This is a genomic window from uncultured Algimonas sp. (assembly GCF_947498175.1).
Classification (GTDB): Bacteria; Pseudomonadota; Alphaproteobacteria; order Caulobacterales; family Maricaulaceae; genus Litorimonas.
In genome coordinates this window covers 1-54,146 of sequence record NZ_CANMJB010000005.1, presented here as the reverse complement: position 1 = coordinate 54,146, position 54,146 = coordinate 1, and the positions used below count along the sequence as shown (strand labels likewise).

General features: G+C 64.0%; 62 protein-coding genes (1 of these 62 running past the window's edge). 31 read left to right on the top strand and 31 right to left on the bottom strand.

Annotated elements, in window-relative coordinates; translation table 11 throughout:
- Nucleotides 1–573: the 3' portion of a ribonuclease PH gene (gene rph / locus Q0718_RS09195; protein WP_298916732.1), read on the top strand. The gene continues 156 nt to the left of window position 1, outside the view; only the last 573 of its 729 coding nucleotides appear in the window; its start codon lies off the left edge, out of view; the stop codon is at nt 571–573.
- A 13-nt stretch (nt 574–586) separates the two neighbouring features.
- Here the strand turns inward: rph and Q0718_RS09190 are convergent, their stop codons facing one another.
- A complete protein-coding gene (locus tag Q0718_RS09190; RefSeq protein ID WP_298916729.1) occupies nt 587–805 on the bottom strand; it encodes a helix-turn-helix transcriptional regulator in 219 nt (72 codons plus the stop codon).
- The gene (locus Q0718_RS09185; protein ID WP_298916726.1) at nt 805–1,371 is read right to left on the bottom strand and encodes a DUF2975 domain-containing protein; all 567 of its coding nucleotides are present in this window, start codon (nt 1,369–1,371) and stop codon (nt 805–807) included. The genes Q0718_RS09190 and Q0718_RS09185 overlap by 1 nt, the downstream gene beginning before the upstream one ends.
- Nucleotides 1,372–1,448: 77 nt before the next feature.
- Between Q0718_RS09185 and rdgB the strand changes: the two genes are divergently transcribed.
- Together rdgB and hemW are read left to right on the top strand one after the other, a co-directional pair.
- On the top strand, nt 1,449–2,090 hold the full coding sequence (gene rdgB / locus Q0718_RS09180; RefSeq protein WP_298916724.1) for an RdgB/HAM1 family non-canonical purine NTP pyrophosphatase: 642 nt from the start codon (nt 1,449–1,451) through the stop codon (nt 2,088–2,090).
- Complete coding sequence (gene hemW, locus Q0718_RS09175; RefSeq protein WP_298916721.1) at nt 2,074–3,225, top strand: radical SAM family heme chaperone HemW; 1,152 nt, start codon at nt 2,074–2,076, stop codon at nt 3,223–3,225. Before rdgB ends, hemW begins: the two co-directional genes overlap by 17 nt.
- Before the next feature lie 51 nt (nt 3,226–3,276).
- On the opposite strand, the gene Q0718_RS09170 is transcribed toward hemW, so the two are convergent.
- On the bottom strand, nt 3,277–3,549 hold the full coding sequence (locus Q0718_RS09170; RefSeq protein ID WP_298916718.1) for a DUF1153 domain-containing protein: 273 nt from the start codon (nt 3,547–3,549) through the stop codon (nt 3,277–3,279).
- 287 nt (nt 3,550–3,836) lie between these two features.
- Between Q0718_RS09170 and mnmA the strand changes: the two genes are divergently transcribed.
- Nucleotides 3,837–4,991, top strand: coding sequence for a tRNA 2-thiouridine(34) synthase MnmA (mnmA, locus tag Q0718_RS09165; protein WP_298916715.1), 1,155 nt, complete (start codon nt 3,837–3,839; stop codon nt 4,989–4,991).
- Nucleotides 4,992–5,078: 87 nt separating this feature from the next.
- Entirely contained in the window at nt 5,079–5,282 is a 204-nt protein-coding gene (locus tag Q0718_RS09160; protein WP_298916712.1) for a dodecin family protein, read from the top strand.
- Between the two features lie 49 nt (nt 5,283–5,331).
- Here Q0718_RS09160 and Q0718_RS09155 read toward each other — a convergent pair whose 3' ends face one another.
- Nucleotides 5,332–5,691, bottom strand: coding sequence for a response regulator (locus Q0718_RS09155; protein WP_298916709.1), 360 nt, complete (start codon nt 5,689–5,691; stop codon nt 5,332–5,334).
- A 517-nt stretch (nt 5,692–6,208) separates the two neighbouring features.
- Between Q0718_RS09155 and Q0718_RS09150 the strand changes: the two genes are divergently transcribed.
- From Q0718_RS09150 to Q0718_RS09130, 5 genes are all read left to right on the top strand, one after another.
- Complete coding sequence (locus Q0718_RS09150; protein WP_298916706.1) at nt 6,209–6,550, top strand: hypothetical protein; 342 nt, start codon at nt 6,209–6,211, stop codon at nt 6,548–6,550.
- Between the two features lie 256 nt (nt 6,551–6,806).
- On the top strand, nt 6,807–6,986 hold the full coding sequence (locus tag Q0718_RS09145) for a hypothetical protein (protein ID WP_298916703.1): 180 nt from the start codon (nt 6,807–6,809) through the stop codon (nt 6,984–6,986).
- A gap of 71 nt (nt 6,987–7,057) precedes the next feature.
- Nucleotides 7,058–8,257: an acetyl-CoA C-acyltransferase gene (locus Q0718_RS09140; RefSeq protein ID WP_298916702.1), complete on the top strand. Its 1,200-nt coding sequence runs from the start codon at nt 7,058–7,060 to the stop codon at nt 8,255–8,257.
- A 224-nt stretch (nt 8,258–8,481) separates the two neighbouring features.
- A complete protein-coding gene (locus Q0718_RS09135) occupies nt 8,482–8,817 on the top strand; it encodes a hypothetical protein (protein ID WP_298916700.1) in 336 nt (111 codons plus the stop codon).
- A gap of 13 nt (nt 8,818–8,830) precedes the next feature.
- Entirely contained in the window at nt 8,831–10,009 is a 1,179-nt protein-coding gene (locus tag Q0718_RS09130) for an aminotransferase class V-fold PLP-dependent enzyme (RefSeq protein WP_298916697.1), read from the top strand.
- Here the strand turns inward: Q0718_RS09130 and Q0718_RS09125 are convergent.
- The 6 genes from Q0718_RS09125 to Q0718_RS09100 form a co-directional block, all read right to left on the bottom strand.
- A complete protein-coding gene (locus Q0718_RS09125) occupies nt 10,006–11,643 on the bottom strand; it encodes a SulP family inorganic anion transporter (RefSeq protein WP_298916694.1) in 1,638 nt (545 codons plus the stop codon). The genes Q0718_RS09130 and Q0718_RS09125 overlap by 4 nt on opposite strands.
- A gap of 106 nt (nt 11,644–11,749) precedes the next feature.
- The gene (locus Q0718_RS09120; RefSeq protein ID WP_298916691.1) at nt 11,750–12,058 is read right to left on the bottom strand and encodes a hypothetical protein; all 309 of its coding nucleotides are present in this window, start codon (nt 12,056–12,058) and stop codon (nt 11,750–11,752) included.
- Nucleotides 12,051–12,605, bottom strand: a complete 555-nt coding sequence (locus Q0718_RS09115; protein WP_298916688.1) for a sigma-70 family RNA polymerase sigma factor — start codon at nt 12,603–12,605, stop codon at nt 12,051–12,053. Before Q0718_RS09115 ends, Q0718_RS09120 begins: the two co-directional genes overlap by 8 nt.
- 3 nt (nt 12,606–12,608) lie before the next feature.
- Nucleotides 12,609–13,262 carry a hypothetical protein gene (locus Q0718_RS09110; RefSeq protein ID WP_298916685.1) on the bottom strand — a complete coding sequence of 218 codons (654 nt, stop codon included), beginning with the start codon at nt 13,260–13,262 and terminating at the stop codon, nt 12,609–12,611.
- 84 nt (nt 13,263–13,346) lie between these two features.
- A complete protein-coding gene (locus Q0718_RS09105) occupies nt 13,347–14,057 on the bottom strand; it encodes a hypothetical protein (RefSeq protein ID WP_298916682.1) in 711 nt (236 codons plus the stop codon).
- A gap of 144 nt (nt 14,058–14,201) precedes the next feature.
- Nucleotides 14,202–15,551 carry a penicillin-binding protein activator gene (locus Q0718_RS09100; RefSeq protein WP_298916680.1) on the bottom strand — a complete coding sequence of 450 codons (1,350 nt, stop codon included), beginning with the start codon at nt 15,549–15,551 and terminating at the stop codon, nt 14,202–14,204.
- A gap of 118 nt (nt 15,552–15,669) precedes the next feature.
- Between Q0718_RS09100 and rsmI the strand changes: the two genes are divergently transcribed.
- The 3 genes from rsmI to Q0718_RS09085 all read left to right on the top strand — a co-directional run bounded on the left by rsmI (nt 15,670) and on the right by Q0718_RS09085 (nt 17,779).
- Complete coding sequence (gene rsmI, locus Q0718_RS09095; RefSeq protein WP_298916677.1) at nt 15,670–16,476, top strand: 16S rRNA (cytidine(1402)-2'-O)-methyltransferase; 807 nt, start codon at nt 15,670–15,672, stop codon at nt 16,474–16,476.
- Between the two features lie 52 nt (nt 16,477–16,528).
- On the top strand, nt 16,529–16,897 hold the full coding sequence (locus Q0718_RS09090) for a YraN family protein (protein WP_298916675.1): 369 nt from the start codon (nt 16,529–16,531) through the stop codon (nt 16,895–16,897).
- 78 nt (nt 16,898–16,975) lie between these two features.
- Complete coding sequence (locus tag Q0718_RS09085; RefSeq protein WP_298916672.1) at nt 16,976–17,779, top strand: BON domain-containing protein; 804 nt, start codon at nt 16,976–16,978, stop codon at nt 17,777–17,779.
- 11 nt (nt 17,780–17,790) lie between these two features.
- On the opposite strand, the gene Q0718_RS09080 is transcribed toward Q0718_RS09085, so the two are convergent.
- The 4 genes from Q0718_RS09080 to Q0718_RS09065 all read right to left on the bottom strand — a co-directional run bounded on the left by Q0718_RS09080 (nt 17,791) and on the right by Q0718_RS09065 (nt 20,090).
- On the bottom strand, nt 17,791–18,129 hold the full coding sequence (locus Q0718_RS09080; protein WP_298916669.1) for an ArsC/Spx/MgsR family protein: 339 nt from the start codon (nt 18,127–18,129) through the stop codon (nt 17,791–17,793).
- 14 nt (nt 18,130–18,143) lie between these two features.
- Nucleotides 18,144–18,983 carry an alpha/beta hydrolase gene (locus tag Q0718_RS09075; RefSeq protein ID WP_298916666.1) on the bottom strand — a complete coding sequence of 280 codons (840 nt, stop codon included), beginning with the start codon at nt 18,981–18,983 and terminating at the stop codon, nt 18,144–18,146.
- A gap of 32 nt (nt 18,984–19,015) precedes the next feature.
- A complete protein-coding gene (locus Q0718_RS09070; protein ID WP_366523865.1) occupies nt 19,016–19,330 on the bottom strand; it encodes a YbjQ family protein in 315 nt (104 codons plus the stop codon).
- An 85-nt stretch (nt 19,331–19,415) separates the two neighbouring features.
- The gene (locus Q0718_RS09065; protein ID WP_298916660.1) at nt 19,416–20,090 is read right to left on the bottom strand and encodes a fasciclin domain-containing protein; all 675 of its coding nucleotides are present in this window, start codon (nt 20,088–20,090) and stop codon (nt 19,416–19,418) included.
- Between the two features lie 109 nt (nt 20,091–20,199).
- Between Q0718_RS09065 and gshB the strand changes: the two genes are divergently transcribed.
- The 3 genes from gshB (at nt 20,200) to Q0718_RS09050 (ending at nt 22,902) form a co-directional block, all read left to right on the top strand.
- The gene (gshB, locus tag Q0718_RS09060) at nt 20,200–21,171 is read left to right on the top strand and encodes a glutathione synthase (protein ID WP_298916657.1); all 972 of its coding nucleotides are present in this window, start codon (nt 20,200–20,202) and stop codon (nt 21,169–21,171) included.
- A gap of 111 nt (nt 21,172–21,282) precedes the next feature.
- Nucleotides 21,283–22,644 (top strand): nucleotide disphospho-sugar-binding domain-containing protein, encoded by a 1,362-nt coding sequence (locus Q0718_RS09055; protein ID WP_298916654.1) that lies wholly within the window; start codon nt 21,283–21,285, stop codon nt 22,642–22,644.
- Between the two features lie 93 nt (nt 22,645–22,737).
- Nucleotides 22,738–22,902, top strand: a complete 165-nt coding sequence (locus Q0718_RS09050) for an entericidin A/B family lipoprotein (RefSeq protein ID WP_298916651.1) — start codon at nt 22,738–22,740, stop codon at nt 22,900–22,902.
- A gap of 78 nt (nt 22,903–22,980) precedes the next feature.
- Here the strand turns inward: Q0718_RS09050 and Q0718_RS09045 are convergent, their stop codons facing one another.
- Both Q0718_RS09045 and Q0718_RS09040 read right to left on the bottom strand, forming a co-directional pair.
- The gene (locus Q0718_RS09045; RefSeq protein WP_298916649.1) at nt 22,981–23,529 is read right to left on the bottom strand and encodes a demethoxyubiquinone hydroxylase family protein; all 549 of its coding nucleotides are present in this window, start codon (nt 23,527–23,529) and stop codon (nt 22,981–22,983) included.
- Nucleotides 23,526–24,068 (bottom strand): disulfide bond formation protein B, encoded by a 543-nt coding sequence (locus Q0718_RS09040; protein WP_298916646.1) that lies wholly within the window; start codon nt 24,066–24,068, stop codon nt 23,526–23,528. Before Q0718_RS09040 ends, Q0718_RS09045 begins: the two co-directional genes overlap by 4 nt.
- 168 nt (nt 24,069–24,236) lie before the next feature.
- Here Q0718_RS09040 and Q0718_RS09035 point away from each other — a divergent pair, with 168 nt between their 5' ends.
- From Q0718_RS09035 to Q0718_RS09025, 3 genes are all read left to right on the top strand, one after another.
- Nucleotides 24,237–24,956, top strand: coding sequence for a helix-turn-helix domain-containing protein (locus Q0718_RS09035; protein ID WP_298916643.1), 720 nt, complete (start codon nt 24,237–24,239; stop codon nt 24,954–24,956).
- Between the two features lie 65 nt (nt 24,957–25,021).
- Nucleotides 25,022–26,167 (top strand): flavodoxin-dependent (E)-4-hydroxy-3-methylbut-2-enyl-diphosphate synthase, encoded by a 1,146-nt coding sequence (ispG, locus tag Q0718_RS09030; protein ID WP_298916640.1) that lies wholly within the window; start codon nt 25,022–25,024, stop codon nt 26,165–26,167.
- A 23-nt stretch (nt 26,168–26,190) separates the two neighbouring features.
- The gene (locus Q0718_RS09025) at nt 26,191–27,291 is read left to right on the top strand and encodes an AGE family epimerase/isomerase (protein ID WP_298916637.1); all 1,101 of its coding nucleotides are present in this window, start codon (nt 26,191–26,193) and stop codon (nt 27,289–27,291) included.
- Here the strand turns inward: Q0718_RS09025 and Q0718_RS09020 are convergent, their stop codons facing one another.
- The 3 genes from Q0718_RS09020 to Q0718_RS09010 all read right to left on the bottom strand — a co-directional run bounded on the left by Q0718_RS09020 (nt 27,292) and on the right by Q0718_RS09010 (nt 30,763).
- Nucleotides 27,292–27,864, bottom strand: coding sequence for a hypothetical protein (locus tag Q0718_RS09020; RefSeq protein ID WP_298916634.1), 573 nt, complete (start codon nt 27,862–27,864; stop codon nt 27,292–27,294). It lies immediately after the preceding gene.
- A gap of 68 nt (nt 27,865–27,932) precedes the next feature.
- Nucleotides 27,933–29,876, bottom strand: a complete 1,944-nt coding sequence (locus Q0718_RS09015; protein ID WP_298916631.1) for a hypothetical protein — start codon at nt 29,874–29,876, stop codon at nt 27,933–27,935.
- On the bottom strand, nt 29,873–30,763 hold the full coding sequence (locus Q0718_RS09010) for a hypothetical protein (protein ID WP_298916628.1): 891 nt from the start codon (nt 30,761–30,763) through the stop codon (nt 29,873–29,875). Before Q0718_RS09010 ends, Q0718_RS09015 begins: the two co-directional genes overlap by 4 nt.
- Nucleotides 30,764–30,872: 109 nt before the next feature.
- Here Q0718_RS09010 and Q0718_RS09005 point away from each other — a divergent pair, with 109 nt between their 5' ends.
- Entirely contained in the window at nt 30,873–31,310 is a 438-nt protein-coding gene (locus Q0718_RS09005; RefSeq protein WP_298916625.1) for a PA2169 family four-helix-bundle protein, read from the top strand.
- A 48-nt stretch (nt 31,311–31,358) separates the two neighbouring features.
- Here the strand turns inward: Q0718_RS09005 and Q0718_RS09000 are convergent, their stop codons facing one another.
- The 6 genes from Q0718_RS09000 to Q0718_RS08975 are packed head-to-tail and all read right to left on the bottom strand — an operon-like array spanning nt 31,359 to nt 37,055.
- Nucleotides 31,359–31,616, bottom strand: a complete 258-nt coding sequence (locus Q0718_RS09000) for a GIY-YIG nuclease family protein (RefSeq protein WP_298916622.1) — start codon at nt 31,614–31,616, stop codon at nt 31,359–31,361.
- Nucleotides 31,617–31,638: 22 nt separating this feature from the next.
- Nucleotides 31,639–32,586 carry a M28 family peptidase gene (locus tag Q0718_RS08995; protein ID WP_298916619.1) on the bottom strand — a complete coding sequence of 316 codons (948 nt, stop codon included), beginning with the start codon at nt 32,584–32,586 and terminating at the stop codon, nt 31,639–31,641.
- Nucleotides 32,586–33,740 carry a membrane dipeptidase gene (locus tag Q0718_RS08990; RefSeq protein WP_298916616.1) on the bottom strand — a complete coding sequence of 385 codons (1,155 nt, stop codon included), beginning with the start codon at nt 33,738–33,740 and terminating at the stop codon, nt 32,586–32,588. The genes Q0718_RS08995 and Q0718_RS08990 overlap by 1 nt, the downstream gene beginning before the upstream one ends.
- Nucleotides 33,737–34,987 (bottom strand): cyanophycinase, encoded by a 1,251-nt coding sequence (locus tag Q0718_RS08985; protein ID WP_298916613.1) that lies wholly within the window; start codon nt 34,985–34,987, stop codon nt 33,737–33,739. Before Q0718_RS08985 ends, Q0718_RS08990 begins: the two co-directional genes overlap by 4 nt.
- Entirely contained in the window at nt 34,987–36,024 is a 1,038-nt protein-coding gene (locus Q0718_RS08980) for an aromatic ring-hydroxylating dioxygenase subunit alpha (RefSeq protein WP_298916610.1), read from the bottom strand. Before Q0718_RS08980 ends, Q0718_RS08985 begins: the two co-directional genes overlap by 1 nt.
- Nucleotides 36,021–37,055 carry a hypothetical protein gene (locus Q0718_RS08975; RefSeq protein ID WP_298916604.1) on the bottom strand — a complete coding sequence of 345 codons (1,035 nt, stop codon included), beginning with the start codon at nt 37,053–37,055 and terminating at the stop codon, nt 36,021–36,023. The genes Q0718_RS08980 and Q0718_RS08975 overlap by 4 nt, the downstream gene beginning before the upstream one ends.
- Here Q0718_RS08975 and Q0718_RS08970 point away from each other — a divergent pair.
- Together Q0718_RS08970 and Q0718_RS08965 are read left to right on the top strand one after the other, a co-directional pair.
- On the top strand, nt 37,054–37,899 hold the full coding sequence (locus Q0718_RS08970) for a class II aldolase/adducin family protein (RefSeq protein ID WP_298916601.1): 846 nt from the start codon (nt 37,054–37,056) through the stop codon (nt 37,897–37,899). The genes Q0718_RS08975 and Q0718_RS08970 overlap by 2 nt on opposite strands.
- Nucleotides 37,900–38,061: 162 nt before the next feature.
- The gene (locus tag Q0718_RS08965; protein WP_298916599.1) at nt 38,062–39,033 is read left to right on the top strand and encodes a formylglycine-generating enzyme family protein; all 972 of its coding nucleotides are present in this window, start codon (nt 38,062–38,064) and stop codon (nt 39,031–39,033) included.
- A 17-nt stretch (nt 39,034–39,050) separates the two neighbouring features.
- Here the strand turns inward: Q0718_RS08965 and Q0718_RS08960 are convergent, their stop codons facing one another.
- Together Q0718_RS08960 and thiE are read right to left on the bottom strand one after the other, a co-directional pair.
- Nucleotides 39,051–40,043, bottom strand: a complete 993-nt coding sequence (locus Q0718_RS08960; RefSeq protein WP_298916596.1) for a hypothetical protein — start codon at nt 40,041–40,043, stop codon at nt 39,051–39,053.
- Nucleotides 40,040–40,708, bottom strand: coding sequence for a thiamine phosphate synthase (gene thiE / locus Q0718_RS08955; RefSeq protein ID WP_298916594.1), 669 nt, complete (start codon nt 40,706–40,708; stop codon nt 40,040–40,042). Before thiE ends, Q0718_RS08960 begins: the two co-directional genes overlap by 4 nt.
- Nucleotides 40,709–40,911: 203 nt before the next feature.
- On the opposite strand from thiE, the gene Q0718_RS08950 reads away from it, so the two are divergent.
- The 9 genes from Q0718_RS08950 (at nt 40,912) to Q0718_RS08910 (ending at nt 50,681) form a co-directional block, all read left to right on the top strand.
- Nucleotides 40,912–43,317, top strand: coding sequence for a zinc-dependent metalloprotease (locus tag Q0718_RS08950; RefSeq protein WP_298916591.1), 2,406 nt, complete (start codon nt 40,912–40,914; stop codon nt 43,315–43,317).
- On the top strand, nt 43,317–43,697 hold the full coding sequence (locus tag Q0718_RS08945) for a GFA family protein (RefSeq protein WP_298916588.1): 381 nt from the start codon (nt 43,317–43,319) through the stop codon (nt 43,695–43,697). The genes Q0718_RS08950 and Q0718_RS08945 overlap by 1 nt, the downstream gene beginning before the upstream one ends.
- A 57-nt stretch (nt 43,698–43,754) precedes the next feature.
- The gene (locus Q0718_RS08940; protein WP_298916585.1) at nt 43,755–45,080 is read left to right on the top strand and encodes a serpin family protein; all 1,326 of its coding nucleotides are present in this window, start codon (nt 43,755–43,757) and stop codon (nt 45,078–45,080) included.
- Between the two features lie 27 nt (nt 45,081–45,107).
- On the top strand, nt 45,108–45,959 hold the full coding sequence (locus tag Q0718_RS08935) for a TIGR01459 family HAD-type hydrolase (RefSeq protein ID WP_298916582.1): 852 nt from the start codon (nt 45,108–45,110) through the stop codon (nt 45,957–45,959).
- A 44-nt stretch (nt 45,960–46,003) separates the two neighbouring features.
- Complete coding sequence (locus Q0718_RS08930) at nt 46,004–46,435, top strand: MaoC family dehydratase (protein WP_298916580.1); 432 nt, start codon at nt 46,004–46,006, stop codon at nt 46,433–46,435.
- A 58-nt stretch (nt 46,436–46,493) separates the two neighbouring features.
- The gene (locus Q0718_RS08925; RefSeq protein WP_298916578.1) at nt 46,494–47,099 is read left to right on the top strand and encodes an HAD family phosphatase; all 606 of its coding nucleotides are present in this window, start codon (nt 46,494–46,496) and stop codon (nt 47,097–47,099) included.
- Nucleotides 47,099–48,040, top strand: coding sequence for a bifunctional riboflavin kinase/FAD synthetase (locus tag Q0718_RS08920; RefSeq protein ID WP_298917183.1), 942 nt, complete (start codon nt 47,099–47,101; stop codon nt 48,038–48,040). The genes Q0718_RS08925 and Q0718_RS08920 overlap by 1 nt, the downstream gene beginning before the upstream one ends.
- A 110-nt stretch (nt 48,041–48,150) precedes the next feature.
- Nucleotides 48,151–49,689 carry a peptide MFS transporter gene (locus Q0718_RS08915; RefSeq protein ID WP_366523864.1) on the top strand — a complete coding sequence of 513 codons (1,539 nt, stop codon included), beginning with the start codon at nt 48,151–48,153 and terminating at the stop codon, nt 49,687–49,689.
- Between the two features lie 134 nt (nt 49,690–49,823).
- On the top strand, nt 49,824–50,681 hold the full coding sequence (locus Q0718_RS08910) for an oligopeptide:H+ symporter (protein WP_298917181.1): 858 nt from the start codon (nt 49,824–49,826) through the stop codon (nt 50,679–50,681).
- Between the two features lie 114 nt (nt 50,682–50,795).
- Here the strand turns inward: Q0718_RS08910 and Q0718_RS08905 are convergent, their stop codons facing one another.
- The 4 genes from Q0718_RS08905 to Q0718_RS08890 are packed head-to-tail and all read right to left on the bottom strand — an operon-like array spanning nt 50,796 to nt 53,756.
- Nucleotides 50,796–51,464 (bottom strand): DUF937 domain-containing protein, encoded by a 669-nt coding sequence (locus Q0718_RS08905; RefSeq protein WP_298916574.1) that lies wholly within the window; start codon nt 51,462–51,464, stop codon nt 50,796–50,798.
- A 47-nt stretch (nt 51,465–51,511) separates the two neighbouring features.
- On the bottom strand, nt 51,512–52,186 hold the full coding sequence (locus tag Q0718_RS08900) for a hypothetical protein (RefSeq protein WP_298916572.1): 675 nt from the start codon (nt 52,184–52,186) through the stop codon (nt 51,512–51,514).
- Nucleotides 52,183–52,563: a hypothetical protein gene (locus Q0718_RS08895; RefSeq protein ID WP_298916569.1), complete on the bottom strand. Its 381-nt coding sequence runs from the start codon at nt 52,561–52,563 to the stop codon at nt 52,183–52,185. The genes Q0718_RS08900 and Q0718_RS08895 overlap by 4 nt, the downstream gene beginning before the upstream one ends.
- A complete protein-coding gene (locus Q0718_RS08890; protein WP_298916566.1) occupies nt 52,560–53,756 on the bottom strand; it encodes a DUF2891 domain-containing protein in 1,197 nt (398 codons plus the stop codon). Before Q0718_RS08890 ends, Q0718_RS08895 begins: the two co-directional genes overlap by 4 nt.
- Nucleotides 53,757–54,146: the final 390 nt, after the last annotated feature.

Below are 54,146 nucleotides of genomic sequence, written 5' to 3'. Positions count from 1 at the left end.
GTGCCGCGCTGGATGAAAGGCAAGGGGCGCGGCTGGGTCACGGCGGAATACGGCATGCTGCCGCGCTCGACGCATACGCGCAACAACCGCGAAGCCGCGCGAGGCAAGCAGGGTGGCCGTACGGTGGAAATTCAGCGCCTGATCGGGCGGTCCTTGCGTGCCGTCACCGACTTGGCTGCGCTGGGCGAACGCCAGATCGTGGTCGATTGCGACGTGATGCAGGCCGATGGCGGCACGCGCACGGCAGCCATCACCGGGGCCTGGGTCGCGCTGAGCCAGGCTTGCGCCGGACTGGTGGAGCAGGGGCTGATAAAAACCAATCCCGTCACGTCGCCCATGGCGGCCGTCTCCTGCGGGATCGTGGACGGCACTTGCCGGCTGGATCTGGAATATGTCGAGGATTCCGCGGCGCAGGCGGACGCGAATTTCGTGCTGACCCAAGCGGGCGGCATCATCGAGGTGCAGGCCACCGCCGAGGACAAGCCGTTCACGGGCGAGGAAATGGACGAATTGATGCGGTTGGCGAAAAAGGGGATCGCCGAGCTTTGCGCCATGCAGGAAGCAGCGCTTTAGAGCCGGATAGGCCTTAGTCGCAAGGTTCGTCCCCCACCCACTCCAATATGTCCGCGGGCTGGCATTCCAGCTCGCGGCACAGGGCGTCGAGCGTGGAAAAACGTACGGCCCGGGCCTTGCCGGTCTTCAGGATCGACAGATTGGCTAATGTGATGCCGACGCGCTCCGCCAGTTCCGTCAGGCTCATCTTGCGATCGAGCAGGACGCGGTCCAGATTCACTTGAATGGCCACTAAATCGTGAGCTCCTGCTCGGCGCGCATCTCCGCGCCTTGACGGAAGGCCTCGGACAGGGCCGCGATGACCAGAACGAGGAACCAAGTGCCGATCCGGATGTCCATGCCGGTTTCGGCCGGGGCGACTTCGAGCGCCCCCACGGAGATGTTCGCCATGGAATGAACGACGATGCGGAAGATTTCGGTCGCCGCGATCAGCATCCACATGGCGCGCAGGCGGCTGATATTGGCCTCCACGAACGGATCGCCCATCTGCACGGTGCGGATGATGCGGATCAGGATGGACAGGACCGCCAGCCAGGCGGCTGCGGTGACGGCTCCGGTCGCGCAGGCGAACGCCATCTGGCCCATGCCGGGCATGAGTTCGGGATCGGTCCCGCCCAGCAATCCGTCGCGCAGCGGCGTGTCGAAGAGAAAGACCAGGGCGCCCACCGTCAGGACGATGAGCCCGATCAGCATCAGGGCCTGGACCACCCGCAACAGGATGATCAGGCCGCTGGTCACGGGCTTGGCGATCGGCGCTCTGCCGGGAACGGATGCATCGATGAGGGGGCTATCGGCCATTGACGCGTTGATAAACGATAAACGGCGCGGCGCAAGGAGGCGTTGCGCCTGCACCGCACCCGGATTAATGGCGCGTCATGACCGCCCCGACCCTCAGACCCGGCCAGACGCTCGTCGTCGCTTCCCATAATGAAGGCAAGGTACGGGAAATCCGCGCGCTGCTTGCCCCGTTCGGTCTGGACGTCGTCAGCGCCGGCGAGCTTGGCTTGCCCGAACCGGAAGAGACGGAAGACAGCTATGCCGGCAATGCGCGACTGAAAGCCGTGGCCGCCGCGACCGCGTCCGGCCATCCGGCCTTGTCCGACGATAGCGGCATCGACGTGACGTCGCTCGGCGGACGCCCTGGCATTCATGCCGCGCGATGGGCGGAAGACGAAAACGGAGAGCGGGACTTCGGGCGCGCCATGACGCGTGTCCAGGAGGAACTCGGCGACAGCGAGGATCGCAGCGCCCGGTTCGTCTGCGCGCTGTGCCTGGCCTTTCCGGATGGCTCCAGCACCGTCTATGAAGGCAAATGTGAAGGGCGGATCGTCTGGCCGCCGCGCGGCGAGCGCGGCTTCGGGTATGATCCCATTTTCGTCATGGATGGCGATACGCAGACGTTCGCCGAAATCGATCCGGCGGAAAAGCATGCCAAGAGCCACCGCGCGGCCGCCTTCGCCCGGTTCCTCGCCGACCAGTTCCCGGACAGCCGAAACGCGGATGCCCCCCGCACATAAGGCCGAACCGCTCGCCGTCTACCTGCACTGGCCCTATTGCGGCCGGATCTGCCCCTATTGCGACTTCAACGTTCATCTCGACAAGCGGGCGGGGGAGGCAGAGCGGTTGGTGCAAGCCATGGTCGCCGATCTCTCCCATTGGCGGAGCTGGACAGGTGCGCGCCGGATCGGGTCGGTCCATTTCGGTGGAGGGACGCCGTCCTTGCTGACCGAAACCCAATTGTCGGTTTTGCTCGGTGCCATCGACAATCTGTGGGGCTTGCCGACCGGAACGGAAATCGCGCTTGAAGCCAATCCGAAGGATATCACGGACATGCGCGCAAGGATGTGGCAACACGCTGGATTGAACCGCCTCTCAGTCGGGGTGCAGAGTTTCGACGATGCGGTTCTGACGCGTCTGGGCCGCGATCATGACGGCGCGGCGGCTCATGGGGCGTTGCAACGCGCGATCGAGAATATCGGCTCCGTTTCGGCGGATCTGATCTTCGGGGTCCGAGGGGAAGACGGTGGGCGGCTGGAGGCCGATCTGGACCGGCTTCTAGATCTCGGCGTCGGCCATATCTCGACCTACCAGCTCACCATCGAACCCGGCACGGCCTTCGCCAAGGCGGAGGCCCGGGGGGCGCGGCTCGCCATCGGGGAAGAGGCTAGCGCGGATGCATTCCAGGCCATCCGGGCGCGCCTGACGACTGCAGGGTTCGTTCACTACGAGGTGTCCAACTTCGCAAAGCCGGGACAGAAAAGCGCGCACAATCTCGCCTATTGGCGCGGGCGGGACTATGTCGGCGTCGGCCCCGGCGCGCATGGGCGGCTATGGACGCAAGATGGTCGGATCGCCACGGAAACCGCCTTGCGGCCGCAAGCCTACGCGGAATCCGTTGCCGAGACAGGATCGGGCGTCAGCCGTCGCGAAACCCTTGGTAGGGATGCGGCTGTGGCCGAATATGCGATGATGGGCCTGCGGATCGACGAGGGGGTGTCCTTGCACCGTCTGGAACAGATGCGCGGTCAGGCGGTGCGGATCGATCCCATCTTGATCGAAGACGGTTTCCTCCGGATCGAAAACGACCGTCTTGTGGTCACATCCTCCGGGCGCATGGTGCTGGATGCCGTGACGCGCGCCCTGCTGACCTGACATTCGAAACCCTCCGCGAAAGGAGGGTTGTCTCGGCTGTTCGTGCCGCGCCTAGCGGTATTGCTGGATGCGCGTCGTGCGTAGCCCGCTGATGCCATGGCTTTCGATGGACCGTTGCCAGCTCATGAACTCTTCGGCCGACAGGCCGTAGCGTTCAAGGGCGCTATCCAGTGTCAGAAGCCCGCCGCGCACCGCGGCGACCACTTCGGCCTTGCGCCGGATCACCCACCGCACCGTATCGGGTTTGGGCAGGTCGGCCAGGGTCAGGGGGGTGCCTTCCGGCCCGATGACCACATGTTCGCGTGTTTTTGTCCGCTCGCTCATAAGCTGCGTCGATCCTTGTTCTCACTGCGAACCACCCACCCCAATGGTTCTGCGCTCGTGCCGGACGACCTAAGCGCAGGGTCTTAAGGGAGACTTAAATGAGGGGAAAATACACCAATGTTTTCAGCTGTTTACCTTTATTAATCGCTGTCAATCAAGGTTAACGACTTGCTATCCCAATGTGGATTGTTTCGGTAGCGGATTGATATAGCTTGCCTTTCTCCGTTCCGCGCCGCCTGTCCATTCCGTTCGACTCCGGATGTCGCGCTTCCTATATCGCGCCTGCCATGAGCTGCGCCGATACCGATATCAGGACGAATTCGCTCGGATTCGCGAAATCCGAAGCCGAAACGCGCGTCGTCGTCGCGATGAGCGGCGGTGTGGACAGTTCCGTCTGCGCCGCACTTCTCGCGCGCGAAGGCTATGATGTGGTGGGGGTGACCTTGCAGCTTTACGATCACGGAGCGGCTGTGAAGTCGGCCAAATCGTGTTGCGCCGGGCAGGACATCTACGATGCGCGCCGCGTGGCGGAAACGATCGGCTTTCCGCATTACGTGCTCGATTACGAGAGCAACTTCCGCGAAGCCGTGATCGAGGATTTCGCCGACACCTATTTAAAGGGCGCGACGCCGATCCCGTGCGTGCGTTGTAACCAGACCGTCAAGTTTCGGGATCTGCTCGATGTCGCGCGTGATCTCGGCGCGGACTGCATGGCGACGGGACATTACATACGCCGCATCGTGGGCCCAGACGGGCCTGAGCTGCATCGCGCCCATGATGGTGGGAAGGACCAGAGCTACTTCCTGTTCGCGACGACGCGCGAACAACTCGATTTCCTGCGCTTTCCGCTCGGTCACATGGACAAGTCCGAAACGCGTCGGCTGGCCGAAGAGATAGGGCTGAACGTCGCCAGTAAACCGGATAGCCAGGATATTTGCTTCGTGCCCGAAGGCCGTTACACGGACGTTATCGAAAAGGTTCGACCGGATGCGGCAAAGCCCGGTGACATCGTCGATCAGGACGGCACCGTGCTCGGACGGCACCGGGGCGTCATGTATTATACGGTCGGTCAGCGGCGCGGACTGGGGCTGGGCGCCGAGACGGGCGCCGATCCGCTCTATGTGATCCGGTTGGATGCGGAAAACCGTCATGTCGTGGTCGGTCCGCGCGAGGCGTTGCTGCGCTCGGACATCTACATATCCGATGTCAACTGGATCGGCCCGGACGCACTGGCGGAGGCCGACGGCACGGCCGTCCGGGTCAAGGTCCGGTCCACGCGGCCGCCCGAACCCGCGACGCTGCATGTGGATGACCGCGGTGTCCGGGTCCGTCTGGCGACTCCGGACCGGGGGATTTCGCCGGGGCAGGCTTGCGTCTTCTACGAAGACCGTGATGATGCGCAACGCACGCTGGGCGGCGGTTGGATCGTCGGAACGGAGTAGGCCGTTCATCCAAAGCGTCCGAAACCGCTATCTTTACGCGCAAGGTCCGGGTTAAGCTCGCTTCACACCCATTATGAGGAGACAGGCATGAGTGTCATGAAAACCGTCGAGATCTTGTCGGAAAGCGACAAGTCGTTCGAGGATGCGATCGAAAATGCCGTACGGCGCACGAGCAAGACCGTGAAGAACATCCGGTCCGCTTATGTCAACGAGATGCATACCAGCATCAAGGACAACAAGATCGACAAGTTCCGCGTCAATGTGAAGATCACGTTCGAAGTGGGCGATTGACGCACACAAGTCGCCTTGACGTCGTTCCGACCTGCTTGGCGAAGCCGGCCTAGTCCAATAATCCGTTTTCCAGCTCCGACCGGAAGCCGAACTTATCGACGATCTGGTTCGTTCCCATCTTGGCGCGGTCCTGCAGATGCGCGCCGGACGTATCCTTCGAAATGACGATGATCGGGACGTTGAACGCGCACTTTTGCAGCTTCGGGATGGTGTCGGCCGACGTCATCCCGCCACCTAGCTTGTCGTCCAGCAATATCTTGTCCACCCCATTCCTGGACAGGCAGGACTCCGCATCTTCGATCGTGCTGACATATTCCAGCGTGAAAGCGTCTTCATAGCGATCCTTGAGAAGGAAGTTGATGAACATGAACTCATGTTCGTCATCGTCGATCAATAGAAAACGTCTCATCTGGTGCCCCCGCATGTCAGACTGACAATAGAAGTCCTTTAAGTTTAAATAGGTTTAACCTAATGTGTTTTCAGCATTTCAGGCGTGTGAAGTGAGAAAGCGCAATCTAAAGAATATTTACGGAATCATAACCTCGTTTATTGAACCTGCTTTAAATTCGAGGCGATAGTCCGGTCTCAGGGATAACTCAGGCTTTAGGTCTTTTTGGCGGATACCCGGAATATTCGCCGTTCTGCCCATAGCCGTGCAGTTGCACTCTCCCTTTAGCGGATGCCAACGACAGGCGCCGCAGAGTGCCAAGGGAATACAGATTTCGGACCCGGTTCCTTCCGGGCTCCGACCAGGTCGGACGCTTCAAGTCCGGCTTCCGTAATCTTCGTGTGGTGCGGCTTCCACGCTCGCCTGCACATTGCGGCAGTATTCCCATGCGCCGACTGATGATCTGCGCCCAAACCTCCAAACTTCAAACATGATGGTTTCGGCCATCGTCACACAGCGTCTCTGAAAGGGGTCCCTCATGCGTAACAAGACAATCATCGCCTGCTTGGCTTTCTCCACACTTTTCCTGGCCGGTACGGTCCAGGCCAATGACGGGTTCAACAAGTTCCCGTCGGGTTCGGTCGCGCTCGAACGCGGAAACGTTCAAGTCTCGACCTACCGCGTCATCGTCCAGCCGACATCCGTCAAAAAGAATGGCTACGTCAAACGTGTCGTCATTCCCGCCGTAGCGGAACCCGCGCAAAATCCGTCGGCCAAGTCGAAGGAAAACGTTCGTTTCAACAAAGTCGACCGGCGCGCCGAAACGGCCATCAGTGCCATGCCGGTCTATTTCGACGTCAACAGCAACAACGCGCGGTAGGTCCTGTCACGACCCTGTCCCGACTCAGCTGCGAGGCGCCAAGGGTCGGACATATCAACCCTATCTCCCAACCCGTCTCCAGCGGGTTTCCTGCCCGGTCTTCATGGCCGGGCAGATCTTTTTGGCCTCCATGAAAGTCTGTCTCGACGGAAGCGTGAGGGTTTCAAGCCTCAATGACCGGCAAGCGGCGTCGGCGCATTGATCTTCGGAGCAAACGCCCCAAATGATGGTGACATTCCATGCCATGGAGCCGTTCATGACCCATCAGACCGCCGCTATCGTCATCGTTCTTCTTGCCGCCGTCGTTGTCGCGCTTTTCGTTTACAGTGGTCGTCAGAAACGCCGGTTCGAAGAGGAACGGCTGGAACGTCGTCGCAAGCTTGATGCCATCAAGGCGCAAGCGCGCGCAAAGGAAACACCTTCGGACCCAATTTAAAGCCGGTTGCTTTGCCGGTCGCCGCATCTGAAAAGACACGCCACTCCAAACGATCCCTGTAGAGACCCTCCATGCCCAAAACCTTCAGTCAGTCCGACGATCCCGTTGTCATCGTCGGCATTGCCCGCACACCCATGGGCGCTTTCATGGGAAGCCTCTCCAGTGTCACCGCGCCGGAACTCGGCTCGGCGGCGATCACGGCGGCGATGAACGAGGCGGGGGTCGAAGCCGATGCCGTCGAACAAGCCATCATGGGTTGTGTTCTGCCGGCCGGGCAGGGGCAGGCTCCGGCGCGTCAGGCGGCGCTCGGCGCAGGTCTTCCCCGCTCGACGGAGGCCACGACGGTCAACAAGATGTGCGGGTCGGGCATGCAAGCCGCGATCATGGCGCATGATGCCATCAAGGCAGGATCCATCGATATTGCCGTTGCAGGCGGCATGGAGAGCATGTCCAACGCGCCATACCTTCTACCCAAGGCGCGGCAGGGCTACCGCATGGGCGATGGCCAAGTGATCGACAGCATGATGCATGACGGGCTGACCGATGCCTATGCGGGCGGTGCCATGGGTGTTTTCGCCGACGAGATCGCGACCGAATATCAGTTCACCCGCGAGCAGCAGGACGCCTATGCGATCGAGAGCGTGCGCCGCGCCCAAGCCGCACAGGACGATGGCGGGTTCGACCGCGAGCTGACGTCTGTCACCGTCAAGACCCGCAAGGGCGAGGTCGTGGTGGACACGGACGAAGGCCCTGGCAAGGCTATGCCGGAAAAGATCCCGAACCTGCGTCCGGCCTTTTCCAAGGACGGCACGGTCACGGCGGCCAACGCCTCGTCCATCAATGACGGGGCCGCCGCCATGGTGCTGATGCGGCGCAGCCAAGCCGAAGAAGGCGGTCACAAGGTCTTGGCCGAAATCGTCTCTCACGCAGCCCACGCGCACGAGCCGTCCAAATTCACGACGGCCCCGGTCCACGCCATGAAGAAGGCGATGGAGCGCGCGGATTGGGAAACCGACGATGTCGATCTTTGGGAAATCAACGAAGCCTTCGCCGTCGTGCCGATGATCGCCATGCAGGAAATGGGCATCGACCACGACAAGGTCAACGTGAATGGCGGCGGCTGCGTGCTGGGCCATCCCATCGGCGCGTCCGGCGCGCGCATCATGGCCACCTTGATCGGCGAAATGGAACGCCGCGACGCCAAAACCGGCGTGGCGAGCCTCTGCATCGGCGGCGGCGAAGCGACGGCGGTGTGCCTTAGAAGAGATTGACGCGCGGGATTAGGGAGGCTGTCGTTCCAGAAGACGATTCCAAGGCGGACAGGCTGTCTTCCTTCAATAGTGAAACGATGCCGCTAGGTCCGCACCCCCGAACGACCACGCGCGGCACGTTCAGACTGCCTGCGGAGTTACGGACACGGTGCTTTTACGCACTCGTTTTCTCAGTCCCCGCACTCTTGGCAACCGCGCCCATAATCCTGCTATCGCATAATGAGTTGAGCGTTCCGGAGCAGGCTGTCTGTCTGATCGCCATTCCACTGTTCGCGGGCGCATTGGCGCTCTGGTTCTGGCCGGACAGACGGGCGACCTCCTCATTCATCGGATCGGCTTTGGGAGTCATCGTGCTGACCCAGTTCCTCGGAGGAATGCTCTACGGCTCGTTTTTCATCGAGTGGCATGGGGAAGGGTTCGCTTACTTCATTGAAGGCATAGTCCTCTGGGGGTTCGCCGGGGCGTTGATGGGTCCGGTCCTGACTCTCGGAGTGCCGCATCTGCTCGCCCTCTGGGCGGCGCTGCTGTTCCGGGATCCGGCTCCATGGACGTGGGAATGACGGGGCGGCGCACATGTTGACCACTCTAGATCTTGAACGCCTCCGCGCCGACACGCCCGCCTGCGAGCAGATCGTCCATTTCAACAATGCAGGCGCGTCCCTCATGCCTCAGCCCGTCTATGCGGCGATGATAGAGCATCTGGCGCGCGAGCAGGCCGTCGGGGGCTACGAGGCGCAGGCAGACGCCGCAGAGGCCATCGCCGATTTCTACGCCGCCTTCGCGGACATGCTGAACTGCGACCCGCTGGAGGTCGCCTTCATGGAGTCCGCGACCAAGGCATGGGACGCGGCCTTCTACTCACTGCCTCTCGTGCCGGGCGATAGGGTGCTGGTGCACAGCTCCACCTATTCGTCCAACTATCTGGCGCTGTTGCAACTGGCGCGACGCAAGGGATTGAGCATCGATTTCGCCCCCAGCGACGAAGATGGGCAGATTGACGTCGCGGCCCTGCCGGGTCTGGTCCGCGACCGGACGAAGCTGATCCTGCTGACACATTGTCCGTCGCAGAGTGGCTTGATCCAGCCTGCAAAGGCCGTTGGACGGTTCGCCCGCGAGTATGATCTGCTCTATCTGCTCGATGCCTGCCAATCGGCCGGGCAGATGCCGCTCGATGTAGACGCCCTCCAATGCGACGCACTGACGGGAACGGGCCGGAAGTTCCTGCGTGGACCGCGTGGCACGGGGTTCCTCTATATGCGGCGCGAGCTGGCCGAACGAGTGGACCCGGTTTTCGTCGATCTGCAGTCTGCGATGCTTGAAGGACCGGACCACTACAGCCTCGCGCCCGGCGCGCGCCGGTTTGAAAGTTGGGAGCGCAACGTCGCCGGGCAGATCGCGTTGGGGCGAGCTGTCCGCTATGCAATGGATGTCGGGCTCGATGCCATCGCCGCGCGCATCCAGCCGATGGCGGAGAGATTGAGGGAGGGTCTGTCCGATCTACCCGGTGTCACCGTTCATGATCCGGGATCAAACCGCTCGGCTATCGTCACCTTCAGCAAGTCCGGCGTGGACGTGGGCAATGCGAAAGCTCGTCTCAACGGACGGGCGATCAACGTCTCGACCGTGCCGCGCGAATGGGCCTTGCTCGACGCGCAGGAACGCAACCTGCCCGATCTGATCCGGGCTAGCCTGCATGCCTACAACAACGCGGCGGAAACGGACCGCTTGCTGGAGGCCGTCGGCGCGCTCTAATGCCCGCTACCCAACCGTCCCAACCGCACCCCGTAATCAACGGCCAGCCCGTAATCCGGGTCGTCGTCGCTATCGACCATGAGTTGCCCGGCCCTGTTGAGCAGCTGATGGCAATCTCGGGTGAGGTGGCGCAATTGCAGGGTTTTTCCGGCAGCCTCGTACTTGGCGGCAACGCCTTCGATGGCCTGCAGGGCGGATTGGTCCACCACGCGGCTGTCGACGAAATCGACAATGACCGTGTCCGGGTCGTCCTTGACGGTGAACAGCTCTGCAAAGCCCTCGGCCGAGCCGAAGAAGAGCGGACCTTCGATCTTGTAGACCTTGGTCGTGCCGATCGTCTCCGTTTCCGCATCGATCCGGCGCGAGGCTTTCCAGGCATAGGACAAGGCGGAGACAATGACGCCGACCACGACGGCCACGGCCAGATCGTGCCAGACGGTTACGACCGTGACGAGCACGATGACGAGCGCGTCGGTCAGCGGAATGCGCCGCATGATGGACAGGCTGTGCCACGCAAACGTGCCGATCACGACCATGAACATGACCCCGACCAAGGCGGCCAGCGGGATCACTTCGATCACGGGACTGGCGAACAGGATGAAGGCCAGCAGGAACAAGGCCGCGGAGATGCCGGACAGGCGCGTGCGACCGCCCGACTTCACATTGATCATGCTCTGCCCGATCATGGCGCAGCCACCCATCCCGCCGAAGAAACCCGTGACCGTATTGGCCACGCCTTGGGCCACGCATTCCTGCGAAGCCCCGCCGCGTTCTTCCTTGATCTCGCCGACGAGGTTCAGCGTCAGCAGGCTCTCGATCAGGCCGATCGCCGCCAGGATGACGGCGTAGGGCAGGATGATCTCGAACGTTTCCAGGTTCAGCGGCACCATCGGAATATGGAATTGCGGCAGGCCGCCGGCGATGGAGCTCATGTCGCCAACGCTCGGCACATCGATGCCGAAACCGATGACCAGCGCGGCGACAATGCCGATCCCGGCCAGCGGGGCGGGAATGGCCTTTGTGATCTTGGGCGTGCCCCAGATGATCAGCATGGTCAGGCCGACGAGACCCAGCATGACCAGCAGCTGCGGCATTTCCATCCATGTGCCTTCCAGCATGTGAAAGGGGCCGGGATGATCGGTCGGCGGGGCGGGCGCGGTCTGGAACTGGGTCAGCTGCGCCAGGCCGATGACGATGGCCAGCCCGTTGACGAATCCCAGCATGACAGGATGCGGCACGAGGCGGATGAACTTGCCGAGCCGGAATAAACCGGCCAGAACCTGTAGGATCCCCATCAGCACCACGGTCGCGAACAGATACTCGACGCCGTGCTGCGCCACGAGCGCCACCATCACGACGGCCAGCGCGCCGGTCGCACCGGAAATCATGCCCGGACGGCCGCCGATCAAGGCCGTGATCAGCCCGACGATGAAAGCGGCGTACAGACCGACGAGAGGCTCCACGCCCGCGACGAAGGCGAAAGCCACCGCTTCGGGCACAAGCGCCAGCGCGACGGTCAGTCCTGCCAGCAACTCGGTGCGGATGCGAGGAACATTGAATGTCATCGGACCCGACCGGCGGCGTGCCGGAATGGTGATGCGGTCGGCCAAGGCCGAGAACGTGGAGGAAATCATGATATAGCCGGATGTTGTTTGGGTTTCGTCACCTCGAAACCCTGCGCGGCGCGTAAGGGAGGCCGCTCAGCTTGGCAACCCCGCCTCTGTTCATGGATAGCAGGCGTTATTGCGTCCCGGCGCCGACCCATTCGTAAAGATCGCCGAACCCGGCGGCGTCGGCTTGCGCCGCCCACAGCTCGGCTTCGTTCGGTTGGTTGGCAAAGAACAGAATGCCGGCGACCAAGGTTGCGGCAAGGCCGGCGACTGCGCTCCACACTATCAGGCGGCGATCATTGGCGCCCTGCGGACGCGGCTCCGCCATTGCGGCGGTGACGACACGGGCCGTCAGATTGGCACTCGGCGCGGGAACACGGCTGTGTGCGAACAGGCCCTCAAGATTGTCATGCCCGTCACGAGTAGAAAAATCAGACATGGTCATCCTCCTGCATCATCGTTTTCAACGTCCTTCGCCCCCTGACCAGCAAGGATTCATAAGCCTTTTCGCCGATGTTCATGGCTTTGGCGGCTTCGCGCTGGCTCAAAGCGTGGTCATAGCAAAAGGACAGGGCGGCGCGCTGGCGCTCCGGCAGGCGCATCATCGCAGCCTGCAACGCGTCCCAGCGTTGGGATCGGGCCATTCCGGTTTCCGCACCCATCCTGTCATCGGCCCGGTCGGACAGGTCGCCGGGCAGGTCCGGCCTCTTGCGTCTCAGACGGTCATAGCAGTCATGGGTGGCGACCCGGCATAGCCATGTCAGAACCTTGGCTTCTCCACTGCGCCAGCCCGACGCAGCCTGCCAGAACTTCACGAAAGTTTCCTGGCACACATCTTCGGCCTCGAACGCATCGCCAAGCAGCCGGTAGGCCAAACGATGGATGGTCGGCATGCGCCGCTCCACCAAGGCGCGAAGGGCGGCTTCGCTTCCGGCCCTGAGGCCGGGAAGCAAGTCCGCATCCGGATCGTCCAGTCGCTTCAACACGCGTCAAGGGCGCAATCGGGCATGCAGGGACTTCCGGCCCTCGCCTTGCGTCAGCACGCCGTCGTCATCGGCGTCCATGCGGGCGAAGAGACGTTCGCTCATGACCTCGTATTCGGCGCGTGTAACGAAACCGTCGCCATTGGCATCGAGGCGGGGACGGTCGGCACGCCGTTCCTTGCGGCGCTCCATCCGCCTTGCCGCACGGCGATCGTTCAGGCCTTTCATGGCCGCCCGCGCCTGCTGGCGTTCCGCTTCGGAAAGCGTGCCATCGCCATTTGCGTCGAAGCGTCCCAATAAGCGGCTCTGGCGCTCCTCTCGATTGTCGCTGCGGCGTTGACGGCGATCGTTCCGCGCGGCCAACATCTCGGCCTCGGTCACGACGCCGTCGCCATTGGCATCCATGGTCAGAAAGCGTTGTCGGGCCTTGTCGGTGCGTTTGGCGTTGCGCAGGGACTCCATCTCCTCGCGCGTGAGTTTTCCATCGAAGTCGGAATCGGCCACCGTAAACCGCGCTTCGCCTGCGGCTGTGAATTCGGCGCGCGTGACGATCCCGTCCCCATCGAGATCCGCAGCCGGTGTCGCGGCGATCAGCGCGGTTGCGCCCAAGAGCAGAAAGACGTTGGCGTAACGGGTGTGGCGTCCAATTGATGCAGGCATGACGGTCTCCTTTGGTGTGCGTCATACACTCCAACGGATGAGGTCATCATTTCCTGCGCAGCAACCTGACTTTTCAAGCGTGTCCTATGCGGTGAGGACCAGGCGAGCGCGGTCCGTCGCGGTCCGCATCTTGTCCAGGGCGGAAGCCGGCAGGCCATTATCCATGGCATGGCCGACATAGGGAGCGGGGGCGCCGAGATGGTCCCGGACCACATCGCGCAACATGAGCGCCGTAACCGCAGCATCTTCGCGCGGTCCCAAGGATACGGTAAGCGGGTCCCAGCGGCGGTTGCGCCGACGGACCGCATCGATGGTCCAATAGGCGCGCATGAAACCGTCAATACGCGTATCGTAGCCGAGCAGGCAGATATCCGCCCCGGCCGCCAGGGTCGCTTGCGCCGGCGACAGTCCGGCCGGACCGACGGCGAAGACCCAATCATAGTTCAGCGACAGTCCGGCCATCGTGCCCAGCGCATCGGGTAGTCGGTCGGATCCAATGACACCTGCTGAGAAATGCTCGTTGGATGTCACGAACAGGGCGTCGCGCAGTTCGCAATGCCCGTCGATGAAATCGTCGAGCGTTCGCGAATAGAGCACGCCCGCCGCCTCCATCAGCGCACCATCCGTGCCATCGAGCAGGAGTACGGTTTCGCCAAGACTGGCCGCCTTGCGGGCCAACCGCAGGGTCGCATCCAGCATCTGGGCGTGACAGGACGGCTCTTCGGCCGCGCAGACCACGCCGACCAGCCGTCCGGCCGGCCTGTAGGGTTGCGCGGGCCGGGGTGCATTCGGCATCGCAGCCGCTTTGGAAAGCGCACTCATCATAACCACCTTTCACCGGCACCTTTGCGGCGCTCGTTGGCATCCTTGCTAGGCGGCGCAGCCTAAGGACGCGCTAAGGAGCGTGGTTAAATGCGGTTAAGAGCGTTCAGGTGCGATTTATGTTTCGGGCGGCGGGCCCGTCGGTGCCGGATCGGCAACGCGGAACTGACCCTCATCGATCCGGTAGACGGCCAGACCCCGCTCCGGGCGCCCGTCCGGACCAAAGCGGAGATAACCGTCCGTTCCGAAGAAACCGACCGGGCTTTCCAGGCGACGGAGGCGGCCACGCGGGTCGCCGTCAGCGGCGATCGCGCCCAGCTGGACGGCATCGTAAGCCAGGCTGGCCAGCGAAGACGGGGCTTTGCCATAGGCGCTTTCGAAGTCGGATCCGAACGCGGCGCGGGCCTGTTTGTCGGCGGCGGCGAAAACGCCACCTTGCAAGGCCGGTTCGCGCGCGCTGGCGCGGTCGTCCCAACGCGATGTTCCCATGAACAGCACGGCCTGCGGATCGATGCCGTAGGTCGGCAGAAGCGGCGCGAGAGAGCGCAGGGCTGTCCCGGTTTCAGGCATCAGCACCGCGCCGAAGGAGCGGCCGGATCCGCGCCGCGCCAGATAGGCCTGCGCCAGACGGCGAGCCGGTTCCTGCATGGCCGAAATGTCGCTGCCCGAATAGGTTTCGGTGGCTGTGACCTGTCCGCCGACCTGTTGCACGGCGAGCTCATAAGCACGGCGCACGCGGCGGCCATAGGCGTCATCAGGGCCGATATAAGCGAAATCACGGACGCCTTGCGAAGCGGCGTAGTCGACGATGCGGTCGACTTCCGCTTCGGGCGGGAAAGAGACGAGATAGCGCCCGCGATCGGCGACGGATTGGTCATTCGAAAAGGCCAGCAACGGCACACCCCGTCGCGCCGCGATGCTGGATGCGGCCGTGACATTGTCCGCGATAATGGGGCCGAGTATCACATCCGCGCCTTGCTGCAGCGCGGCTTGGGCGGCCGACCGCGCCCCTTCAGGCGTGCCTTTCGTGTCCAGGACCGTTAGCACGATATCGGCGTCGGGGCGTTGGAACAGAGCCAGCTCGGCCGCCTGGAACATGGAGGCCGCTTCGTCGCGCAGGCGGCTGCTGCGGGCAGAAAAGGGCAGCAGCAAGGCCAAGCGTTTCGTATCTCGACCAGCCATGTGTGGCAAGGTGATGCCTTGGCGGTCATTGTAATAGGGCTCGGCGTCGTCCGGCACGTCGATCGGATTGTCTATGACAGGCCCGTCGATCGGTCCGTCAGTCTGGTCGGGGTAGGGTGCATCGGGCTGCGGCTGGACCGGCGGCATCGGACGGTCGATGATGGGGCCGGGTTGACGCGGCGGCGGATCCAGCGGAACGGTCGTGCAGGCGCACAGGGCCAGCGCTGCCAGAGCCGATAGTGCGGCCTTCAGCTCGATCTTGGTTTTGCGGACGTGCTCGCGCATAGTCGGCCCTTATCGTTTCTCCGAACGCCCCCGACTAACGGAAGGTCCGGCCATCGCCCTGTCCCCTATAAGCGCACGCCCCGGCGCGCAACACGAACTCCCGCCGCTCGCACCCGGCTTGTATGTCGTCGCAACGCCGATCGGCAATTTGCGGGACATCACATTGCGCGCGCTCGATGTGCTGCGGTCCGCCGACCGCGTCCTGGCGGAAGACACGCGCGTGACGGCGAAGCTGTTGTCTGCGCACGGCATCGACGCCTCCGTGACCCCCTATCATGACCATAATGCGGCGAAGCGCACGCCGCCGCTGATCAAGGCGCTGAAGAAGGGCGAGCGCATCGCGCTGATGTCCGACGCCGGAACGCCCCTGGTCAGCGATCCGGGCTTCCGTTTGGTGCGCGCGGCGAGCGAAGCCGGTATCGACGTCTTTCCGCTGCCGGGCCCGAGCGCGGTGTTGGCGGCGCTTGTCAAATCCGGCCTGCCGACCGACCGTTTCTTTTTCGCAGGCTTTCTGCCGCCCCGCCAGGTCGCCCGCCAGCGCGAGATCGAAGGTCTTCGCAACGTGCCTGGCACGCTCGTTCTGTTCGAGACCGGCCCCAGAGTGGAAAGCTGCCTGCGCGATCTGGCGGCGGGCCTCGGCGACCGCGAAGCATCGCTCTGCCGGGAGCTGACGAAGACCTATGAAGAAGCCCGGCGGGGGCGTCTGTCAGAATTGGCCGACAATGTCGTGTCCGACCCGCCCAAGGGCGAGATCGTGCTGGTGATCCACGGCCCGGAAACGCAACGCTGGGACGGCGAAGTCGTCCGAGATGCGCTGCGCGACCGGCTGGAAACGATGCGATTGAAGGCAGCCTGCGCGGAAATCGCGGAGGTTTCCGGCTGGTCCAAGCGCGAACTCTATGCGCTCGGCCTGTCCCTGAAGTGAGCCCCGGAAAATGAGCCCCGGAAAATGAGTCTTGGAAAATGAGCCTTGGAAAATGAGCAATGGGAGGCAAGCGGCGGAACGGGCCGGGCGACGGGCCGAAATATGGGTCGCGGCCTATCTGCGGCTGACGGGCTACCGCATCCTCGCCCAGCGTTACAGGACACGGTCCGGCGAAATCGATCTGGTCGCCCGTCGCAGGCGCAGGATCGTTTTCGTGGAAGTCAAACAACGCGCCAATGCGGATCACGCCGTGGATCCGGTCACGGCCCGCTCCGAAGAACGGATCATACGCGCTGCCGAAATCTTCCTGTCGCGCCATCCCGCCTATGTCGAACAAGGCTATGGCTTGCGTTACGATCTGGTCACAGTCTTGGGGCGATGGCGGATTCGCCACCAAAAGGACGCATTTCGGGGATGGTGAGCGTAACATGATCGTTCCAGCTGCAAGAGGGACGGACCGGTTAACGCCTTGGTGACTCTGTCCGTCTAGATTTCCGTCATGTTAAGATTTGCCGTTCTCATCCTGTCTGCCTCCCTCATGTCGGGCTGCGCCGTGGCGACGGCTGGCATGAAGAAGGGCGACGAACGCAGCTTCGTCCGTTCGCTCAACGATGTGAATGCGGGTCGCGCCGTGCAAGCCCGTTTGAAGCGCGCTTACGACTATGAGCTGGGCGGGGTCGATGTGGAAGTGTCCGAAGGTGTTGTGCTGTTGTCCGGCAATGTTCCGCGCCAGGAAGACCGGATCGAAGCCGCGCGCATCGCCTGGTCGGCACCGGAAATCCGGCAGGTGGGCAATGAAATCCTGATTCGCGACCAACAAGGTTTCGTGCGCAACGCAAAGGACGGTGTTCTGGAAAAATCTGTCCGGGCACGTCTTCTGGCGGACAAATATGTCAAAGGCCGCAACTACAATGTCGAGACGCATGAGGGCATCGTCTATCTGCTCGGTGTGGCCCGCGACGAGCGTGAACTGGACCGCGCCGCCCGGATCGCCGCCCTGACGCGGGGTACGCGGGAAGTCATCTCCTATGTGCGTGTCGCCGAAGCGTCCGGGGTCGTTGTCGATGACCCCTCATATCCGGCACTGCCGGACACCATAACGCGAGAGCCGTTCCCGCAAGAAGACCGGTCCGACAGGCCCGCCCCGATGCGGCAGGCGCAGCCGGACGAGCCCATTCCCTACAGCTATCCCCAGCCTTACGATACGGGCCGGTCGAACGTCCCGGCCACTCCGAATGCCGCGCCCTACTATATCGACCCGGAAACCGGACAGCAGATCCGGGTCAGGAACCGGCCCGAGTAAGGTCCTTCGCCTTAGAGCCAGGTCGATTTTGCGGTATCGTCCCATCCGACCGTGACGGTATCGCCGTCCATGATGGCAGGTCGTTTCAGCAAAGTCGGATGGGCTTCGATCAATTGCACGGCCTTGACGTTGTCGAGACCGGTCTTGGCGGGATCGTCCAATGCGCGCCATGTCGTGGACCGGCGGTTCAAGGCTTTTTCATAGCCGACCGCATCCACGATCGCGGCGATGTCCTGGGTATCGAGCGTGTCGGCTCGCACATCGACCAGCTCATAGCCCACACCAGCTGTGTCCATCTCCTTGCGGGCTTTGCGGCACGTGTCGCAGTTCTTCAGGGCGAAAACCTTCATGGCGGATCCTTTCGTCAGTGGCGCCCGGCGAGCCGGTCGATGAAGTCGCCGATCATGGCATAGACGGACGGACGGCTCGAGTCGTTGTGCATTTCGTGTTCCACACCCGAGAACATCTTGAATTCGGCTTGGGCCGCTTTCGCGAAATTGCGGCTGGCGTCGAAGTCTGTCAGCTGATCGCCTTCCGAATGATAGATGAGCAGGGGCAGGGACCAGCGTTCGGCATGCCGCGACAAGGCTTCTCCGTTTTCGACGAGACCGAGCGCCGTCCGCAAACCCATGCGGCCATGGGTCAGCGCATCGTTCTCATAGGCTTTCTGCTCCTGTGGCAGGGTGGAGATTTTGGCGCCGTCGATCGTTTGTTTCATGGACGCACGGGGCAGGACTTTGGCCACGCCGGCGATGATGGACCGCAAGACCGGCGAGACCGGATCCGCCAAGGCGATCAGCGGGGCCGACGCAATGATGCCGTCAACGCCCGGTTCCGGTCTCAGGCCGTGATCCAGAACGATCCCGCCGCCCATCGAATGGCCGAACAGGACGAGCGGGCCCTTGACGGGATCGTGCAGCTGCCGCGCGCGTGCCAACAGGGCCGACAGATCGTCCCGGAAATCGTCATAGCGCCGGGTGACGCCGCGCTTCCCGTCGCTGCGTCCATGACCGCGAAGATCCGCCGCAACGGTCTGGATGCCTCGCATCCCAAGATATTCGGCCATGGGCTGGTACCGGGCTGAATGTTCGCCGAAGCCGTGGACCAGAGCCAATGTGGCATGCGGCGTTTTCGCCTCCCAATGACGGGCTTGCAAGGTCGTGCCGTCCGCGGATGCGAGCTGGAACGTATGACAATCGTCCATCGAAATCCTTCAGGTCAGGTGCAGAGCGACCGCTATTCGACGACTACAGCCGTGCCGTAGGCATAGAGTTCCGATGCGCCGACCGTGACCGTGCTTGTCGTCATGCGGACCCCGACGACTGCATTCGCACCTTGCGACCGAGCGTCCGCGCTCATGCGGCGCAGCGCGTCGCGCCGGGCTTCGTCGATGAGTTCCGTATAGCCCCTTAACTCGCCGCCCACGATATTCTTGAGCCGAGCGGCGATGTCGCGACCGACATGTTTGGACCGGACGACATTGCCTTGCGCCAGACCGACATGACGTTTGATGGTCCGACCCGGAATCGTGTCCGTCGTGCTGAACAGGATCTTATCGCTCATAAGACTTTAAACGTGGCATGAAAAAACCCGCCCGGCAACGCCGGACGGGTTTGGTTTCTGCGCGGGTCCGTCCCTAGTATTCGCGGCCCAGGACGCCGTCGATGCCGTGGATGTAGCCGTTACGGAACTCATTGTCCGGCATGTCGACCGTGTAGGTGTAGCCGTTCCGGTCGGCGACTTTGATCGTGCCGTCCATGTCGACGAAACGGATCGGTTCGCCCGACAGCGTCATAACCTCGTAGGAGCCGCCATTGCTTTGGAGTTTCTTGACCAGATCGGCACTGCTGATACGGCCCTCGACGGTGTGGTATTTCAACGTGTCGGCCAACTGCGCCTGGCTCAGGCCCGACAGATCCATGCCTGAAAACGCGGCATTGTTCGGGGCGAACACCGTGTATTCGACATCGCCGTCGAAGGTGTCGGCCAGGCCGGCCGTGCCGATGGCGCCGTAAACGGTGGAATAATCAGTCATGTAGGGGCTAGCCATGGCAATCGTATCGTTCTTGCGGACGACTCGCGCGGCGACGGCCGTGTCCGGTGTCGTCGTCGTCGCATCGAAGCGATCATCGTCATTGATGCCGAACGTTTGGGCATCGGACAGTTCGATGTCGGATTCCACGGTTGTGGTCGCAAACTGATCGTCATCATTGACGCCAACCTGCATGCTGTCGTCCGTCGTGGTCGTCGAGCAAGCGGCGAGAAAGATAGCGGCGACTGCGGCCGATCCGAGTTTAAGATGTCCCATCATGATGATCTCCTTTGAGGTTTAGGCAGGCGGCGGGGATATGCGCTCAACGGGGCAATATGTGATTGGGTTCCGCTTGCGCGCCTGAACGCTCTGCGGCAAAGCGCCCGCCATGGCCCCAAACCCGCAGCTTCGCGTCGCTTTTCAGATGGATCCGATGGTAGCGGTGGACATCGAAGGCGACACCAGTTTCGCTCTGGCGCTGGAAGCCCAAGCCCGTGGCGCGACGCTCTTCGAATACGCACCCCATCACCTTGTCTACGACGAAGGCCGGATCATTGCGCATGCGCGGCCGATGCGCTTGCGCGACCAGGCGGGCGACCATGTGGATTTCGACGCACGCAGGCCGATTGATCTGGCCGAAGACATCGATGTCGTCTGGATGCGGCAGGATCCCCCTTTCGACATGGCCTACATCACGGCGGCGCATTTGCTCGAAAGGCTGGAAGGCCGGACATTGGTCGCCAACGACCCGCAATGGGTCCGATCGCTGCCGGAAAAGATCGTGCCGCTGGACTATGCGCATTTGATGCCCCCGACGATGATTGCGCGTGACAAGGCGTCCATCGATGCGTTTCGCGACCGCCACGGCGATATCATCCTGAAACCGCTCTACGGAAACGGCGGAGCCGGGATTTTCCGGGTGAAGCCCGATGATGCCAATTATTCCGCCTTGCTCGAGACATTCTTCGCGCTCAGCCGCGAACCGATCATCGCACAGGCTTTCCTGCCCGAAGTCAGCGCGGGCGACAAACGCATCCTGATCGTGGATGGAGACATCGCAGGCGGCTTCAACCGTGTTCCGCAGGAAGGCGAAACACGTTCCAACATGCATGTGGGCGGTTCGGCCCAGCCCGTCGAATTGACGCAAGCCGACATCGCCATCGCCGAAGAACTCGGCCCCATGCTGCGAGCGCGCGGACAGATTCTGGTCGGGATCGACGTCATCGCCGGACACCTGACCGAAATAAACCTGACCAGCCCGACAGGAATCCACGAGCTACGACGCTTCACGGGCGTCGATGCCGCCATTCTGTGCTGGGATGCGATCGAACGGCGTCTCTTCGGCGGCAAAGACTCCTGACCCGAAACCGGTTTTCGCCCGGCGTGAAAATATCACGCATCATTTCAGTGATTTGAGATAAGGTTTCACATCTGTGCCGGAATGTCGCGGCCGGTCATGCGTATAGAGCACATGGCTACACTCGCGCTCGTCACCTTGCCCTTGTCCGGACATTTGCGCCCCATGCTGGCGACAGCGCGCGCCTTGCGCGCCGCCGGCCATCAGCCGGTCATCATCGGCCCGGCGGATCTGACAGCGCGGGTTCCCAATGACGTCGAAACCCGAACCGTTGGGGTGACCGACCTGGGGCCGGGCCGGCTCGACACGATATGCGAATGCCTGTCCCGAATGGGCTCGCTGTCGGATGTTCGCCAGATGTTTTCGGCGGTCGCCATCTTATCGAAATTCTATCTCGATAATCTGCCAGACGCAGTGGAGGATTTGCAAGCGTCGGCCATCCTTCACGACCAGTTGGAGCCTGCTGCCGGTATCGTGGCGCGCGGCTTGGCCATGCGGAGCGGTCTAGCCCATATCAGCCTGGCCTGCGCCCTGCCGATGAACCGCGATCCCAGCGTGCCGCCGCCTTTCATGGGCTGGCGCTATCGGCGAGGGCGGTTCGGTGCCTGGCTGAACGGCGGCTACTACAATGTCGTCAACTGGCTTTTGTCCGAACAGGGACGGATCCTGGAAGCGGGTGCGGAGCGTTTCGGTCTCCTGAAGAAACCCGGTCTCGAAGATTGGCAGCGGGCCTGGTCCGTGGATGACGGCCTCTCCCGAACGACGGACCTCGCGCAAGGACTGGCCAGTTTGGATTTCCCACGCGAGCGCCCGCCGACCTATCTCGGTCCGTTTCGCGAGGCGGAGCGCCACTATCCGGGTCTGGACGCCATCGCGATGGAGCGGGACGGACGTCCGCTCGCCTTCATATCGCTCGGTACGTTGATGGGCGGCCGCTCGCCGGTGCTTGCCGCCATGGCGCGCGCGGCCACGGCGCGCGGTCTGCAGCCGGTGGTCGTTCATGGCGGGCGTCTGAATGCGGAGACCGCGGCCATGCCGCGCGGGACGATCCTGCGCGACTTCCTCGACCAGCGCGATATCCTGTCCGAAGCGGAAGCGGCGATCATTCATGGGGGCTATAATTCGACAACGGATGCCGTCGCGGCCGGGGTACCGGTCGTCACCGTGCCGCAGGCGTTCGAACAGGGCGCGATCGCCGCGCGCGTCGAGCGCGCCGGGCTGGGCCGTACGGTCGGTCTGTTCGGGCCGAGCCTGTCGCAGCGCATACAGCTCGCGCTGGGCGATGTGCTGAGTTCTAAAGCAGTGGCCCAGGCGGTCAGGCGGACGCGTTTCGAAGCGATGGCGGCACCGGGCCTTGGCGGCCTTGTCGCGGCCGTGGACGGCGTCTTGTCCGACCGGACACCAACGCAGCCGTTGCGCGAGAACGTTCACCAATCCGGACGCTGGCCGATGCTGATCGGACAGCCTGCCGAATGAGGGCGCGCAACTTGTCAGGAACCGGCCTGCGTCATTCTGCGTTTCTTACGCGACCCATCAAAGGATGGGCCAAGCAAATTTCGGGAGATCGCCATGAAGCGCGAAGAATTGAAAACATCCATCGATAAAAAAGGCCTTGGTATCGCCGGTTTGATCCTTGCGGCGACCCTGTCGCTTGCCGCTTGCAATACGGTCGAAGGTGTCGGCGAAGATGTCGAAAGCACCGGCGAAGCCATGCAAGACGCTGCAAGGAATTAGGTTTTACAGTTCTAAAACTCCAACTCTGAAGTTCTTGGCCGCTTCCCTGAAAGGGGAAGCGGCCTTTTTATGCCGTCTTCAGACCCGCTCCGTAATGCGGATGGCGGCATGGCAACCGGCCCGGATGACGCGGGATAGCACGGCGTAGCCCGGTGCGTCGTGCGCGCCGCCCTCGATCGCCGTATCCCGGTGATGAAGTTCGTCTTCGCGAAACTCCCGGAAAGTCGCGGCGAGTTCCGGCTCGGCTTCGGCGATTTCCTCAGCCTGGTCGCCGTAATGACCTTCGATGACCGATTCGACCGCTTCGGTACAGGCATGCGCGGCCTTCTCGCCCATCAGGGCCGTTACGACCCCCAATCCGTATCCAGCCACATTCCAGATCGGTGTCATGGCCGTCGGGCGCACTTCGCGTTCGACCAATAAACGATCAAAGGCATCGAGATGCTTTTGTTCCTCGGCTTCCATTTCTGCCAGCTGCGCGGCGATCGGCGCAGTCGCCGGGCTGCGTCCGAACACGGCCTGCTGTCCGCGATAGATGGCGACGGCCCCATATTCGCCTGCATGATCCACACGGAGCATTTCGGCAACGCGGCGGCGCGCGCCGGCATTCTTGAGGCGAGGTTTCATGACCGGGCCTTCCCGAAACCGAGTTTCCAAGTGCCGAGCACGCCCAGAAGGGACGCCAAGGCATTCCAACCGGCCATCGAAATGCCAAGAAGCGACCAAGCGACATCAGAACAGGCGATGGGACCGACCGGTTTGTCGAGCATGGAGAGCGGGTCGTTCGGATCGATCGCACCCAATTCGCCGACTTCGACCGCGGCGCAAGCCTGCGGACCCTCCCACAGGCCCAATTCGACGCCGACATGGAACGCGCCGAGACCGGCCGAGAACAGGAGGAGGGCGATCAGCAATAACGGGCCAAGCCACTTCGGCAATCCTCGTCCGCGCCCTTCCGGCCCCTCGCCAAAAGCCGCGCGTGCGAGAATGACCGCGACGGCAACGGCGATGACGGCGATATGGGCTTGGCGCTGCCAATAGCACATGATGCAAGGCGCATAGCCTAGAACGTATTGGAAGAACCAAGCGCCGCAGAGCAGGGCCAGCGACAGGAGCCCGGCAAACAGGGCGGCACGGGCGTCGGAATGGCGGAGTAGCGGTTTCACGTTTGACCGTATAGGGTGCGGGGTCGTACCTGTCAGGCTTTGATTGCGGTTCATATCCGGATAGTATGTGGACGCGACGGGCTGCTGTGTCCGCTTGGTCGTCCCTGCAACAATCGTTAACGATCCGGCGTTAAAGCAATCTGGATCCACCTTTCACCGAAAGCCGTCATGGCCCCGACCAAAAGGACACGTCCGGACGCGCTTCCGCTTGGCGCCCGTTTGCGCTCGCAACGACAGGCCATGAATCTGTCCCTGGAAGAAGCATCCGGGCGCAGCGGGGTGCGAAGCGAATTCCTGCTGGCGCTGGAACAGCATGATCTCGATGCCCTGCCGACTGTCGGATACGGTCTGGGCTATGTCCGCGCCTATGCCCGCGTCCTGGGTCTGGACACGGATCAAGCAGTGGCGGACTTCAAGCGCGACAGCGCCGTGCCGTTCGACCTCGACAGGCCCGACCAGCCTCACTTCGTCCCGAAAACGCGAGTGCGCCTGCCGCGTGGATCCATCCCGGCACTAGGCGTCGTGGTCGCTGTCGTCATGCTGGGCACCTGGTACGGCGTCCAGCTGGAAACAGCCGCCGCACCGTCGACCGACACGGTCGGTTCCGATCCATCCAATGTCGCGAGTGCCGCGCCTTTGCCAGACACCGTGCTGACAGTCCGCGCCACCGCTCCGAGCTGGGTGAGCATTCAAGACCCGCGCGGGCGCCGGATCGTCAACCGCGTCTTCGTCACGGGTGAGAGCTGGCAGATGGACCGGGGACAGCCTTATGTTCTGGATGTCCGCGACTCCGGCGCGGTGGAGCTTCTCATCGGCGAGCGAAGCCTCGGTCCGTTGGGAACACCCGGCACGCCCATGAACGATATCGATTTGTCCGCGATCCGCTAGATACCGCTCGAGCCCAGCCGCCACTTCGCCTTTAAACCGTCACGCGCTTGGGCTAAGGCGGCCCCATGAGCGCCCAGCCCACCTCCCTGCAAGCCGTCCGCCCCTGGCGGACCATCGAACGCCGTCCATGCCGCAAGATCCGCGTGGGCAATGTCGAAGTCGGGGGCGATGCACCCATCGCCGTGCAAAGCATGACAAATACGCTGACCCACGATGTCGAGGCGACGGTGGCGCAGATCAGGCGGCTGGAAGATGTCGGTGCGGACATTGTGCGCGTTTCGGTCCCCGACCCCGAAAGCAGCGCCGCCCTGCGAAGCATCGTGGATCAGGTCGCAGTCCCGCTCGTGGCCGATATCCATTTCCACTATAAACGCGGCGTCGAAGCGGCCGATAACGGCGCGGCCTGTCTGCGCATCAATCCCGGCAATATCGGCGGGCGCGACCGGGTCCGCGAAGTCGTTGCGGCGGCGCGCGCGAATGGCTGTTCGATCCGGATCGGCGTCAATGGCGGGTCGCTTGAACGCGACCTGTTGGAAAAATATGGCGAACCCTGCCCCGAAGCCATGGTCGAAAGCGCGTTGATGCATGCCCGGATGCTCGACGATGAAGGCTTCCACGAATACAAGATCAGCGTGAAGGCATCCGACGTCTTCCTGACGGTCGCCGCCTATCACCAGCTGGCCGAAGCCACCGACGCGCCGCTGCACTTGGGTGTGACCGAAGCCGGCGGGCAGCGCATCGGCACGGTCAAGTCATCCATCGGCATGGGTAATCTGCTCTGGGCCGGGATCGGCGATACGATTCGCGTTTCCCTCTCGACCGAGCCGGAGGAGGAAATCCGCGTCGGCTTCGACATGCTGAAATCCCTCGGCTTGCGCACGCGCGGCGTGAACATCATTTCCTGCCCCTCCTGCGCACGGCAGGGTTTCGACGTCATCAGGACGGTGCAGACACTGGAAGAGCGCCTGTCCCACATCAGCGAACCGATCAGCCTGTCCATAATCGGCTGCGTCGTGAACGGCCCGGGCGAGGCCATGTTCACCGATGTCGGCTTCACCGGTGGATCGGCTGGCTACGGCATGATGTATCATGCCGGCAAGAAGACCGGGAAGACCGACAACGACGTGATGGTGGACGACATCGTCGCCGCAGTCGAAGAGCGTGCCGCGCTGCTGCGCGCCGAACGGGACGGCCTCATCGCGGCGGAGTAGGGGCCGTTTCCGATCCTGACATCATGGCTTTGGCGGACAGCGCTGCGAAACTCCGTGTCTGGCTGGTCGGAACAGCGCTTCCCGTCTGGGCCGAACGCGCTCGATTCCCCGACGGTTCCTGGGTCGAACATCTCACCCTCGACGGAACACCCGACCGGCAGGCCGAACGCCGCTGGCGGGTAATGGCGCGCCAGACCGTCGCCTATGCCCAAGCCGCGCAAGCCGGATGGTATGACGGCGCAGAGATCGCACGACGCAGCTTCGAGTCTTATTGGACGAAAGGCTGGACAGGAACGCATATCGTGCACCGGATCATGCCGGACGGTACGGTATCGGACGACCGCCCCGATCTATACGATCATGCCTTCGGTCTACTGGCCTGCGCGCACATGCTGTCTCTGAGCGGAGACGAGGCTTACCGAAGCCATGCGGACGACATTCTGGGATGGATTGCGACGCAGAGCCATCCGGCCGGCGGCTGGAGGGAGGGCGATGTGGTGCCGCACCCGCGCCGCCAGAACCCGCACATGCATCTGCTGGAAGCCTCGCTGGCTTTGCACCAGGCGGACGGCAATCCGGATGACCTGTCCATTGCGCATGAAGTCGTCCGTCTATTCGGGCGGCACTTCCTGCGAGAGGGCATGATCGGCGAATATTTCGAGGATGACTGGTCTCCCCACGATCGGCGCGGCGACGTCGTCGAACCGGGGCACTCAGCGGAGTGGGTCTGGCTTCTGACCCGGTACGACCATGTAGCCGGAACGGACCATGGGTCCGCCTGCCGCGCCCTTTACGACCACGCCTTCAGGCACCGCCTTGCAACGCTTTTCGACGAAGAACGCCGCGATGGGGAGATCGTCCGGGAAACGACTCGCTTGTGGGTTCACATGGAAGCCGTGAAGGCCCATCTATCCATGGCCGAGCGTGGCTGGCCCGGAAGCTCTGCAATGGCCGCTGCAAGCTTGGATGCACTGCTCGGGCCTGTCCTGCGGCCTGACGGAACTTGGGTGGATAGGCACAATGCGTGCGGTGCGGTCGTGTCCGACATGATACCGACGAGTACGCTCTACCATATCGTGGGGACGGCGGTGGAGGCGCAGAGAGTCGTCGATTCCTTGCGCTGACTAAGGCTCGGCCATCACGTCGACGCGAATGAAGGCCAGATCCATGTTCTGGCTCCGCCCCAGACGTCCGGGAAAGACGGCGACCAGGTCCACATTCTCTTCGGCGTCGGTCGCGGGCGGGCTGAATTCGAAGCTGTAGTCCGCCCATTCCGGCCCGAGTTCGAAATTCGTCCAGTCCGACGGTCCCGCTTCCAGCGGCACATAGGCCGCCATGAACGTCCGCAAGGGATCGACGGCGCTCGATCGGGCGCGGAACGTCATGCGCAGCCGCTTGCCCGCGAAGACCCGTTCCAGTGACGGGCCGAGCGTAGCGAAAACACCGATGGATGGTGGTTCCACATCGATAGGGACATGTTGGGACAGCCGCACATAACCGCCGTCGTCCGACACATATTGCGCGTCTGAACCCGGCGAGACCGTCAGCTTGTCGAGGTCGGTTCCTGAAAGACTCCAGCCGTTCCGGGCGATCTGCTCGTCGGGCAAGGCCGCGCCGCCTCCGAACAACATGGCGATGGCCACAATGGCTGCGACCAGACAGATCGCCAGAGGATAGAAGAGGCTGTCCCGGAACATGAGCGGGCGTTAGCACGTTTCCGCAACCGTTCCAGCGCCGCGCCGTGACGATTAGGTAAGCGTTGCCTTCAAATCAGGAACAGAACCGCCCGTTCGTCGGCCCGGTCGAGCAGGGCGCGGCCCAGCATGCCGGTCAGATCTTCGGCGAAACGTTCCGATGCCTGACCATCCCAGGCCGTGCGCACGGCCTGGACAAGCTCCGGGCGTTGTTTGGCGATGGCTTGGTCGATGCGCTTCTCCGTCAGGATCTGGCGCGCCATGAGCGGAACTTTGGCGCTGCGAAACCGCCCGGACAGCGCGCGTTTGCCGTATAGATAGCTGCCGCCCGCGACGGCACCGCCGATCAGGATTCCCAGAGGGTTCATCAGCAAAGGCGCGAACAGATTGGCGTGGGCGAGCAAGGCGCTGACCAGGATTGCGGCCAGTGTCGTGCCGAGCAGGGCCGTGTCCGTTTCCAAATGGCCGATGGACGGCGCGGTCAGGGACAGCCCTTCCAGATGTTGGCTGACATGGCGCGAGTCGTCCAGACTCAGCACCATGGCGGGCAGGCCGTGCTCGCGGCAGAGCGGGTCGGTGACAGTCTCGATCTCGCGCTGGAGGCCCGCGAACCAGCGCCCGATCACGGGCTTGAGCTTGGCTTGTGCCGTGTCCGAGCGCAGCCAGTCGGCGACCGACCGGGTCAGTTCGACTTCGACCTCGTCCAGCGAGGCGATGTTGCCGGACCGCCAATTGCGGAAAGCCGGCTTGATGCAGTCTTCCGTCAGACCGTCCACCAAGGCGGGTGCGAGCGTTTCACCCAGTGTTTTCGCAGCTTCGACTGCGCGCTCGGTGATGGCACCGCCGGGCTCCAGCACATGTCCGACTTCGGTCTTGAAACTGGCATGCAGGAACTCGAACCGTCCCAACCAAGCCAGGCCGCGCGCAATGGCGAATTCCGGTTCGGCCCCGCGAATGACCCGGGCCTTCGGAAAGGCCTTTTTTGTGGCGGGCAGCACGAGCGGCAGGCGCGACGCGCCCCCCGTCAGCAACACCGTATCGGGATCGCGCCCGCCGAGCTGGTCGATGGTTTCCCGCAAGGCATAGTCGAAGGCGTCCTGCCAGCTATAGCCGCTCAACGCGTCGAGCGGTTTGGACAGGATCGCTTCGGCATCCATCTTGTCGATCCTGATCTCGAACAGGACGCCTCCGCCCAGATCCGTCTTGATAGGCAAGCGCCGGATCATCTCGACCGGCTTGTCCTCGCCGGTGAAATAGGCCTCCTTCGCTTCCCGGCACCAATATTCGAGAATGGGCCGGTAGGACGGGTGGCTCTTCAGCAGCGTCTCGATCCGGTCGCGTTGCGGCTGTCTCGCCAGGTTCAAGTCGAAGATTTCCGTATCGAGTAGCCCGGAGCCGAGAATGTTGTGCCCGACATCGTCGGCAGCGAGATCCCGGCAATAGGTGAAATCGGATGTCGAGCTGCCGATATCGACGATCAACACGGAAGCGCGCGCATCGTCCATCGACAGATAGCCCTGTTCCAGCGCCGTCATCAGTGCGGCGCGGGATTCGGACACGATGCGCGCCTGTTTCAAACCTGCGGCCTGAACGAACAGATCCCGATATTGCTCCCGCACATCCTGCGGCCAACCGGAGGGGCAACCGATCACGAAGCGACTGACATTCGGGCCGCGCATCGAACCGTCTTCCGTCAGACCCGCAATCAGGGTCTTCGTGAACAGGGTCAGCGGTTCGCGGACATCCCTGTCGGCAAGGTCGGGGGATTTGAATTTCGCCCAGACTTTCGCCTCCGAGAGCGTCAGGGACTCCGCTCCGATCTTGACCGTCGGCTTGGTCTTTCCTTCCTTCGATACAGCCGTGACGAGGCTGCGCGTTCCGCGATATTCCAGAATCTCCGGCTCGGCATGACCTTGCGCGAAGGCGCGCGCCAGCGCCGTTTCGCCGTGACCCAGATCGAAGCCGATGAACTCCACATCCTTGTCGGACCCTTGTCTTTCAGGCTGGCCGCTCATCCGCGTCGCACCCAGACCGTACCGCGCCGCACGACGCGCCCGTCATCCGTGACGAGCGCCGGGGCGGCTGTTTCCATATCAGAGCCGCTTGTTGAATTCGCGGGGACGGGCAACCGGTCGAACCAGTTCGCCGTGTCTTCGGAATAATCGACCTGCCGCAAGCCAGCCCCCTCGATCAAGGTCGGCAGTTCGCGACGCGACAGTTCCAGCGCGAAGGCCGGGTCGTCCGCGCGGCCTGCTTCTAGCAGACCTTGCAACAGCGCCGTCAGTCTCGCATCGTCGCGCCAGTGGTTTTCCGGCATTGGGGCGGATAGCCGCAAAAGGATGTAATCAGCCGTTTTCAGCGCATCTGTGACCTGCCCGATGAGTCCGGCCTGGTCGAGTCGCACCACGGCGGAGGCCCGGCGCATTCGACCCGCCGCATCTTCGATGCCGACAGGTTTGGGCCAGAATGGCAAGCGCGACAGGTTGAGCGTGGCCATGGCGTGAAGCCCGGCCAGGCCCACCGCCCCCCAGACCGCAAGGCCGACCCCTTGTATCAGCCCGGCAGCGCCGAGCAGCGCCGCACCGCCATAGAAGAGAGACGGCCGGAGTTTGATGGTGAAGCCGGGCTTTCGGGCGACTTCGTCCCAGACGACGTCGGCATGGCTTGCCCGGTCGATCAGACCTGTGCCCGATTTGACGATTTCGACCAGCCATTGTCCCGCGCGCTGCAGGGCGGGATCGGTCGTTGAGCGGGCGTAGCGCGACGCCGTGCGGTCGAGCACGCGCCGCACCGCGCCGACGGCTTCGGCGGGCGTATCGTCGTCGGCCAGGCGCAGATCGCCGACTTCGCGGGCGAAGTGCTGCGACAGGGACAGGCTCGGGGGTTGCGGGTTGTCGGACACAGGCGCGATGTCGGGACGCGGGCCGAACCTGTCAAGCGCAATGGAACGGCGGCCCCGGACCGGCGTTGATCGATCGGAGCTTGCAACGGACCAATATAGGAGACAGTCCATGACCAAAGATATCGACATTCTCAACGATGTGACGAAAGTGTTGATCGATAGCCATAAGGGCTACGAGACTTGCGTGGAGGTGTCCGACGACAGCTACGCGCTGCAAAGCAATTTCCGCGAACGCGCCGAACGCCGCGCCGGACTCATCCGGGAGTTTCAGGCCGAAGTGCAGAAACTGGGCGGCGCGCCGTCCACGGCCGGGTCCGTCGCCGGTGCCGCGCACCGCGCCTGGACGTCGTTTACGACGCTGTTCGCCGACGACGAAAAAGCCGCGATCGAGGCGATCGACGATGGCGAGGAGTTCCTGGCCGACAAGATCGAGGACGTGCTGAAAGACGAAGCGCTGCAACCGCGCACGCGCGAATTGCTGCAGAAGGCGCATGCCGATGCCCGCGAAGGCGAGCGTTTCGCCGACGCGCTGGACAATGCGCTCTAGATCGACCCCGTATTCTTGAGATCGGGCCGCTCCCCGGAGCGGCCCTTTTCATGCCTGCAGGAGCGCCAGCTTATCAGGGCGCCGCATCTGTTTGATGGCGTATTCGCGCTTTGAGGCCGTTGACCGGCACGGGGCCGGTTCGGACCAGACCATTGCGACGGGTCGCCGCGCACGCGTATACTTCGCTCCGCGCCCTGAATTGTGGGCCGCCAGCCGGGCGTTCGCATCACGCGCGATCCCCGTATAGAGCGTGCCGTCGGCGCAGCGTAGCATATAGACGGTCCATGACGGTTTCTGGGCAGCCATAGGGCTTCGTGACGCGAAGACGTTAAGGGACGGTTTCGGCCTTGGGCCGCGCCAGAGCGTCCAGATTCTCGTCCAGTGCCCGCGCCGTATTCACGGCCAGCTGCACGGCCGCATGGTAGGTGTCCAGCGGGATGGTTTCGAACGTATCCGTCGTCTTGTGATAATGCGCATGGTCGGCAACGCCCAGATAGACGAACGGGATCCCGACCGTATGGAAGGCGGCATGGTCGGAGGCCATGGACCAATCGTCGGGCCCGTCTTCGGGCCGGTCGTTGCCGAATGTCAGCCTCAGGGGAATCCCGTCTGCCGCCGCTTCCACGACCGGGCGCAAGGCCGGTGTGTGGTGGCTGCCCGACATGTAGATTTGGCCGTCTTCGTTCTGGGCGATCATGTCGAGATTCATGGCGACGCGCGGTCTGTCATCGACGCGGGCTGCAACATATTCATAAGCACCCGCCAAACCGAACTCCTCCGTGTCGAGCCAGACGACGTTGATGTCGTGTTCGGGCGGATCTTGCGTGAAATCCTTCAGGATCGCTAACAGCGCGCCGACGCCGGAGGCATTGTCGTCCGCGCCGTTGTAGATTTCTCCGTCTTCCGTCATGCCGATATGGTCGAAATGGGCCATGACCTCCAACACGGGGCCGCCCGGCTCGCGGCCCGGCAAGGTCGTGATCAGGTTCGTTCCTGTGACCTCGAAGGTTTCACCGTCCCGGGTCACGGTGCGTGTGAAAGCCTGTTCCTCTGGCATCAGGCCGCCGTTTAGCGCGGCTGCCTGTGCGGCAATGTAAGCCCGGGCGCGGGCATTGGCCTGCGTGCCCCAAAGGCGGCCCTCCATGTCGTCTGCGGACAGAGCCCGCATCACTTCGGTCGCCAGCGCGAGATCGGCGGTGGAGGCCTCTTTCGTCATCGTTTGCCCCGACGAACATGCAGCGAGAAAGAGGGCGGAGGCGAGGAGAAGTTGTTTCATTACGGCAGGCTTTCTTCGAAGAAACGACGGACATTTCCGCCCATGACGGCGCGGATGTCGGACTCCGACAGTCCCGCTTCGATCAGTTGATGGGTGATGACGGCCAGTTGCGATGTGTCGAACGCGGTCGCGACGGTGCCGTCATAGTCGGAGCCGAGCGCGACGGCCTTCACACCCATCAGGTCGATGGCCTTGACGATAGCATTGGCGATCCCGCCGGGCGTGATATCGCAGACTGCGCCTTCGAAATAGCCGATCCCGACGATGCCGCCGCGCTGCGCGATGCGCCGCAGCAGCGCGTCCGGCAGGTTGCGCTGCCGGCTGGCGACACAGTCGTCGCGCATGCCGCCATGGCTGATGAAGACCGGCCCGCCTTCGGGCATGTCCAGCACGTCGCGGCTGACGGCCTCGGAGGCGTGGGCCAGGTCCACCGCGATGTCGAGGCGCCACATCTCCCGCACCGCTTCGACGCCGAACTCCGTCAGCCCCGCTCCGCTCTGGCCGTGCAACGAGCCGCCCAGTTCGTTGTCGAAGAAGTGTTGCAGCCCCATGGCGCGGTAGCCTTCGTCGAACAGGCGCCGGACGTTGGCCACGTCGCCTTCCAGCGGATGCGCGCCTTCGGTCAGCAGCAGGCCGACCAGCGTGCCGTCCGGTTGGTCCAGGTCGGCGGCGGTGCGCGCGATGACCAGATCGTTCGCCGGGTCGGCTTCGTAACGGGCCAGTCGCTGCGCCTGGAAGACGGCGCGTTCGTAGACGCTTTGCCAGGTGCGCGGCGGCCAGAGCTGGGCGAGCGCGACCAAGGTGATGTCGTCCGGGGCGTCGGCCGCGTTCTCCGCGAAGTTCAATCCGCGCGGGGACTTCGTGACGGCGGAGAAGACCTGGAGGTCCACTCCGCCTTCGCGCAAGCGCGGCAGGTCCACATGCCCGCGATCCTGGCGTTTCGACGCATCGCGCCGCCACATCAGGCTGTCGGCGTGCAGGTCGGCGACATAGAGCGTGTCGTGCAGCTTTTGCGCCGCCTCGCCCACCTCGTAGGGTCCGAGATCCGCGACCGGGTTCATCCGCGCATCCGTTCCGGGCACGAAGACCAGTTGCAGCCAGGCGAAGGCCGCGACCAGAAGGACGGCCGATCCGATCAGGATCTTCTTGATCATTGCGTTTCCTCGGTCTTTCCGTCGATGGCGACTCGCACCGGTTCGAACCCGAACTCCGCCGCGCGGATTGTGTAACGGCCCGGCCCGCCGTCCGGCGGGCGCCCCCAATATCCGGACGAGGCGTCCGACTGGCGGAATCGGTAGCGCAGCCCGGTGCCCGACATGTCGAAACTGATGCGATCCGCGACCCGGCTCCCGCTATTGTCCAGCAGGCCCTCGCCGAGCAGGTCGGCGAGCGTTTCTCGTGGAAATGCCAGCCCGCCGCCGCCAGGGCGCGGGCGCTCGGCATATTCATGACCGAGCGTGGCGGTCTTCCAACCGGCGGGCACCGGCGCCAAGCCGTCCGCGTCGAGCCGGTCTCCGCCGGACGCCAAGTGCAGCAGGACGCCGCGCGCCCGGAGCCCCGGCACGGGGCCGGCCGGCTCGAACCGCGCGTAGCGGGCATCGACGATCGTGACGTAGCCGCGTCCGACGATGCGGTGGCGTCCATCGGGCGGGGCGACCAGCGCGGTGCCTTCGTCGATGCCGACTCCGATCCTGCGCGAAGGCTCTTCGAGCTGGGCCAGGGCGGCGACGAGCCGCCCCAAGCGCGCCCGTTCGCCGAAATGCTGGTCCACGATCCCGGGCGCGAAGACCCCCAAACCCGGTGAGAGGCGGACCGGTTCGCCGTCGGTCGCGCCCGTCAGGGCGGTGAAGCTGTCGCCCTGGACGATCATCGGATCGGAAAGGACCGCCGCGCCCGCGCTCGTGCCCCCGACGGCCGCGCTGTCCCGATGCGCCGCCAGGATCGCGCTTAGCGCGGGCGTCGCCCGGCCGTCCGGGCGCAGCAAGGCCGTCGTCCGGGATTGGTCGCCGCCCGTGAACCAGATGGCGGAAGCCGAGCGCAACAGGCCCGCTATTTCCGGATCGGTCGCGTTGGCCGCCCACAGGGACTCGTCCGTGTCCGGCGTCGAGGGATCGTCCATCACGGCCAGGGGCGCGACACGGACCGCATCGGGGTCGGCGCCGTGGCGGATCAGCGCGTCGCGCGCGGAACCGCCCGATTCCGAAGGCCGTCCGGACGCCGACAGCACGATCACGACGGGGCCGTCGCCTTCCGCCGCCCGGACGAAGGCGCCCCAGACGTCCGCATTGGCGGCATCGACGCCGCCGCCCGCGATGACGAGCGTTCCGTCGGCGGCGCGGGCCGGGGCGGACAGGGCGGCGCAGACGGCCAGTCCCGCGAAGAGGCGCCCATAGCGCTCCATCAGCTCCGCCAGCGCAAGGTGCGCGCCTTGACGGGGTTCTCGAATGGCTCGCCCGTCTCGTTGGACCGCGCCCAGCTTTTCTTCAGCTGGTGGTACCATTTGGCCTGCGTGTCGGAATCCTCGATCAGCATCAGGCTCGGATCGAAGCGCAGGCCTTGCGCCTGCAGGTCCACCATCTCGGCGTCCTGGCGCAGGAAGGCTTTCGCCCCGAGGCCCAGAATGGGGGAGAGCAATTTGAACAGGCCATGGTCGGTGAAGAAAAGCTGGCGGATGCGGGTGTGCCCCTCGTCCTCGGGCGTCACGGCCGTGAAGCTCAGCACGGTTCTGTCGCCGACCGTGATATGTTCCGTGCGGATGCCGGGCAGCTGGAAGGTGATCTCCGTGGCTGGTTTTCCGCCCAGCAGCTTGTAGGCGGCGGAGTTGGAGGACGGCGCATGGCGCGCCATGGCGAAACCGCGCTCGCGCGGCTCGAACGCCTTGGCCTTTTCGTGCATGGAGCCTTGGCTGCGCCACCACCACTGTTTGTGCACATAGGGGCCGTGAGCCGGATCCATCAGGCCGATCACGGCGTGATCGACGTGGCAATTCAGCCGGATCCCGTCGTCGATGACGGGCTTTGTGTCCACCAGCGGAAAGGCCGGGGGCGGGAAGGGCGGCTCGCCCGCGAAACGCTTGTCCGAACCGATCCAGACCCATAGCAGATGGCCGGTCCGCGCCACGGGAAAGGTCCGCACCCTGATCTTTTCGGGTTCGACCGCGCTGTCGGCCGTCAGCGCCGGGATCTCCGTGCAGCGCCCATCCCGCGTATCGAACACCCAGCCGTGATAGGGGCATTCCACCCCGCCGCTCTTCAGGCAGCCAGCGGAGAAGGGCGCGGCGCGGTGCGGGCAGATGTCGCGCATGGCGAAATGGGTGCCGTCCTCTCGGCGACCGATGCAGATCGGCTCGCCTGCAATGACGACGCGGTGCAGCCCGGATTTCGGAATGTCCTGCGTCGCAGCGGCGAAGTACCAGATGTCGTAGACGAAACCGGTCATGGTCGGGGGTCTTCCGCAAAACCCGGCCCGTCGAACCGGTAGATGATGGTGTGGCGATAAACTTCGCCGGGCAACAGGATCATGCCTGGCTCACCGGGGGCGTATTGCGGGCTGAGACCGAGTGCGGCTCGGGGCGAGAGGCGCCGGGCCCTACCTAGATCTTCACCCGTCCAGATCCTGACGCCGGGATAGTCCGATAGCAGTGTCATCGTTCTCAGACCGTCCGTCAGGCGCACCATGGGGCGTATGCCCTCGCCCGGAGCGACAAGGTCGAAATCGAGCGGCTCGGTTCCGACCGGCCGGGCCGCACGGAGATCGAACGGCGTGTTTTCGACCGGCCTCGTCTCGCCGTCTGTCAGGAATTGATCCGTCGGCGATTGCAGGGTCAGCTCGTCGATCGGTACACCAGACAGGCCGGCCACATTCCAGTGACCTTGCTGGGTCAGCGCAATGGGCGTCGGACGGTCGGTGATGGCCAACAGCCGCACATGCAGTTCCCGGTCCGTCAGCCATGTCCGGATCGTCAGGTCCAGATGGCCGGTGTCGGGTGGTCTGCCGACTGGAACAGTATGCCGGAAAATCAGCGTCTCGCCATCGTGGTCCGTTTCCCAAACCGCAGCCCTGTAACGATCCGACAGTCCGGATGGAGCATCATCGCTGACCGGCGCGGCCTCGCCGGTCGGATCGGCCTGTTCAGCCAATGGGAGCGACAGCTCCCGCCGTCCGACGAGCGACCCCAGACCGGGGTGATCCCCGGCATAGTCGCGCGGCGCGGCGAAGCCGGCAAGAACCTGCGTGCCGTCGGGCAGCCTTACCGATTGCAGATGCGCCCCATCCGCGATCCAGGTTGCACTCAATCCTGACCGTGATGTCTGGACGATCGGTTCCAAGGGACCCGGCGGCGCCTGTTCGTTCGGCACCACAACGTCGTTCGTGACGCCCTTGCCGGAGGGCGCCTTGTCGGCGCAGCCGGTTTGGGTCATGATGACGGCCACACAGAACAGACAGAAAACAGACAGAGGTTTGCCCATGAACGCCCCTACCAATAGCGATCGCATCCAACAAGCGATGGAACGGGCTCCGGGCTTCGATATACCGGACCCGGCGGCAGTCGCCCGGCTGGAAGGCCAGGTCTCCGGCGTCGAATGGCGGATCCGCAAGGATCTGGCGGCGCTATACCGCCTTATCGCCCTGCATGGCTGGAGCGATCTGGTGTTCACCCATATTTCCGCACGGTTGCCGGACGAAGAAGGCGAACATCGGTTCCTCATCAACCCTTACGGCGTGATGTTCGACGAGATGACGGCCAGCGCGCTTGTCAAGATCGACGAAAAGGGCGGCATCAAGCAGGACACGCCCTACTTCATCAATCCGGCCGGGTTCACCATCCATTCCGCCGTCCACATGGCGCGCGACGATGCCGCCTTCGTCATCCATGTCCATACGGCCAACGGCATGGCCGTCTCCGCCCAGAAACAAGGCCTCATGCGGCTGACCCAGATGGCGATGCAGGTTTATGACGATCTGGCCTATCACGACTATGAAGGCATCGCCCTGGACCTGGACGAGCGCGAGCGCATCGTCGCCGATCTCGGGAGCAAGAGCCTTCTGATGTTGCGCAACCACGGCACGCTGACACTGGGGCCGAGCGCAGGCACGGCGTTCCTGCGGACCTATTTCCTGGAAAATGCCTGTCGCGTGCAGATCCTGGCGCAGGCTGCCGGCGACGGCAACCTGATCGAAGAGCCAGAGGAAATGGGCAACAAGGTCTACAGCCAAGGCGCGGCCGCCTTCATGCCGGGCATGGGCGACAATCTCGTCTGGCCGGGTCTGATGCGCAAGCTCGCGCGCACCAATCCAGGATACGATCACTAGCGGCTGCATTCAGTCAACTGCGATTGGTGTTTCGTTAACGCTGGCGGGTTTAGCCTGTTGCGACTAAGGGCGTTTCAAGGTTTGGGGAGCCGGGATCTCGGGAGCGGACACGCGGTGGAGAAATACGTGGGATTTGGTCTCGTAAAAGCGGGCAGCTTAGCCGTGACGGCCGTCGCGGGCATGGCCGGTATCGGCATGTCGGCCGGTTCGCCGGATGTGGCGATGGCCCAATCTTCCGGGCCTCACATCAATGCCATCGACGACCGGCCCGCCGCTCGCCTGCGACGGGCACGCGACATGGAAACCGCGGCTCCGAGTGCGACCCAAGGCTTGGCCCCGACCCTCCAACCTCAAACGCCGCAATTGCAGATGCCGGTCGCGGCCGCCCGTCCCAAGGGTGCGCCCGAAATGGTCGTCATTCCGCCCGGCACATTCATGATGGGCAGCCCGCTTCACCAGAGAAAGCGCGACCGTAATGAAGGCCCGCAAGTTTCCATCACGATCGATCGCCCGTTCGAAATAGGTCGCTACGAAGTCACCTTCGACGAATGGAATAAGTGTGTGAAAGGCGGAGGTTGCAGGAGATACCGTCCCGACGACAATGGCTGGGGCCGCGGCAAGCGCCCGGTGACGAACATCAGCTACAACGACGCGCAGAGCTATATCGAATGGCTGAACAAGAAGACGGGCCTGACCTATCGCCTGCCGTCCGAGGCCGAATGGGAATATGTCGCCCGGGCGGGCCAGCCCTTGCCGTTCTCCACGCCAACGGGACGCGGCATCAGCGCCCTGGAAGCCAATTTCAACGGCAAGTTCCCTTACGGCCCCGGCACCATCGAGGGTGAATATAAGCGCCAGACCGTCCCGGTCGGCAGCTATCCCGCCAACAGTTTTGGCGTCCACGACATTCACGGCAACGTCTATGAATTCGTGTCCGACTGCTACGTGGCCGGTCATGCGGGCCATCCCGGCGACGGCTCGCCCCGCCGCGACGGCAATTGCGACGCCCGCATCATCCGCGGCGGCTCCTGGGTGACCCATGGCTACCAGATGCGCGCCGCCAAACGCCTGCGCTACACGATGGACCATCGCTACGACGATTTCGGGTTCCGGCTGGCCAGAACCATCGACTGACACCCTGAAGGTGAAGTTCAGCGCTTGGATGCCTGAGCGTCCAGACGTGACCGGGCCGCCTGCAGTATGTCGGCCTGCACATTGGCTTCCAAACGTTCGCGCAGCACCGCGCGGTCCTGCTGGTAGTCGTCCACCGTGCTCTCGCCGGATTTCAGAAGCCAGTAATAGGCCTCTTCAAAATCCTGCGCCACGCCTTCGCCTTTCGCCAGGGTGAAGGCGTAGAGGAACATGCCTTCCGTGTCGCCGCCTTCGGCCGAACGCCGGAACAGGTCGGCGGCCAGGGCTTCGTCACGCTCGACCCCGGCGCCCTGATAGACCAGCAGGCCGTAATCGGCCTGGGCGGCGGCATGGCCCGCCCGCGCGGCCCGACCCAGCCAATGGGCGGCGCGTTCCTCGTCCGGGCGGATTTCGAAGGTCTGGGCATACATCAGCCCGGCGGCGTAGGCGGCTTCGGCGTGTCCGGCTTCGGCGGCCTGCTCGTAGAGTTCCAATGCCTTGGCGGGATCGCTATCCAGATAGGTGTCGGCCAGCTGCTTGGTCGCGTCGCTGTCGAAGGAAGCGCTGGCGCGCGCGAGCATGTCGCGTTCGCCGTCCACGCTCGGCTTAACACCGCGCCCGGTGCGGTTCATCTCCGCCAGAGCCCGCGTGGCGTCCGTGCGCCCGGCGTCCGACGCCCGCAGAAGATAGGCATAGGCGTCGGCATCGGTCAGCCCGGCTTCTCCCGCCAATCCCATTTCGCCTAAGGCGACAAGGGCGTCCGGGTGGCTGCGCGCGGCCCCCATTTCATAAAAGCGGCGCGCCTGCGCCAGATCGGTCCGGCCGGTCTCGCCCTTGCGCAGGATATGCCCCACGAGCACGGCGGCATCCGAGCTGCCCGCGTCCGCCGCGCTCGTGCCGAGGCGTAGGGCGCGGTCGACCTCGCCGGACCGATAGGCCGCCAACGCCGTTTCGAAATCCGCCGTGGCCTGGACGGGCGATGTTGTCGGGGCGTTGGCGTGAGCGGCGTTCAACCCCGGCTGAAGTCCGCACAGAGCGAGGATAGCCGCCGCACAGACGATTCTGCCCCGTCCGGCCAGTCCCAGACGCCCGACGACACCGCGATGAAATCCGCGCCCGCCGCGATGACGTCCTTGGCTTTGTCCGGCGTGATCCCGCCGATCGCCACGACCGGTGTTTCCATGGCATCGTGCCACCATGTCAGTATCTCCATGTCCGCGCGGGCTTTGGGCTCTTTCGTGGGCGTGTCGAAGAACGCTCCGAAAGCCACATAGTCCGCGCCGGCGCTCGCCGCGTCAAAGGCAAGCTGTTTCGAATTGTGGCAGGTGACGCCGATAATGGCATCCCCGCCCAGCAGTTCGCGCGATGACAAATAGTCCATATCGTCTTGTCCGACATGCACCCCGTCCGCGCCGACCGCATCGACCAGGTCCGGCCGGTCGTTCAGTATGACCGTCGTGCCCAATCGCTGAGCCATGGCGCAGATAGGCGTCGCGGCCTGAACGAGTGCTGAATCGTCAAGGTCCTTGATGCGGATCTGCAGGCAGGCGACAGGGGCGGCGGAGAGAGCGGATTGGAGGATAGGGAGGAATGCGTCCACATCGTCGATGACGGGCGGGGTGATCAGGTAGAGCTGGCAGCGGGGGTCTTTGGGTGTCTTACGGGGAGAGTCGGGCATGGAAGCAAGATGGCACATACCTGTCATCCCGGCCAAGCCCGAAGGGCGCAGAGCCGGGACCTGACTGAAAGCAGGACCGCCGGCGGACTCCATTGCGTTGGGTCCCGGCTCGGCGCGGCTGCGCCGCTTGGCCGGGATGACGAAAGAACGGGGAGAACGCCTAGGGGCTTTCCTCGCAGGCGCAGCTGCGGCATGACCCTTTCATGCGCACCATACTCGTCCTTCTAGCCGCCTTCCTCTTCGCCGCCTGCCAACCTGCAGCCTCCAGCTCCGATCCGCTGGCGGGGATGGAGCTGCGCGAAGGCTTCCTTGACCTTCACGTCGACCCATCCAGCGGCAAGGTCTTCGCGACCCTGCCCGAACCCGACGCAGACGGTATCGCGCTGCAGGCCATCCACACGGCACGGCTGACGTCGGGCCTGGGGTCCAACCCGGTCGGGCTGGACCGGGGGTGGGGGGATAGCGGAAAGGTCGTGATCTTTCGCCAGCGCGGCGACGCGGTCGTGCTGGAACAGCCCAATCTGCGCTACCGCGCCAATGCCGACAATCCGCTAGAAGCGCGTGCCGTGGCGGAAAGCTTCGCGCCGTCTTTCCTGGCCAGCTTTGATATCGTGTCGCGCGACGGCGGGCTGACCATCGACATGACCGACTTTCTGCGCTCCGACATTCTCGGCCTGCAGCAATATCTCAAGGACGCGGACCAGGGCAGCTTCACCCTCCAGGCCGACCGGACCCTGATCGACACGGACAATGTGTTCAGCTTCCCGGACAATGCCGAATTCGACGTCTTCGTCACGCTGGAAACGGCAGACCCCGGTCGCGAAGTCGCGACCACGGCGGCGAACGGCCGCACCGCGACCCTGATCCAGCATCACAGCTTCGTGCGCCTGCCGGACGATGGCTACACGCCGCTGATCTCCGACCCGCGCGCGGCCGCGATCGAGGTGGTCCATTATGATTATAGCGCGCCGCTGTCGTCCCCGATCGAGACGCGCTTCGCCCGCCGCTACCGCCTGCAGAAGGACGATGACGGCAATACGATCAAACCCATCATCGTCTATATCGATAGCGGCGCGCCGGAACCGATCCGCTCCGCGCTGGTCGAAGGCGCGGAATGGTGGGGCGAAGCCTTCGCCGCCGCCGGTTTCCCGGATGGATACCGCGTCGAAATCCTGCCCGAGGACGTCCATCCGCTCGACGTGCGCTACACGGTCGTCCAGTGGGTCCATCGCCAGACGCGCGGATGGTCCTATGGCGGCGGCGTGTCCGACCCGCGCACCGGCGAAATGCTCAAGGGCCACGTCAACCTCGGCTCCTTGCGCGTGCGGCAGGACCGGATGATCTTCGAAGGCCTGCTCGGCGCCGAGAAAACCGATAGCGGCGATCCGGACGACCCGGTCCAGCTGGCCCTGATGCGCATCCGCCAGCTGTCGGCGCACGAAGTCGGCCATGCGCTTGGCTTCATGCACAATTTCGCGGGCAGCAGCGACGACAAGGCCTCGGTCATGGATTACCCGGCCATGGATGTGCGGCTGGTCGATGGTCAGCTCGACCTGTCCAACGTCTACGGCGTCGGCATCGGGGACTGGGACATCGTCACGACCGATTGGCTCTATGGCGATCACATGGACGCCGAGCGCGACGCTGTTCTGGACGCGGCCTATGCGCGCGGCCTGTCCTATGTTGCCGACCGCGACGGGCGCGGTCCCGGCACGGGCCATCCGGACGGCAGCGTTTGGGACAACGGCTCCGACGCGGTGGAGACGCTTCGCAACGTGATGGATGTGCGCGCCCATGCGCTGGAACGGTTCGGCACGAACTCGCTTCCGGGCGGCTGGAACCAGTCCGACCTCAACGCCGTGCTGGTGCCGATCTATCTCTATCACCGCTTCCAGGTCGCGGCCGCCGCCAAGTCCATCGGCGGGATGCGCTTCGACTATGGTCCCAACGGCGAAGCGATGGCCGCCGAGATCGTCGATCCGGCGATCCAGCGCGACGCACTGCGTGCGGTGCTGGACACGCTCGACCCGGCGGCGCTCGACCTTCCGGACAGCGTCCTGAACGTGCTGACGCCGCGTCTCGGTACGTTCAGCTTCGCCGACAATGACCGCGAACTGTTTCGGGGGACCGCCTATCCCGCCTTCGACGTGACCGCCGCCGCCGACACGGCCGCCGACCTGACCTTCGACGTGCTGCTGCATCCGCAGCGCCTGGCGCGGCTGGTCGAGTTCCATCGCCGCGATCCGGCCTATCCGGGGATCGACGAAGTCATGGCGGCAACGCGCACTGCTGTGATGGGCTTTGAGCGTGACGGGCGACAGGCCGAAATTGCCCGGACTGTATGGGCGCGCTTCGCCTATGCCCTGGCCGGGTTGGCCGCAGGCGATCATCCGCCGGCCATCCGCGCGGCATCCGACGCCACGCTGGACCGCATGGCGGCGCAGCTGGCCGCATCCGGTGACCGGACCGACCGCTGGCTCGCCGACGAGATCGACCGCTTGCAGGACAGCCCGCGCGACATCGCCGCCCTGATCCCCGACCCGCAAGCCCTGCCGCCCGGCAGCCCCATCGGCGCGTCGTCTGGCGGCGGCGCGCACGGCCCCCACTGATGCCGACCTGGCGCGGCGGCTGCCATTGCGGCGCGGTGGCGTTCGAATTCGACGCGCCCGGCGCGGTGGACGTGACGGACTGCAACTGCTCGCTCTGCGCCATGACCGGCTACGAACACGTCTTCGTGGAGGAGGCGGATTTGCGCTTTCTCTCGGGCCGCGACGCGCTGGTCTCCTACCGCTTCGGCACGCGCACGGCGGAGCATCTGTTCTGCGGCACCTGCGGCATCAAACCGCTCTACCGTCCGCGTAGCCACCCCGGCGCATGGAGCGTGAATGCGCGCTGCGTCGACGGGCTGGAGATCGCAAGGCGCATCCCGTTCGACGGCCGGAACTGGGAGGACAGTATCGACGGATTGCATGAGGACTTGTCGGACTGATCTGTCCGATGCGGCGGCACGGAACCCCGATGCGCGCTCACGCGCTATAAACACGATATGATGCGTTCCGGCTTGAAATACTCGCTCAAATATCCATTGGCGGCTTCCGCTCTCGCCGGGCTCGCCGGATGCGCGACGGTGACACAGACCCCGCCCGCCCCAGTGCCCGCCCCAGTGCCCGCGCTCGCCACGGACAATGTGGCCGACGCATCGCTCGATTTCGGCGTCCGCCTGATGGATACGGTGCGCGTCCAGGCCGACGACTCTGACGAGACCGTGTTGCTGTCACCCGTATCGCTCTCGACAGCGTTCGGGCTGCTCTATGTCGGCTCCGAAGGCGACACGCAGGCGCAGATTCGCGACGTGATGGGCTTCGGTTCCGAGACAGACGCTTTCGCGACGGAACTGGGCGGATTGGCGACGGCCGTGGAACGCGACACGGTGGAGCCCTATGCCGACGGCCGCCGCACCATCGTGGACATCAACAATGCCGTCTTTCTCGACCGCTCGCTAAACTACACGCCCGGCTATCTGGACCGCATCGACGCGGCCTATGACGCGACGCTGGAAAGCGTGTCGTTCCTGACCGACCTCACAGGCGCGGTGGACGCGATCAACGATTGGGTGAACACGGCGACGCGCGGCCTGATCCCCAAGGTTTACGGATATAAGGATCTAACGACGCTGACTTCCGATGTGCTGGTCAACACGATCTACATGAAGGCGGCGTGGCCGGGCGAACTGGACGAGACGACGGGGCCGTTCCGGGCCACGGGCGGCACGCGCGACGTACCCCGCGTGGCGGACCGGGGCGACTATGCCTATCTCGACCGGGACGGCTATCGCGCCCTGCTGATCCCGTTCTCAGATCGTGAACTCGCCGCCGTGGCGGTGTTGCCGGACCGCGATCTGGACAGGGTGGCGGCGCGTCTGGACGGAGCGGGGCTGGCCGATTTGCTGGACGATCTGGAAACGCAGCCGAACGAGGCCCGGACCTTCGTGGATCTGGAGCTGCCCAAGCTCGCTCTCACCGGATCCTACAAGATGAGAGACCCACTGCTGGAGATGGGCATGACAGTGCCGTTCGATTCCGACCTGTCGGACTTCGACGGCCGTCTCGACCCTGACTTGCAATCGCGCCGCAACGCCATGGGCTTCGTGGTCGGCAACGTCACTCACAAGACCCGGCTCGATCTGGACGAAATCGGCGTGGAAGCCGCCGCCGTGACCGCGATCGACAGCGTCATAGTCACGGGATCGCGCATCCGGGTCAAGCCGGTGGAGTTCCATGTGGACCGGCCGTTCCTGTTCCTGCTGATCCACCGCCCGACTGGTGCGCCGCTGTTCCTGGCGCGGGTGACCGATCCGGGAGAGGTGGACTAACCGGCCCGGGCCGCTAAAGGCGCATCCATGCCTTCTTCCTCCTTCCAGCCCGTTTCCGGGCTTGCCGACGTCGCTGTCGAATATGACGCGATCTTCTGCGATATCTGGGGCGTGGTCCATAACGGACGCCGCCCTCACTTTGCCGCCTGCGGGGCTCTGGAGCGGTACCGCGACGAAATCGGACCGGTCGTGCTGATGTCCAACACGTCGCGGCCCAGTGCGTTGGTGCCCGAAAGTTTCGCCCAGCTGGAAATGCCGGACGGGTTTTTCGATGCCATCGTCACGTCCGGCGATGCCATCGTCAACGAACTTGCCCGACGTTCGCCGGGTCCGGCTTTCCTGATCGGGCAGGTCGATGTGGAGGGCGAGGAGGGGTTCGGCCTGTTCGACCAGGTGCCGATGAACTTCGCCGATATGGACGAGGCGGACTTCGTCGTCTGCACACGGCCCTACGATTACAGTGACAGCGTCGAGGACTATGAGGACATACTGACCGACCTGCTGGCGCGCGAGTTGGACATGGTCTGCACCAATCCGGATGTTAAGGTGAAGGTGGACGGCCGCGAAGTCATGTGCGCCGGCGCCATTGCGCAAGCTTACGAGGCGATGGGCGGCACGGCCGTCTATGGCGGCAAGCCGCACCCGCCCATCTATCAACTCGGCCGGGCCTGGCTGGAGGAAACGCTCGGCTATGCGCCGGACCGCATTCTGATGATCGGCGACAATCTGTTCACCGACGTGCTCGGCGCGCAGAATGAAGGGATCGACTGCCTGTTCATCCAGGACGGGCTCTACGGCGCCACGGCGGCGGAGTTCCGGGCGCTGTGCGAACGGCACGGCCTGTCGGCGCGTTACCAGCTGCCCGAACTCGTCTGGTGAAATTGCCTTGGTAAGCGCCGGGCGCTTTTGTATAGGCTGCCGCCATGTCTGACATCGTAAACTATTATCTGGACGATCTCGAAATCGGGATGAGCGCCAGCACGACGGCCACGATCACGGCGGAGATGATCGACACCTTCGCGCAGATCACCGGCGATCATAACCCGATCCACGTGGACGATGCGGCGGCGCGCGCCGCCGGTTTCGACGGACGCATCGCCCATGGCGCGCTGTCCGCGAGTTTCATATCCGCCGTGCTCGGCAACAATCTGCCTGGGCCGGGTGCCGTCTTCGTGGAGCTGAACCTGCGTTTTCGCAAACCCGCCATGATCGGCGACGAAGTCACCGCCGTCGCCGTGGTGGAAGAAATCAACGACCGCACGGGCCGCGTCAGGATGAAGTGTCACTGCGAAGTCGGCGGCGTGAAGATCTGCCGCGGCGACGCCGGCGTGTTCGTCAAGAAACGTCCTGAATGATTCGGACCGCGACCTTTGCCGATCCAGCGCTTTTCACGGCACGCGTCGGCCGTTTCCGATGAAGGCCGACATTGATCTTTTGCTGTTCGATTTGGGCGGGGTCGTCGTGCCTTGGGTCGGAATGGAGGCGCTCGCGGACCGGGCTGGCATGAGCGTCGAGGACGCCCGGGCGCACTTCGAACAGTCCGATATCCTCAAGGGTTACCAACGCGGCGCGAGCAGGGATGCGGCGTTTCTGGACGCGCTTTCGCAGCGGTTCGCTCTGGATGCGCCGCGCACTGTGCTGGCCCGGCACTGGAAGGACTGGGTTCGTCCGCCCTTTCCCGGCGTGATCGACGCCATCCGCACGCTTGGAGACGATTTCGCCACGGCGTGCCTGTCCAACACCAATGCACTGCACTGGGAGCGGCTGCATGAGCTGTTCGACTTGAAGGCAGTCTTCGACCCGGCGCTGGCGTCGCATGAGCTGAAGCTCGCCAAACCCGATCCGGCCATCTTTCAAACCGTGATCGACCGGACCGGCGTAGCGCCGGACAGAATCCTGTTCTTCGACGACAGTCCGGAAAACGTTCGCGCCGCACGCGCCATGGGAATGCGGTCCGAACCGGTCGATCCGATGCAAGGCGTCTTGCCGGTTCTCAAGCGATTGGGGCTCGTCGCGTGATGCGCTCCTTCAACCGCTATACCGGTCTGCCGGACGATGTCCGCGGCGCCGTCATCGCGCTAGGCAATTTCGACGGGTTGCACCGGGGACATCAGGCCGTCATCAAACAGGTGCGAACCATCGCGGCGGACCATGGAGCCCCTTCCGGCATCGGACTGTTCCGCCCGCATCCGTTCCGTTACTTCAAGCCCGACGCCCCGCCCTTCCGCCTGATGAGCGCCGGATTGCGCGAAGGCCTGCTGGACGAATTGGGCGTCGATCTGCTGTTCGAGCTGCCCTTCGATGAACGCCTGCGCGAGATGGACGACGCGGCTTTCGTCGAGGCCGTCCTACATCAGGGGCTGGGTATTCGCCATGTCGTGGTCGGGGAGGATTACGGCTTCGGCAAGGATCGCTGCGGCGATGTGGACAGCCTAGAGCGACTCTGCGCGGCGCGCGGCATCGGGGTCACGACCGTGTCGCCCGTCGGCCTGCACGCCCAGTACGGCAAATATGGCTCCACCGAGATTCGCAAGGCGCTCGCCCAGGGCGACGTGTTCCACGCCCAGCACATGCTGTCGCGCGCCTGGATGGTGGACGGCGTGGTGCGCGAAGGCCAAAAGCGCGGGCGCACCATCGGCTTTCCGACCGCCAATCTCGATTTCGGCGATCTGGTGCGGCCCAAATTCGGCGTCTATGCCGTGGAGTGCCACGTCGCGGGCGAACGCGACTGGCGGCCGGGTGTCGCCAATACCGGCACGCGACCGACGGTGGACGGCGAGGAGGCGCGGCTGGAGGCGCACATCTTCGACTTCGATCGCGACATTTACGGCCAACGCCTGACCGTGCGCTTCCGCAGCTTCATCCGCGAGGAGCGCAAGTTCGACGGTTTCGAGGAGTTGCGGCAACAGATTGCCCGCGACGCGGACGGCGCCCGTGCGATTTTTGGGATTCTGGAATAGCCTGCCCGCGCCGTTGCGCCTTCGGAACGGTTATGGCAGGCGGAACGAAATAAGTCGTGCGCATCCGCATGCATAATCATTCGAGGGGAAGAATGACCGATTTAACCGAAATGCCTGTGGGCGTGCCAGGCGCGCTCGCGGGCGTCAAACCGACTGAGAAAACCATTTTCGGTCATCCACGCGGGCTGTTGCCTGTATCCGTCACCGAAATGTGGGAGCGGATGAGCTATTACGGCATGCGGGGCCTGTTGGTCCTGTTCATGACGGCCGCCATCGCCGAAGGCGGCCTTGCCATCGGCACCGCCACGGCCGTGGCGATCTACGGACTCTACACCGCGTCGGTCTACTTCATGGGCCTGCCCGGCGGCTGGATCGCCGACCGATTGATCGGCAGCCAGAAAGCCATCTTGTATGGCGGCATCGTCATCATGTGCGGACACATCGTGCTGGCCATCCCCAACACGCAGGCCTTCTTCATCGGCCTGATCCTCGTTGTGCTCGGCACGGGGTTGCTCAAACCCAACATTTCGGCCGTGGTCGGACAGCTCTACAGTGCCGAGGATACGCGCCGGGATAGCGGCTACGCGATCTACTATGCCTTCATCAATGTCGGCTCGCTTATCGGCTACACGGTCTGCGGCGCCCTCTACGAATGGCAGGGCGCGCACTGGGCCTTCGGCGCGTCGGCCGTCGGCATGGCGCTCGGTCTCGTCGTGTACTGGAAGACGCGGAGTTCGCTCGGCGAAGCCGGTGCCGGGCCGACGGCCCCAATGAGCCAGGCGGGCCGCAGGCTCAGCTGGTCGATCGTCTGGGGCGGGCTCGCCCTGATCGCCATCGTCACCGTGTCGATGCTGGCGGGCCTGTTCAGTTTCGATCCTATCGCGGCGTCCAAGGCCGTCGCCGTGGTGTTCACGGCCATCTTCGTGATCTATTTCGCCTGGGTCTATTTCCTCGGAAATCTCAGCCCGGTTGAAAAGCGCGGCATGTGGGCGTTCATGCTCATCTGCATCGCATCGACCATGTTCTGGTCCGGCTTCGAACAAGCAGGGTCTTCGCTCAACTTGTTCGGCCAGGACTTCACGGACCGCACGATCGGCGGCTTCGAGTTGCCGACGACATGGCTGCAGAACGTGAACCCGATTTTCATCATCTTGCTGACGCCGTTCTTCGCCGCTTTCTGGGTTTGGCTCGGCAAGCGCATGATAACTCCAGGCTACGGCCTGAAGATGGGCGCCGGACTGATCATCATGGGTCTGGGTTTCATCGTCATGGTGTTCGCCGCCCAAGCGGCCGCGCAGGGCAAGGTCGCGATCTTCTGGCTGGTGCTGACCTACTTCCTGCACACGGTCGGCGAACTGACGCTTTCGCCCATCGCGCTCTCGGCCGTCAGCAAGCTCTCGCCGCCCCGTTTCCTTGGCCAGATGATGGGTCTGTTCGTCCTGACCTATTCCATGGGCAATATCATTGCGGGTCTCATGGCGGGCGGATTCGATCCGGAGAATGTCGAGCAGATGCCCGATCTGTTCAAGATGATCGCGACCTTCGCCATCGGTGTCGGCGCGGTGGTCTTCCTGGTCGGCATGTTCACCAAGAAATGGGAAAAAGAGGTCGAAATAGCCAATGCCGAAGCGGAATCCGCTAAGGTCTAAAGCGCCGCTTGAGACTTAAAAAGCCCGCCATCCTGACGGGCTTTTTTCATGGGCGGATGAGTTGGGCGGCCGCTAGCTGATCGACGGCCCTAGCGGCGCCCGTTCATCGCCATGCCGAGAATGTCGTCCATCGTATTGCCGTCGCCGTGACGATAATCTGTATGGTCCTGCTGAACAATGCCGCTGTAATCGGACCGTTGGCCGCGTTTGTCGGCATTGCTTTCTTCGTCTATTTCATCGGATATTCCATATTTCGCCTCAAAGGACGCGAACGGTCGCGGATGTGGGCGGCGCTCTACTTCGCTGTGGCGCAAATCCCGTTCTGGTCTCTGTTCGAACAGGCTGGATCGTCGCTGACGTTGGTGACGAGCCGTCTTGTGGATACGAACATATTCGGATGGGACGTGCCGACCCCGGTCTTTCAGTCCCTCAATGCGGGTTTCATTTTCATCTTCGCGCCAATGATCGCCTGGCTCTGGGTGTGGTTGGCCAAGCGTGATTGGGAGCCATCGACCCCGGTCAAGTTCGCGCTCGGCGTGTTCGGAGCCGGGCTCGGCTATCTCGTTCTCGTCTGGGGCATGCAGTCGGTCGGTCCGGCCGCCATGACGCCGGTCTTTTTCATCTTCGCCATTTACTGGGTCCACACCATGGCCGAGCTGATGCTATCGCCGGTCGGCCTATCCGCCATGACGAAGCTGGCGCCAGCGCGCATGGTCGGCCTCTTCATGGCGGCTTGGTTCGTCTATTCGGGTCTCGGAAATGCCCTCTCGGGCGTGATCGCGGCGGCGGCTGGGGCAGAAACGGTCGGCGGTCAGATTGTTGACGTGGCGGGTGCGAAATCCAACTACGTGCAGGTTTTCTCTTCCATCGGCTATATCGGCATGGGCATCGGTTTGGTGATGCTGTTGATCTCTCCGCTCATCCGGCGCTGGATGAAGGAAGAGCGTGTGGATGTGGTCAAGTTGGACGACACGCTGGAAGGCCGCGCATAAGGCGGTCTTTTCCTGAATTCTGCATGCGAAACCCGCCGCATGGCGGGTTTCCTCCATAGCCAGACAGTCCTTGCCAGAGGATCCGCCCCGGACAGGATTGCAGCGGTTTCGCGACTATCGCCGACCCGTCACCATCCCGAAAATGTCGTCCATGGCGCTACCGTCTCGGTCCGCGTCGAGCATGCCGGACAGCAGGCCCAATCCTTGGCTGTGCGCTTGCTGCTGTTGCGCGCCGCCTCCGAGCAGGGCACCGAGAATGCCGCCCAGGCCCTGGGCGGGCGCACCTTGCACACCGCCGCCCGAGAGCTGCTGCATCGCAGCGCCGGCCAGCGCGCCGCCGATCCCGCCGCCGAGCGCCGATCCGCCGCGCGTCTGTTTGGACAGGCTGCCCATGGCCATCATGGCGACCATGGGCAGCATCTTTTTGAGGATATCCGTCCCGATGCCCGTCTGCGCGGAGGCACGGCTGGCGACTTCGCGGCTGACGTCCTTGGAGCCGAACAGATGGCCCAGAATGGCGTTGCCGTCGCTTTGCGCCCGACCGCGCAGCGCGTCCGGTTCGTCAAGATAGCGGTCATGTCCGCCGTTTTCCAACGCACCCAGCAATCCGGCCAGACCCTGGGGCGAGGCGGTGTTGCGTTTCAGCGCGGAACTGACCGCGGGCAACAGCGCGCCGATGGCCTCGCGGCTGCGGTCCGCGGGCAGGCCGACGGCTTCGCCCGCCGCGCGCGGCGCGCGGCCGTCGCTTTCGTCCATGATCATGTCCATCAATGTCTTCGCCATCGCGCGCTCCTTTGTGTGCGTGTCGCCCGATCCAGGCGCCGACTCTATCAAGGGTTGGAGGGCCCGCATTGTTCCCCGATCGCTGTCAAAGCCTCCAGCGTGCGGTTGGCGATGGTCGCGTCGGTGAGCGGCTTGTCGAGGCTGTCGCGCCGCCGCCACAACAGTTCCCAATGGGGCGCGTCGTCGTCGCGCGTATATTGCGCGGCATAGTCGACCGACACGCCGATCACCAGGCCGGGCGTCTGCCAGACGATCCGCAATTGCCGCTCCGCTTCGCCGCCGAGCGTGCGGTTGGTCTCGAAATCCGCATTGTCCGCTGCCGTCCAGACCGGCACGGTCTCGGTCCCGACATCCATCGTGAAGCGGCAGACGCGGCCTTGAGAGCCGCGCAGATTGGCGGCGCGGAAGGCCCGCTCGCGCCAATCGGCCGGTTCGGTCGCGGGCAAGGCCGTGAGCACCGCATGCGCCCGGTCGGCCAGCCGCGAAAAGCGCCGCCCTTGCCGCACTTCGATATGCCGGCGGGTCAGCACGGCCGTGGCGCGCTCCTCGACCGCCTGCGTGATCGTTTCCGTCGTGTCCTGCGCCACGCGCACCGGCGCGGTGACGAAGCGGTGGATACCGAACAGGACGGCGGCCACGATCAACAAGGCGATCACCCACAGCCCGGCGCGGATCGTCTTCTCGCGCTCGATCCGCGCCTGCTTGTCGAAATCGTCGGTCATGCCGGATCCGGCCCCGCTTTCGCGCCGCAATGCCGGCAGGCATGGACCGGTTCGTTGATCCACGGACCCCGGAGGCTTTTTCCGCACCTTTTGCCGCTCATGCCGTGGGCGCTTTGCAGGTCGGTCGTCACGGCGTGAATCCGGAACACCAGATACATCCAGATGGCAGCCAAAAGACATGCCGGGACTGTTGATCGGGCGTGCCCCAGGCTGAAAAAGCCGAGACCGGCAATCACCGCACTGAGCGGGTAAGCGAGGGAGCCGGTCCGGCGTCTCGCCTGTTCGAGAGCGAATCCGACGCTCTCGAAAACCGTCGGATCGGTTCCGTCGATCTGGTGCGGATCTGGGCCGAAAGGCAGAAAGTCGCGCCCCTTCATCCCGGCGCGCCCCGATCCGTCATCAGATAGGTCGCGAAGCTGGCGAGCCAATGGCTGCCGGAATAATGTTCGTCCGAGACGGCGGCGACGCCCGCATCGCGGTGGGCCTGTGCGGCCGCGACGAGGCTGGCGCGGCGCGGATCGTCGTCAGGCAGGGCGCGGGCCACGTGGAACAGGTTCCAGGCCCGGCTGCTGTTGACCCCGTCCAGATGGACCAGCTTCCCGTCGGACGCGTCCAACACGATGGCGGGTTCGAGCCAGTCGGCGGACCCGTCCTGCGGAATGCCGGGCAGATAGGCCGACAGCCAGTCCGCATATTCGCCGTCGCTCAAGACCCGGCGCATCAGGTCCGCGACCATCAGGCAAGGCGACAGGAAATCCTCGCCCGACGGCTCGTAGCCGATCGGGCAGTCCGTATCGGCCAGATGGAAATCGCGCGCTCGCTCCTCGATCAGCGCGGCGAACTCCGCATCGCCCGCGACCTCCGCCCAGTCATGCATCAGGGTCAAAGCGAACGCGCTCTGATTATGCGTGCCCAGCCGGATCGGATAGGCCAGTTTGGGCAGCCACTCCTTGGTGGCCGCGACGATGTCGGCCTCCAGAGGCTCCAGAGCGGCGAGCCAACGCTCCGCCTCCGGCCCCCGATCCTCGTCCGCCCATTCGCGCAGCTCGCCGGTCAGCTGCAACAGCCACGCCCAGCCATAGGGCCGTTCCCACGACCCGCGCGCCGGACGGCGGAAGTTGGCCAGCTCGCCCGCGCCTGTCTCCGCGTTCAGATTGGCGTCCAGTTTGGCGACAGCCTCCGCGCGCGCCGCGTCGTCCAGCGCGTCGAGGCGCAACAGCCGCACCAGCAGCCAATGGCCGTGCACCGCGCTGTGCCAGTCGAAACAGCCATAGAAGGCCGGGAACAGATCGCGCGGCCGTCCGATCTCCTCGGCCGTGTCGGTCGTGCGCGAAATCTTGTTGGGAAATTCCTTGTCCACGCAATCCAGCGCCAGCCGCGAGAACCGGTCTGCAAGGTCCGGGTCGATCCGGTCCGGAAAGGCATCCGCGGCGACCGGGATCGCGACCGGGGCCGGGGAGGCGGCGGGCAGGCTTGCCGATGCGGAGCCGCCCGCCTCCGGCTCGATCGCCACGTCCGTGCAGGCGATCAGCAGCGTGAGCGGGACAAGAGCGAGACAGACGGTTTTCATGGCCGGATAGTCGCAGCCATGACGGTCCGGCGCAAGGCGGCTGTTTCGAGAGTCCTCTGTTTCATGGCGTCCCATCCTCTTCACTGCCGGTCCGTCCCTTTCTCTCTCTCCCGCTCCTCATCCCGGACTTGATCCGGGATCCATCTCCTGCCGTTTCGTCTGGCTGCAAGGGTCGGGCGATGGACCCTATGGGACCGCGCGAGGGCGTTCCTGTCCGAGGTGAGGGCCGATGGAGGTCGGGGAGTGGAGGCCGGTGGTGTGCGGGGTCTGCGGTCTGCGGTCTGTCACCTCCGATCATCGGGCACGCCTCCATGTGCGACCGGGCATCGGGGCCACGGCGGGGTGTGTGTCGCGTCCTGGTTCGTGCCGGATGACACGAGGCGCGGGCCC

Bases quoted from the DNA above. Each gene is read 5' to 3' on its own strand.
- Q0718_RS09185 (WP_298916726.1), bottom strand. From the start codon at position 1,371: ATGGCCGATAGCCCCCTCATCGATGCATCCGTTCCCGGCAGAGCGCCG.
- rdgB (WP_298916724.1), top strand. From the start codon at position 1,449: ATGACCGCCCCGACCCTCAGACCCGGCCAGACGCTCGTCGTCGCTTCC.
- hemW (WP_298916721.1), top strand. From the start codon at position 2,074: ATGCCCCCCGCACATAAGGCCGAACCGCTCGCCGTCTACCTGCACTGG.
- Q0718_RS09170 (WP_298916718.1), bottom strand. From the start codon at position 3,549: ATGAGCGAGCGGACAAAAACACGCGAACATGTGGTCATCGGGCCGGAA.
- mnmA (WP_298916715.1), top strand. From the start codon at position 3,837: ATGAGCTGCGCCGATACCGATATCAGGACGAATTCGCTCGGATTCGCG.
- Q0718_RS09160 (WP_298916712.1), top strand. From the start codon at position 5,079: ATGAGTGTCATGAAAACCGTCGAGATCTTGTCGGAAAGCGACAAGTCG.
- Q0718_RS09155 (WP_298916709.1), bottom strand. From the start codon at position 5,691: ATGAGACGTTTTCTATTGATCGACGATGACGAACATGAGTTCATGTTC.
- Q0718_RS09150 (WP_298916706.1), top strand. From the start codon at position 6,209: ATGCGTAACAAGACAATCATCGCCTGCTTGGCTTTCTCCACACTTTTC.
- Q0718_RS09145 (WP_298916703.1), top strand. From the start codon at position 6,807: ATGACCCATCAGACCGCCGCTATCGTCATCGTTCTTCTTGCCGCCGTC.
- Q0718_RS09140 (WP_298916702.1), top strand. From the start codon at position 7,058: ATGCCCAAAACCTTCAGTCAGTCCGACGATCCCGTTGTCATCGTCGGC.
- Q0718_RS09130 (WP_298916697.1), top strand. From the start codon at position 8,831: ATGTTGACCACTCTAGATCTTGAACGCCTCCGCGCCGACACGCCCGCC.
- Q0718_RS09125 (WP_298916694.1), bottom strand. From the start codon at position 11,643: ATGATTTCCTCCACGTTCTCGGCCTTGGCCGACCGCATCACCATTCCG.
- Q0718_RS09120 (WP_298916691.1), bottom strand. From the start codon at position 12,058: ATGTCTGATTTTTCTACTCGTGACGGGCATGACAATCTTGAGGGCCTG.
- Q0718_RS09110 (WP_298916685.1), bottom strand. From the start codon at position 13,262: ATGCCTGCATCAATTGGACGCCACACCCGTTACGCCAACGTCTTTCTG.
- Q0718_RS09105 (WP_298916682.1), bottom strand. From the start codon at position 14,057: ATGCCGAATGCACCCCGGCCCGCGCAACCCTACAGGCCGGCCGGACGG.
- Q0718_RS09100 (WP_298916680.1), bottom strand. From the start codon at position 15,551: ATGCGCGAGCACGTCCGCAAAACCAAGATCGAGCTGAAGGCCGCACTA.
- Q0718_RS09090 (WP_298916675.1), top strand. From the start codon at position 16,529: ATGAGCAATGGGAGGCAAGCGGCGGAACGGGCCGGGCGACGGGCCGAA.
- Q0718_RS09085 (WP_298916672.1), top strand. From the start codon at position 16,976: ATGTTAAGATTTGCCGTTCTCATCCTGTCTGCCTCCCTCATGTCGGGC.
- Q0718_RS09080 (WP_298916669.1), bottom strand. From the start codon at position 18,129: ATGAAGGTTTTCGCCCTGAAGAACTGCGACACGTGCCGCAAAGCCCGC.
- Q0718_RS09075 (WP_298916666.1), bottom strand. From the start codon at position 18,983: ATGGACGATTGTCATACGTTCCAGCTCGCATCCGCGGACGGCACGACC.
- Q0718_RS09065 (WP_298916660.1), bottom strand. From the start codon at position 20,090: ATGATGGGACATCTTAAACTCGGATCGGCCGCAGTCGCCGCTATCTTT.
- gshB (WP_298916657.1), top strand. From the start codon at position 20,200: ATGGCCCCAAACCCGCAGCTTCGCGTCGCTTTTCAGATGGATCCGATG.
- Q0718_RS09055 (WP_298916654.1), top strand. From the start codon at position 21,283: ATGGCTACACTCGCGCTCGTCACCTTGCCCTTGTCCGGACATTTGCGC.
- Q0718_RS09050 (WP_298916651.1), top strand. From the start codon at position 22,738: ATGAAGCGCGAAGAATTGAAAACATCCATCGATAAAAAAGGCCTTGGT.
- Q0718_RS09045 (WP_298916649.1), bottom strand. From the start codon at position 23,529: ATGAAACCTCGCCTCAAGAATGCCGGCGCGCGCCGCCGCGTTGCCGAA.
- Q0718_RS09035 (WP_298916643.1), top strand. From the start codon at position 24,237: ATGGCCCCGACCAAAAGGACACGTCCGGACGCGCTTCCGCTTGGCGCC.
- ispG (WP_298916640.1), top strand. From the start codon at position 25,022: ATGAGCGCCCAGCCCACCTCCCTGCAAGCCGTCCGCCCCTGGCGGACC.
- Q0718_RS09025 (WP_298916637.1), top strand. From the start codon at position 26,191: ATGGCTTTGGCGGACAGCGCTGCGAAACTCCGTGTCTGGCTGGTCGGA.
- Q0718_RS09020 (WP_298916634.1), bottom strand. From the start codon at position 27,864: ATGTTCCGGGACAGCCTCTTCTATCCTCTGGCGATCTGTCTGGTCGCA.
- Q0718_RS09015 (WP_298916631.1), bottom strand. From the start codon at position 29,876: ATGAGCGGCCAGCCTGAAAGACAAGGGTCCGACAAGGATGTGGAGTTC.
- Q0718_RS09005 (WP_298916625.1), top strand. From the start codon at position 30,873: ATGACCAAAGATATCGACATTCTCAACGATGTGACGAAAGTGTTGATC.
- Q0718_RS09000 (WP_298916622.1), bottom strand. From the start codon at position 31,616: ATGGCTGCCCAGAAACCGTCATGGACCGTCTATATGCTACGCTGCGCC.
- Q0718_RS08995 (WP_298916619.1), bottom strand. From the start codon at position 32,586: ATGAAACAACTTCTCCTCGCCTCCGCCCTCTTTCTCGCTGCATGTTCG.
- Q0718_RS08990 (WP_298916616.1), bottom strand. From the start codon at position 33,740: ATGATCAAGAAGATCCTGATCGGATCGGCCGTCCTTCTGGTCGCGGCC.
- Q0718_RS08985 (WP_298916613.1), bottom strand. From the start codon at position 34,987: ATGGAGCGCTATGGGCGCCTCTTCGCGGGACTGGCCGTCTGCGCCGCC.
- Q0718_RS08980 (WP_298916610.1), bottom strand. From the start codon at position 36,024: ATGACCGGTTTCGTCTACGACATCTGGTACTTCGCCGCTGCGACGCAG.
- Q0718_RS08970 (WP_298916601.1), top strand. From the start codon at position 37,054: ATGAACGCCCCTACCAATAGCGATCGCATCCAACAAGCGATGGAACGG.
- Q0718_RS08975 (WP_298916604.1), bottom strand. From the start codon at position 37,055: ATGGGCAAACCTCTGTCTGTTTTCTGTCTGTTCTGTGTGGCCGTCATC.
- thiE (WP_298916594.1), bottom strand. From the start codon at position 40,708: ATGCCCGACTCTCCCCGTAAGACACCCAAAGACCCCCGCTGCCAGCTC.
- Q0718_RS08950 (WP_298916591.1), top strand. From the start codon at position 40,912: ATGCGCACCATACTCGTCCTTCTAGCCGCCTTCCTCTTCGCCGCCTGC.
- Q0718_RS08945 (WP_298916588.1), top strand. From the start codon at position 43,317: ATGCCGACCTGGCGCGGCGGCTGCCATTGCGGCGCGGTGGCGTTCGAA.
- Q0718_RS08940 (WP_298916585.1), top strand. From the start codon at position 43,755: ATGATGCGTTCCGGCTTGAAATACTCGCTCAAATATCCATTGGCGGCT.
- Q0718_RS08935 (WP_298916582.1), top strand. From the start codon at position 45,108: ATGCCTTCTTCCTCCTTCCAGCCCGTTTCCGGGCTTGCCGACGTCGCT.
- Q0718_RS08930 (WP_298916580.1), top strand. From the start codon at position 46,004: ATGTCTGACATCGTAAACTATTATCTGGACGATCTCGAAATCGGGATG.
- Q0718_RS08925 (WP_298916578.1), top strand. From the start codon at position 46,494: ATGAAGGCCGACATTGATCTTTTGCTGTTCGATTTGGGCGGGGTCGTC.
- Q0718_RS08920 (WP_298917183.1), top strand. From the start codon at position 47,099: ATGCGCTCCTTCAACCGCTATACCGGTCTGCCGGACGATGTCCGCGGC.
- Q0718_RS08915 (WP_366523864.1), top strand. From the start codon at position 48,151: ATGCCTGTGGGCGTGCCAGGCGCGCTCGCGGGCGTCAAACCGACTGAG.
- Q0718_RS08905 (WP_298916574.1), bottom strand. From the start codon at position 51,464: ATGGCGAAGACATTGATGGACATGATCATGGACGAAAGCGACGGCCGC.
- Q0718_RS08900 (WP_298916572.1), bottom strand. From the start codon at position 52,186: ATGACCGACGATTTCGACAAGCAGGCGCGGATCGAGCGCGAGAAGACG.
- Q0718_RS08895 (WP_298916569.1), bottom strand. From the start codon at position 52,563: ATGAAGGGGCGCGACTTTCTGCCTTTCGGCCCAGATCCGCACCAGATC.
- Q0718_RS08890 (WP_298916566.1), bottom strand. From the start codon at position 53,756: ATGAAAACCGTCTGTCTCGCTCTTGTCCCGCTCACGCTGCTGATCGCC.